Source organism: Neobacillus niacini (genome assembly GCF_048572935.1).
GTDB classification, from domain to species: Bacteria; Bacillota; Bacilli; order Bacillales; family Cytobacillaceae; genus Neobacillus; species Neobacillus niacini.
Genome location: NZ_CP183883.1, coordinates 1723015 through 1780685 on the forward strand (window position 1 = coordinate 1723015; position 57671 = coordinate 1780685).

General features: G+C 39.1%; 44 protein-coding genes and 2 pseudogenes (1 of these 46 running past the window's edge). 40 read left to right on the plus strand and 6 right to left on the minus strand.

The window, feature by feature from the left end:
• Positions 1-993 precede the first annotated feature (993 nt).
• Positions 994-1899, minus strand: a complete 906-nt coding sequence (locus ACN6MT_RS08150; protein WP_419955463.1) for a nuclease-related domain-containing protein — start codon at positions 1897-1899, stop codon at positions 994-996.
• Positions 1900-2113: 214 nt separating this feature from the next.
• Between ACN6MT_RS08150 and ACN6MT_RS08155 the strand changes: the two genes are divergently transcribed.
• The 4 genes from ACN6MT_RS08155 to ACN6MT_RS08170 all read left to right on the plus strand — a co-directional run bounded on the left by ACN6MT_RS08155 (position 2114) and on the right by ACN6MT_RS08170 (position 6284).
• The gene (locus ACN6MT_RS08155; protein WP_419955464.1) at positions 2114-2623 is read left to right on the plus strand and encodes a DoxX family membrane protein; all 510 of its coding nucleotides are present in this window, start codon (positions 2114-2116) and stop codon (positions 2621-2623) included.
• A gap of 122 nt (positions 2624-2745) precedes the next feature.
• A complete protein-coding gene (locus ACN6MT_RS08160) occupies positions 2746-3636 on the plus strand; it encodes an aminoglycoside phosphotransferase family protein (RefSeq protein ID WP_419955465.1) in 891 nt (296 codons plus the stop codon).
• A gap of 124 nt (positions 3637-3760) precedes the next feature.
• Positions 3761-5551, plus strand: a complete 1791-nt coding sequence (locus ACN6MT_RS08165; RefSeq protein ID WP_419955466.1) for an alpha/beta fold hydrolase — start codon at positions 3761-3763, stop codon at positions 5549-5551.
• A gap of 106 nt (positions 5552-5657) precedes the next feature.
• On the plus strand, positions 5658-6284 hold the full coding sequence (locus ACN6MT_RS08170) for a metal-dependent hydrolase (RefSeq protein ID WP_419955467.1): 627 nt from the start codon (positions 5658-5660) through the stop codon (positions 6282-6284).
• Between the two features lie 32 nt (positions 6285-6316).
• Here ACN6MT_RS08170 and alr read toward each other — a convergent pair whose 3' ends face one another.
• The 3 genes from alr to ACN6MT_RS08185 all read right to left on the minus strand — a co-directional run bounded on the left by alr (position 6317) and on the right by ACN6MT_RS08185 (position 10218).
• Entirely contained in the window at positions 6317-7498 is a 1182-nt protein-coding gene (gene alr / locus ACN6MT_RS08175; protein WP_419955468.1) for an alanine racemase, read from the minus strand.
• 64 nt (positions 7499-7562) lie between these two features.
• Positions 7563-8696 (minus strand): alanine dehydrogenase, encoded by a 1134-nt coding sequence (gene ald / locus ACN6MT_RS08180; protein ID WP_419955469.1) that lies wholly within the window; start codon positions 8694-8696, stop codon positions 7563-7565.
• Positions 8697-8994: 298 nt separating this feature from the next.
• Positions 8995-10218 carry a PucR family transcriptional regulator gene (locus ACN6MT_RS08185; protein WP_419955470.1) on the minus strand — a complete coding sequence of 408 codons (1224 nt, stop codon included), beginning with the start codon at positions 10216-10218 and terminating at the stop codon, positions 8995-8997.
• 296 nt (positions 10219-10514) lie between these two features.
• On the opposite strand from ACN6MT_RS08185, the gene ACN6MT_RS08190 reads away from it, so the two are divergent.
• The 36 genes and pseudogenes from ACN6MT_RS08190 to ebgA all read left to right on the plus strand — a co-directional run bounded on the left by ACN6MT_RS08190 (position 10515) and on the right by ebgA (position 54905).
• Positions 10515-11909 carry an amino acid permease gene (locus ACN6MT_RS08190; protein ID WP_419955471.1) on the plus strand — a complete coding sequence of 465 codons (1395 nt, stop codon included), beginning with the start codon at positions 10515-10517 and terminating at the stop codon, positions 11907-11909.
• A 241-nt stretch (positions 11910-12150) separates the two neighbouring features.
• The gene (locus ACN6MT_RS08195) at positions 12151-13431 is read left to right on the plus strand and encodes an extracellular solute-binding protein (protein ID WP_419955472.1); all 1281 of its coding nucleotides are present in this window, start codon (positions 12151-12153) and stop codon (positions 13429-13431) included.
• A gap of 59 nt (positions 13432-13490) precedes the next feature.
• Entirely contained in the window at positions 13491-14366 is an 876-nt protein-coding gene (locus tag ACN6MT_RS08200) for a carbohydrate ABC transporter permease (RefSeq protein WP_419955473.1), read from the plus strand.
• A 16-nt stretch (positions 14367-14382) separates the two neighbouring features.
• A complete protein-coding gene (locus tag ACN6MT_RS08205; RefSeq protein WP_034677181.1) occupies positions 14383-15264 on the plus strand; it encodes a carbohydrate ABC transporter permease in 882 nt (293 codons plus the stop codon).
• A 33-nt stretch (positions 15265-15297) separates the two neighbouring features.
• Positions 15298-17061: a sensor histidine kinase gene (locus ACN6MT_RS08210; RefSeq protein WP_419955474.1), complete on the plus strand. Its 1764-nt coding sequence runs from the start codon at positions 15298-15300 to the stop codon at positions 17059-17061.
• 1 nt (position 17062) lies between these two features.
• On the plus strand, positions 17063-18271 hold the full coding sequence (locus ACN6MT_RS08215; protein WP_419955475.1) for a response regulator transcription factor: 1209 nt from the start codon (positions 17063-17065) through the stop codon (positions 18269-18271).
• 36 nt (positions 18272-18307) lie between these two features.
• The gene (locus ACN6MT_RS08220; RefSeq protein WP_419955476.1) at positions 18308-19744 is read left to right on the plus strand and encodes a glycoside hydrolase family 1 protein; all 1437 of its coding nucleotides are present in this window, start codon (positions 18308-18310) and stop codon (positions 19742-19744) included.
• A 26-nt stretch (positions 19745-19770) separates the two neighbouring features.
• Positions 19771-20658 (plus strand): ROK family protein, encoded by an 888-nt coding sequence (locus ACN6MT_RS08225; protein ID WP_419955477.1) that lies wholly within the window; start codon positions 19771-19773, stop codon positions 20656-20658.
• Between the two features lie 142 nt (positions 20659-20800).
• Complete coding sequence (locus tag ACN6MT_RS08230; protein WP_419955478.1) at positions 20801-21061, plus strand: hypothetical protein; 261 nt, start codon at positions 20801-20803, stop codon at positions 21059-21061.
• Between the two features lie 375 nt (positions 21062-21436).
• Positions 21437-23002, plus strand: a complete 1566-nt coding sequence (locus tag ACN6MT_RS08235) for a response regulator (RefSeq protein WP_419955479.1) — start codon at positions 21437-21439, stop codon at positions 23000-23002.
• A gap of 26 nt (positions 23003-23028) precedes the next feature.
• Positions 23029-25752 carry a sensor histidine kinase gene (locus tag ACN6MT_RS08240; RefSeq protein ID WP_419955480.1) on the plus strand — a complete coding sequence of 908 codons (2724 nt, stop codon included), beginning with the start codon at positions 23029-23031 and terminating at the stop codon, positions 25750-25752.
• Between the two features lie 339 nt (positions 25753-26091).
• Positions 26092-27795, plus strand: coding sequence for an ABC transporter substrate-binding protein (locus ACN6MT_RS08245; protein ID WP_419955481.1), 1704 nt, complete (start codon positions 26092-26094; stop codon positions 27793-27795).
• A gap of 167 nt (positions 27796-27962) precedes the next feature.
• Positions 27963-28919: an ABC transporter permease gene (locus tag ACN6MT_RS08250; RefSeq protein ID WP_419955482.1), complete on the plus strand. Its 957-nt coding sequence runs from the start codon at positions 27963-27965 to the stop codon at positions 28917-28919.
• A 15-nt stretch (positions 28920-28934) separates the two neighbouring features.
• Positions 28935-29822, plus strand: coding sequence for a carbohydrate ABC transporter permease (locus ACN6MT_RS08255; protein WP_063253491.1), 888 nt, complete (start codon positions 28935-28937; stop codon positions 29820-29822).
• 13 nt (positions 29823-29835) lie between these two features.
• Positions 29836-31542, plus strand: a complete 1707-nt coding sequence (locus ACN6MT_RS08260) for an ABC transporter substrate-binding protein (protein WP_419955483.1) — start codon at positions 29836-29838, stop codon at positions 31540-31542.
• A gap of 107 nt (positions 31543-31649) precedes the next feature.
• A complete protein-coding gene (locus ACN6MT_RS08265; protein ID WP_419955484.1) occupies positions 31650-32990 on the plus strand; it encodes a sialidase family protein in 1341 nt (446 codons plus the stop codon).
• Between the two features lie 36 nt (positions 32991-33026).
• On the plus strand, positions 33027-34031 hold the full coding sequence (locus ACN6MT_RS08270) for an SGNH/GDSL hydrolase family protein (protein WP_419955485.1): 1005 nt from the start codon (positions 33027-33029) through the stop codon (positions 34029-34031).
• A 25-nt stretch (positions 34032-34056) separates the two neighbouring features.
• The gene (locus ACN6MT_RS08275; protein WP_419955486.1) at positions 34057-34707 is read left to right on the plus strand and encodes a YesL family protein; all 651 of its coding nucleotides are present in this window, start codon (positions 34057-34059) and stop codon (positions 34705-34707) included.
• A 28-nt stretch (positions 34708-34735) separates the two neighbouring features.
• Positions 34736-35911: a Gfo/Idh/MocA family protein gene (locus ACN6MT_RS08280; protein WP_419955487.1), complete on the plus strand. Its 1176-nt coding sequence runs from the start codon at positions 34736-34738 to the stop codon at positions 35909-35911.
• A 47-nt stretch (positions 35912-35958) separates the two neighbouring features.
• Positions 35959-36894, plus strand: coding sequence for a dihydrodipicolinate synthase family protein (locus ACN6MT_RS08285; protein WP_419955488.1), 936 nt, complete (start codon positions 35959-35961; stop codon positions 36892-36894).
• Between the two features lie 316 nt (positions 36895-37210).
• Positions 37211-38380, plus strand: a complete 1170-nt coding sequence (locus tag ACN6MT_RS08290) for an IS256 family transposase (RefSeq protein ID WP_419888493.1) — start codon at positions 37211-37213, stop codon at positions 38378-38380.
• 266 nt (positions 38381-38646) lie between these two features.
• Positions 38647-39330, plus strand: a complete 684-nt coding sequence (locus ACN6MT_RS08295; protein WP_419955489.1) for an N-acetylmannosamine-6-phosphate 2-epimerase — start codon at positions 38647-38649, stop codon at positions 39328-39330.
• A gap of 2 nt (positions 39331-39332) precedes the next feature.
• Positions 39333-40211: an ROK family protein gene (locus ACN6MT_RS08300; protein ID WP_419955490.1), complete on the plus strand. Its 879-nt coding sequence runs from the start codon at positions 39333-39335 to the stop codon at positions 40209-40211.
• 10 nt (positions 40212-40221) lie between these two features.
• Positions 40222-41886: a DUF4091 domain-containing protein gene (locus tag ACN6MT_RS08305; protein ID WP_419955491.1), complete on the plus strand. Its 1665-nt coding sequence runs from the start codon at positions 40222-40224 to the stop codon at positions 41884-41886.
• A 26-nt stretch (positions 41887-41912) separates the two neighbouring features.
• On the plus strand, positions 41913-42365 hold the full coding sequence (locus tag ACN6MT_RS08310) for a YhcH/YjgK/YiaL family protein (RefSeq protein ID WP_419955492.1): 453 nt from the start codon (positions 41913-41915) through the stop codon (positions 42363-42365).
• Between the two features lie 205 nt (positions 42366-42570).
• Positions 42571-44316 (plus strand): glycoside hydrolase family 35 protein, encoded by a 1746-nt coding sequence (locus tag ACN6MT_RS08315; RefSeq protein ID WP_419955493.1) that lies wholly within the window; start codon positions 42571-42573, stop codon positions 44314-44316.
• A gap of 7 nt (positions 44317-44323) precedes the next feature.
• A pseudogene (locus ACN6MT_RS08320) lies at positions 44324-44578 on the plus strand (alpha-glucosidase/alpha-galactosidase); the annotation flags it as partial.
• Positions 44579-44604: 26 nt separating this feature from the next.
• Positions 44605-45426, plus strand: coding sequence for a sulfatase (locus ACN6MT_RS08325; RefSeq protein ID WP_419955494.1), 822 nt, complete (start codon positions 44605-44607; stop codon positions 45424-45426).
• 39 nt (positions 45427-45465) lie between these two features.
• A complete protein-coding gene (locus ACN6MT_RS08330; RefSeq protein WP_419955495.1) occupies positions 45466-46461 on the plus strand; it encodes a Gfo/Idh/MocA family protein in 996 nt (331 codons plus the stop codon).
• A 58-nt stretch (positions 46462-46519) separates the two neighbouring features.
• Positions 46520-47374: a sugar phosphate isomerase/epimerase family protein gene (locus tag ACN6MT_RS08335; RefSeq protein ID WP_419955496.1), complete on the plus strand. Its 855-nt coding sequence runs from the start codon at positions 46520-46522 to the stop codon at positions 47372-47374.
• A gap of 291 nt (positions 47375-47665) precedes the next feature.
• Entirely contained in the window at positions 47666-48910 is a 1245-nt protein-coding gene (locus ACN6MT_RS08340; protein WP_419955497.1) for an alpha-L-fucosidase, read from the plus strand.
• Between the two features lie 20 nt (positions 48911-48930).
• Positions 48931-50010 carry a Gfo/Idh/MocA family protein gene (locus tag ACN6MT_RS08345; RefSeq protein WP_419955498.1) on the plus strand — a complete coding sequence of 360 codons (1080 nt, stop codon included), beginning with the start codon at positions 48931-48933 and terminating at the stop codon, positions 50008-50010.
• Positions 50007-50186: pseudogene (locus ACN6MT_RS08350) on the plus strand (sugar phosphate isomerase/epimerase); the annotation flags it as partial. The gene ACN6MT_RS08345 and the pseudogene ACN6MT_RS08350, both read left to right, overlap by 4 nt.
• Positions 50170-51048: a sugar phosphate isomerase/epimerase family protein gene (locus ACN6MT_RS08355; protein WP_419955499.1), complete on the plus strand. Its 879-nt coding sequence runs from the start codon at positions 50170-50172 to the stop codon at positions 51046-51048. The pseudogene ACN6MT_RS08350 and the gene ACN6MT_RS08355, both read left to right, overlap by 17 nt.
• Before the next feature lie 31 nt (positions 51049-51079).
• Positions 51080-51259 carry a hypothetical protein gene (locus ACN6MT_RS08360; protein ID WP_419955500.1) on the plus strand — a complete coding sequence of 60 codons (180 nt, stop codon included), beginning with the start codon at positions 51080-51082 and terminating at the stop codon, positions 51257-51259.
• A gap of 436 nt (positions 51260-51695) precedes the next feature.
• The gene (gene ebgA, locus ACN6MT_RS08365; RefSeq protein ID WP_419955501.1) at positions 51696-54905 is read left to right on the plus strand and encodes a beta-galactosidase subunit alpha; all 3210 of its coding nucleotides are present in this window, start codon (positions 51696-51698) and stop codon (positions 54903-54905) included.
• A gap of 128 nt (positions 54906-55033) precedes the next feature.
• Here the strand turns inward: ebgA and ACN6MT_RS08370 are convergent, their stop codons facing one another.
• Both ACN6MT_RS08370 and ACN6MT_RS08375 read right to left on the minus strand, forming a co-directional pair.
• Positions 55034-56677, minus strand: a complete 1644-nt coding sequence (locus tag ACN6MT_RS08370; RefSeq protein WP_419955502.1) for an ABC transporter substrate-binding protein — start codon at positions 56675-56677, stop codon at positions 55034-55036.
• Between the two features lie 148 nt (positions 56678-56825).
• Positions 56826-57671 carry the 3' portion of a carbohydrate ABC transporter permease gene (locus ACN6MT_RS08375; RefSeq protein WP_419955503.1) on the minus strand. 51 nt of this gene lie beyond the right edge of the window, so 846 of the gene's 897 nt are visible here — the last part of the coding sequence; its start codon lies off the right edge, out of view; it ends in the stop codon at positions 56826-56828.

Here is a 57671-nt window from a genome sequence, read left to right on the forward strand (position 1 = left end):
AGAAAGTTTGGAAGATTTGTCCCCAAGCAAGGGGATTGGGGACAAAACCCAGAGCGAGATTGATAGATTTGTCCCCAAGCAAGGGGATTGAGGACAGAACCGAGAGCGAGTTGCTGGGATTTGTCCCCAAGCAAGGGGATTGAGGACAAAACTAAGAGTGAGATTGATAGATTTGTCCCCAAGTAATGGCATTGAGGACAAAACCAAGAGTGAGTTGCTGGGATTTGTCCCTAAGCAAGGGGATTGAGGACAAAACAAGGAGCGAGTTTGGAAGATTTGTCCCCAAGCAGGGGGATTGAGGACAAAACAGAGAGAAAGTTTGGAAGATTTGTCCCCAAGCAAGGGGATTGGGGACAAAACCAAGCGTGAGTTGTTAAGATTTGTCCCCAAGCAAGGGGATTGGAGACAAAACCAGAGCGAGATTGATAGATTTGTCCCCAAGCAAGGGGATTGAGGACAGAACCGAGAGCGAGTTGCTGGGATTTGTCCCCAAGCAAGGGGATTGAGGACAAAACTAAGAGTGAGATTGATAGATTTGTCCCCAAGTAAGGGCATTGAGGACAAAACCAAGAGTGAGTTGCTGGGATTTGTCCCCAAGCAAGGGGATTGAGGACAAATCCCAGAGCGAGATTGATAGATTTGTCCCCAAGCAAGGGGATTGAGGACAAAACCAAGAGCAAGTTGTTGAGATTTGTCCCCAAGCAAAGGGATAGAGGACAAAACCAAGAGCAAGATTGATAGATTTGTCCCCAAGCAAGGGGATAGAGGACAAACCCAAGAACGAGTTGTTAACATTTGTCCCCAAGCAGTGGGATTGGGGACAAATCCAAGAGCAAGTTATTAACATTTGTCCCTAAGCATGTGGATAGAGGACAAACCCAAGAGCAAGTTTGCAAGATTTGTCCCCAAAGCAGGGTTTGAGAACTAATAAAAAAAGTCCTTAAGACGTTCTCTTAAGGACAAAACTCAATACTCAACCTATAAATCTATCTCTCATTCGTAAAAGGCCCATTGCCCCAGGCCTGTCATTTTAAAATTCTTCTGCAATACCCTGCTTATTCTTTTCCGAGAATCCACAATCCCACACCATTCATGAATAATTTTAGCGGTGACTTTCCGCTCAGGAAAAAGTATCCTAAATTCTTCTACATTACGAAGAACAGCGGTTGCTACTAATTCTTCGAATCCACATTTACCACAGATTAATTTCTTCCCCACTATTCTCACAGAAAAAGTGTTACATTTGCAACAAGTCATCCCTTTTTTCAGATTTTCATACGTGTAGGTGGGCAGATGGATATATGGTGGTACCGTTTGGTGCAATGAAATGAGTTTGTCTGCCAGATTCGTATGCGTCTGATTGAGCCGTGACGGTTTCTGGTCTAATTTTTTCATAAAGGGATCGAGCTGGGTTGGAAGTATAAAAGGCAAATCAGGAGGCGTTTGATATAACGTAAAATGGGGGTTAATAAAAATGACATATGCTTCAATTGTTAGTTTACATCCGAGTGATTGAAGAATCTGACTCAGCAGTAATTTACTACGTTTAAGTTGGTCAAGTGGATTTTGGATATCCTTTCCGGAGGGTGTTTTAAAATATTCAGAGTCATAAACGTACTCTCCTTCAAAATTTTTCACCTCAAAAAGGGAATAGGTTTCTTTAAAAATAAGTGATGAATCAAGTTGGAAACTGGATTTATTACTCTCAAGCTGTAAATCATTCAAAATATGACAGCTGCGTTGAAGTTTCTCCGTCAATAAATCAAACTGAACCTCCCCTTCAAACCCTTTTTCTAAATTTAAATAATATCTTTGCTCATCCTCAGTTAGTTTCATTCGTTTGTTTAAAATTCTAAGAGTCTTCAGTACTACGGATTCGCTACGTTTTTTATATGGCATATTCCACATCCTTTCTACTTCCAATCATATAGAAAAATCAGAACCAAGAGTATGAATACTTTGTTAAAAATAAGAGTTACATTCCGCTGTTCAAACTTCCGTCAAACCATTTTGAACGTATTGTGAAATGATTCACATATCTATGTTATCCAAGGTAAAAACGAGTATAGTGTAAGTATAGAGAACAAGTTAAATTTGAAAGGCGGAATGACTTATGTTTAACAATTTTTTAAGAGAAAATAAGATCTCAGCTGCTATTTTAACCGTTATTCGTTTATACCTTGGCTATTCTTGGTTCACAGCAGGTTTTCATAAAATCACAGGCGGATTTGACGCTTCTGGATTCTTAAAAGGAGCGATTGCAAAACCAGTAACAGGTCCGGATGGCAACATGGTATATGCTTGGTATGTAGATTTCTTAAAAGACTTTGCCCTGCCAAACATTGATGTATTTAACTTCATTGTGCCTTGGGGAGAAACATTAATTGGATTAGGATTACTACTAGGATGTTTAACAACAGCCGCAATGTTCTTTGGTCTAGTGATGAACTTCAGCTTTTTCTTAGCAGGAACAGTATCTCATAACCCAACTGACATCTTTTTAGGCTTCATCATCTTAACTGCAGGTTACAACGCAGGCCGTTACGGTTTAGACCGCTGGGTGTTTCCATTTATTCGTAAAACAACAAAGACTAATACTTCAAAACATAAAGCAGCAGCCTAACTAGTAGGCGCAAAAAGACGATTCGCTCCCCCCGAATCGTCTTTTTGAATTTAAAAAAAGGAGTTGAGAAGTGAAATGTTGAATTAATCATTCTGGTAATCGTAAAAATAAGGAGCAATCATATGAAAATTTCTAGTGAATTCCAGGAGAAAATCACCAATGCTTTTGGCCCTGCTGGAAAGGCGTGGATAGATTCTTTAGAGCAAAGAGTCGAGACATATTTACAAAAATGGGAGCTGACGAGTGAAGGTCCTGTAGATAATCTTTCTTATAATTTCGTTTTAAAAGTCAGAGATTCAAATGAAACCCCTTTGATTTTAAAACTAGGGGTACCAAACTTTGATACGAGAAATGAGATGGTGACCCTTAAAGCCTATAACGGAGAAGGGTGTGCTCAGCTTTTAATGTCAGATCCCGAAAATGGCGTCATGCTGCTGGAACGAATTGTCCCAGGCACAATGCTTTCAGCGGAACGTGATGAGATGGTGGTTATAGAAAACTTTATAAAGGTTTGGAAGGATATTCGCAGACCTGTACCTGGTGGAACCTCAACGCCATCACTCAAACACTGGTTTGATGGACTTACACGCTACCGTAATGCCGGAGGCGGTCCAATTTCCTTGGAGCATGTTCAGTTAGCAGAAGAGTTTTTTCAAGAGGTAATGGAAACATCGAAAGGACCTGAACTGCTGCACGGTGATTTACATCATGAGAATATACTCTATTCCGAGGAAAAGGGATGGATGGCGATTGACCCAAAAGGTGTTGCAGGAGACCCCTATTTTGATGTCGTTTCGTTTTTGATTAATCAATTGGAGTCAAAGGCTGATCCAAAAAGTACGTTAAAGCTACGTGTTGATAAAATCAGTGAACAAATGGGGCTTGATCGACAACGATTGTTGAAGGCTGCCATTGCATTAGGAACACTATATGCCTGCTGGGGTGCAGAGGATTTAGCTGATTGGGAAACAACGTATCAATGTGTAAAATGGTTTATTGAATTTCTAGGGTAGGGCGATTCAAATTGAATCGTCTTTTTTTGTCTAATAAAACTGAATGAACAGAAACCATTTTAAATAGAATGAAAGGAGGATATTTTAACACAGCCTAAAAGTCCAAGTGAATGGTGGGAATGGAATGAAGGAAATAACCATTGACCCTTATATCCACGTTCGAATGGTAAAAAGTTTTGAATACGACCCAAGGGGAAAGAAAATTAGCTTTATTTCTGATTTTACAGGGGTACCCCAGGTATGGGAGCTTGACCGGGAGGACAGGTGGCCGGCACAAGCCTCTTTTACCATGAAAGGAATCACCTTTATTAAATATATTGCTGGAACGTCAGACTTGGTTTATGGGATGGACTCGGATGGAGATGAAAAGGAGCAGCTGTACTTATTAAAGGAAAATGGTGAAAAAATCGCCTTGACCAACTCGCCAGAACATCTTCATTTATTTGGTGACAGCTCGCCAGATGGAAAATGGATTGCTTGGTCTAGTAACCGAAGGAATCAAGCATATTTAGATATCTATATTCAAAACTTGGAGACGTTGGAAATTCGCCGGGTATTTACCCAAGATGGAACCTATATGGTTGAGAAGTGGTTTCCTGATGGAAAGTCGCTTTTAGTAAAAAAAGCAAACTCTCCCCTTGATCATGATTTAGGGGTATTTTCACTTTCCACAGGAAAAATGGATTGGATTACTGCGTATAAGGATGAAGCCAGTTATAAGAATTTTCATTTTAATAGGGAAGGAGATCATCTCTACCTATTAACCAATCAGGACAGTGAGTTCTTTGGACTCGCGGTAATTGAAATCTCTACAAAACAATTGACTTGGCTGGAAAGACAGGAATGGGATATTGAAGACCTAGCCATGAATAAGGCTAAAAATAAAATCGCTTTTTCCGTGAATGAAGGGGGAGTATCTAAGGGCTACCTTGTGGATCTGGACCAAAGTAAATTGTATACATGGGATACCCCAATGGGAGCGATATATAATCTCAGATTTTCACCGAATCAGCAAAAGCTGGGCTTTGTGTTAAATGGCCCCACCCATCCACCGGATATATGGGAGGTGGATATTAATACCCTTCAGGCAAAGCGGCTTACCTACATCTCGCGCACGCCGCTTTTAGAGGAAAAGTTAGTAGAGCCTGAGTTGATTTCATTTCCGTCTTTCGACCAGCTTTCTATACCAGCTTTTTACTACAAGCCCAATCGTAAAGGTGGAAAAACCCCTGTGGTTGTCTATATTCACGGTGGACCTGAAAGCCAAAGCCGTGCGGTGTACAGCCCCTTTTTGCAATATTTCTTAAACCAGGGTTATGCGGTGGTGGCTCCAAATATCCGCGGGAGTACTGGTTATGGTAAAACCTATACCCATTTGGATGATGGGCGAAAACGAATGGACGCGGTAAAGGATGTTATTTTTTTAATGGAATGGCTGAAAAAAACAGGTGATATTCAGGAAAATCAGGCAGCGATTGTCGGGGGAAGCTATGGAGGATTTATCGTGCTGGCTGCGATCAGCCACTATCCGGAGCGCTGGGCGGCAGCCATTGATATTGTAGGAATGTCAAGTATCCGAACATTCCTGCAAACGACCAGCCCGTGGCGAAAAAAACTGCGTGAGGCAGAATACGGTACGATTGAAAAGGATGGCGAGTTTTTTGATCAAATTGACCCGTTGAATCATGCAGATAAGATTAAAGCTCCGCTCATGATTATACATGGCGTAAATGATCCTCGCGTATCAATTCAAGAGTCAGATCAGATTGTCACGAAACTCAAGAAACGAAATCATCCAGTCCGGTATATTCGTATTGAAGAGGAAGGACATACGATGATGAAATTAAAAAATAAAATAAATTCCTATACAGAAATGGCGGAGTTTCTTGAAAACTATTTAGGAAAGTCAAAATAGCAATATTTTCATAGGCTAATAGTCCGATTTTAGATGAAATCTCTAAACAGAACAAATGTTTTGTTGTATGATAAGATTTATTATACTAATAGAGGTGAAACTAACATTGAATGGTACCGCACATACAGCGATTGGAGCCGCAACAGGATTTGTCGCTGCCAGCACCTTTCATTCCAATCCAACTGAAACCATCATTCTGATTGGACTAGGAGCGGTTTCAGGTTTGATGCCTGACTTGGATATTGATGGAAAGCTTCGCGGTAAAATTACTTTATCCCATAAGGTGATTCGCTTGGCGGCATTATTAATAGGAATCTTGATGGTGTTTTATAGCTTTTATGAGGGAAGGGCGGCAGAGCAGTGGTTTGGCATTGCGAGCGGATTGGCCATCATGGGGATTTCTTCGCTCATTAAACAAAAGCATATGCTTACAATTACAGGAATTGGTGTCCTTGCTGGGGGAATCTCGCTTTCGGAAGTATGGCTGATTTTGCTTGGGGTTTATATCGTCATTGCATCTATCTCCTCGCATCGCAGTTATACACATTCTATCTTAGGCGTCATTTTCTTTGGGATCATCTCTTCAAAACTTGAAGGTTCACTAGGAATCGACGGTGTTTTTTATGCCTGCCTTGGGGGATATATTAGTCATTTAATTGCTGATTTAAAAATATTACCGTTTAATAGGCGTGGTATTAAGTTGTTTTTACCATTATCAAAGATAGAATTATAGCAGGTCACATCGAGGTTGATGTGACCTTTTTTTTATATAAATTCCACAGTTTGCAAGACTTGCCGGCGAACCTCGTTTCCAGCAGCAGGATAAATCCGCGGAACACGCTTCCCGATTAAACAGACAACCTCATAGTTAATCGTCCCCATGAGCAGGGCAATCTCATCAACGGATTGAAACGCTTTGTCATTTCCTCCAAAAATAACAACTTCATCACCCTGCTGGCAGGAAGGTACGGTGGTAACATCAATCATCGTTTGGTCCATACAGACACGGCCTGCTACTAAAACCTTTTGTCCATTTAGAAGAAATTGCCCGCAGTTGGAAAGATGTCTGGAGAGACCGTCGGCATATCCGATTGGAAGAGTGGCAATCATACGTTCACTTGAAGGAGTATAGGTGCAGCCATAGCTAATTGGCTGCGATTTAGCTACCTTTTTGAGCCCAGCAATTTTTGTTTTAAGCGTCATCGCTTGCTGAAGTGAAATCGTATGTTCCTTTAACGACATGTCGGGATACAGACCATATAACCCAATTCCGACACGGACCATATCTAGGTGCATTTCTGGAAAATTCATCGTCCCAGCTGTATTACAACAATGCTTTAGCGGGATAGAAATTCTGTTGTCATCTAAATAGGTAATTACGGAACGAAATCGCTCGAATTGCTGAAGTGTATAGGAAGAATCCTCACTATCCGCGTTAGCGAAGTGAGTGAAAATACCTTTAAGAATGACAAAACGTGACGCAACCACTTTTGTTGCTAAATCCAGTGCTTCTTCACGGGTTTGAACACCGATTCTGGTCATACCGGTATCGATTTTTAAGTGGATGGCTGCTGTTTTTTGAAGTTCTTCGGTCTGAAAGATAATTTCGTCCAGTACATCCTCACTAAAAACCGTTAAATCCACTCCAGCTATAATTGCCTGCCGAATGGAGCGGGGAGGGGTATATCCTAATATTAAAATAGGCTCTGTTATCCCTGCCTCACGCAGTTCGATTGCTTCATCCAAAATCGCCACTGCCAGAAAATCAGCGCCCGCTTCTACAGCGGCATTGGCTATCTGGACAGCACCGTGGCCATAACCATCCGCTTTCACCACGGCCATCAAGTTCACGGACGATCCAATATAATTTTTAAATTGGTTTGTATTATGTTTAATGGCTTCTAACGAAACTTCAGCCCACGTATCTCGATAGCTTTTTTGAATCACAAGTCTTCCCCCCAGAAATTCCTATGAAAATACCCTCAAGATAAACTTGAGGGTACCAAGATGGTTAGTTCAATACAACTTCCTTTTCCAATGCAATTTCCACTGGCACATATACATAGTTAAGGTCTCTTGCTACCGCTTCATAGGTGATTTCACCGTTCGCCACGTTCACTCCAAGCTTTAATGCCGGATTTTCAGAAATGGCCTTCACCACACCTTTATTGGCAATTTGCAATGCATATGGAACCGTCGCATTTGTAAGAGCCATTGTAGATGTTCTTGGAACCGCTCCAGGCATGTTCGCAACAGAGTAGTGAACAACACCATGTTTCTCAAATGTTGGGTTATCATGAGTGGTTACATGGTCAATCGTTTCAACGCTTCCGCCTTGGTCAATCGCAACGTCCACGATTACAGAACCAGGTTTCATGGTTTTAACCATATCTTCTGTAACTAGTTTAGGCGCTTTTGCCCCTGGAATTAGTACCGCACCGATCACTAAGTCTGCTTCTTTCACTGCTTCAGCAATGTTAAAAGGATTTGAGATTAAAGTTTTAATTTGGTTTCCGAACACGTCATCCAAGTAACGAAGACGGTCTGCACTTAAGTCGATAATCGTAACATCTGCACCTAAACCAATCGCCATTTTTGCAGCGTTTGTTCCGACAATACCGCCGCCAATGATCGTAACCTTACCACGGCTGACCCCTGGAACACCTGCAAGCAGAATCCCTTTACCGCCATTGAATTTCTGTAAGAATTGCGCCCCGATTTGTGCGGACATACGGCCAGCTACTTCACTCATTGGTGTTAGAAGTGGAAGCGTGCGGTTAACAGAAACTGTCTCGTAGGCAATAGCAATGACACCGCTATCTTTAAGTGCCTGAGCTAATGCAGGCTCTGCTGCTAAATGCAGGTACGTAAATAATACTAACCCTGGGCGGAAGTATTTGTACTCACTTTCAAGCGGTTCTTTTACTTTCATAATCATTTCAGACTGATTCCAAACATCAGCTGCTAGCTCAATGATTTCTGCGCCTGCTTGAGTATAGTCTACATCTACGAAACCGCTTCCAATTCCAGCCCCTTTTTCAACTAAGACTTTATGTCCAGCTTGTACGAATGAAACAACACCTGCTGGAGTTAATGCCACACGGTTTTCATTGTTTTTGATTTCCTTCACTACACCAATAATCATTCTCGTTATCCCCCTTGGAAGTCTTTAGTGATTTTTTCTGACTTTAGAATAATCCCTTCGAAACAATTTTTCTTTGTTTAGAAAGCAGAAATACGAGAACTCAATTTGTGAAATTACACAAAACGTTCACAAATTCCTTGATATAAAAGGAAAAACCACATGGGATAAAAAGTAAAAAAAACAAATTTTGTTTTGTTTAAATATTCAAACAGAAAGCGAACCCCTTTTAGGTGTCTGGTGCCTGTCACCGTCCGTGGACAGTGTCCACCTGAGGTGGACAAATTTTGGGTGTCTCCATTTATTTAAACTTTTCAAGCTTAAGGTCTAAGTAAAGGGTTATTTTTTGGTTTGGGTCTTTGAGATTGATTTCACCGATTTCTGATATACGTTTGAGACGGTAATTTAGTGTGTTGGTGTGTACATTTAATTGATTTGCGGCTTCATGGACATTGCTGTCATGGTTTAGAAAGACTTCTAATGTTTCGACGAGATCGGTGTTATTTTTTTTATCATATTCCTGAAGCTTTTTCAGAGAATAGTTTTCATTTTGATCTGTACCGGATTTTTCAATCAATACATCGATATATTTATAGATTCCGAGACTTTGATAGCCATGGATTTCTTTTGCTTCACGAGGGAATTTTCTTTTTACTGATAATACGGTTCGCGCTTCTTTGTACGACTTTTCTACTTTTCCTAAATCACTATAAACACTGCTATAGCCGTGAACAATGGAGTCAATACCAAATCGTTCCTTCATTTTGGCAACAAATAGCTCACAAAATGCATTTAGTTTATTCACTGGCTGCTGAATACCATCAAGGGAAATAAACAACACTAATTGTTGATGGTCAATGGTGTGCAGCAGGATTTTTGGCATTTGAATTGTTTTTAACAGGTAAGCGATATGCTTTTCATCATCTCTGCCTAATTCCTTTGAAAATTGAAAGACGGCAACTGCAAAGGATGAAGGAGGCGAAATTTGCAGCGCATGAAACTTATTAATGATTTCTTCATTGCTAGAAAGATGGCTTGTTAATAGCTGCCAAAAAAACTCTTGAAATTGCTCTTCTTTTTTATTTTTGCGGTTTTGCAGTTGAATCAGTTTGTTTTTTGTTGCGTCTGCGGCTTGCTTCAAGCAGTCCATTTCTTCTTCGCCTAGTGTTTTTTCAATCTCTAACGCCCAAATGAAACCGAGCACTTCATCGTTTTTCCAAATGGATACAGCAACCCTGTTTCCCAGCCCAATCTCATCTACCGTCTTAACTCGGATAGGATCACGACTGTTTAAGAGTGAAGGAATGACCCCTTCCTTCCATAAGGAATTGATGACCTTTTCCGGAACACGGCGGCCGATGATTGTGGCAATCCGTGCCGGGTCGGTTCGATCATCATGGGTACTATAGGCAAGAAGACGATGGTTCGCGTCTTCTATGGTTATCGGACAATGTAACACTTCACTTACCATATCTGCAAATTCTTCTAGACTATCAAAGCTGGCGCGAAACGGATCATTTTTCATAAATTACCACCTTTATCAATGAGATTGTGCACTCTGTAACGTATTTGTTATTTAAAACAATATTTTTTTAATAGATTTGTATTTATTCTACAATATAAAATGTTCACAGATATGTTATATTAATTTCACAAAGTTTTAACTTTTCTTCATCTAACACACATTGTAAACGCTGTCATTACGAAAAAGAATAGGAGGATATTATTTAAATATAAACAGTAGGTTTTATTTAGAATAATATTGTAACTTTTTTAGTGAAAAAGGGAAATAGGAGATTTCAACTAAATAGGGGGTAGACTATGCAAAAAAATCCAAATCAATTACAACGAGGTTTAGAAGAAAGACACATTACGCTCATGTCACTAGGAGCAGCCATTGGGGTAGGTCTGTTTCTAGGTTCAGCCACTGCGATTAAGCTTGCTGGACCAGGTATTATTCTCGGTTATGCATTTGCCGGTATGATTATGTTCTTTATTATGAGAGCACTTGGGGAAATGGCAATTCAAAAACCTGTTGCTGGATCCTTCAGTCAATATGCTCGTGACTATTTAGGTGCTTTGCCTGGTTTCTTAACAGGATGGAATTATTGGTTTTTATGGGTTGTAACGTGTATGGCTGAAATTACGGCTGCAGGAATCTACATGGAGTATTGGTTCCCTGATGTACCACGCTGGATTTGGGCATTGGCAGCACTCGTTATTATGGCTTCCGTCAATTTTCTAAATGTAAAAGCCTATGGTGAACTTGAATTTTGGTTTGCATTAATTAAGATTATTACCATCTTATTCATGATTGTAAGTGGTCTGGGAATGATTGTTTTAGGGATTGGTAATGGCGGTATTGCTACTGGCATCAGCAATCTTTGGGAGAATGGAGGAATTCTTCCGAATGGGATTACTGGGGTATTAATGTCCCTGCAAATGGTTATGTTTGCTTTCTTAGGTATTGAGATGATTGGTATTACTGCCGGGGAAGTAAAGAATCCGGAAAAAACATTATCTAGAGCGATTGATACTGTCTTCTGGCGAATTCTTATTTTCTATGTAGGTGCCTTGTTTGTCATTATGTCGATTTATCCTTGGACCGAAATCGGTGCACAGGGCAGTCCGTTCGTTTTGACCTTTGATAAGCTTGGAATCCCTGCTGCAGCTGGAATCATTAACTTTGTTGTCTTAACGGCTGCGTTATCTTCGTGTAACGGTGGTATTTTCAGTACAGCACGTATGTTATTCAACTTAGCTGAAAATGATGAAGCACCAAAGAGTCTTGGTAAATTAAATAAGAATGGTGTTCCGAGTGCTGCGGTTTTAGTAACAGGGGGTGCCTTATTAGTCGGTGTTGTTCTTAACTATTTAGTCCCGGCAAAAGTATTTACATGGGTAACAGCGATTTCAACGTTTGGTGCAATTTGGACGTGGTCGATGATTTTATTATCACAAATTAAGTATCGTAAGAGTCTAACGCCAAATCAATTGAACGGCTTAAAGTATAAAATGCCTTTATTCCCATTCACATCCTACTTTTCTTTAGCATTCTTATTATTAGTTGTAGGATTAATGGCATTCTTCCCAGATACAAGAATTGCTTTAATCGTTGGACCGCTTTGGCTCGGAATTTTAACGGCCTTCTATTATGGAAAGGGATATCATAAACGAGACAAACAAAATCAGGACCAATTTCAAAAAGTGATATAAATGGTGCCTGTCAACTAAATTTAATTCTCTATAAAAAAAGCGTAAGTGGGCATTGATCCATTTACGTTTTTTTATTGTTTTGACGGAATTAACTCATACTGTTGTTAGATAGAAAAAATGAAACCGTTTTAAAAAGACCGTAAATTATCGGATATTTTTTAAATTTTTTCGGATAGTGAAAAAAATGAAAACCTTTACAATAAAACATGTAAGCGATTGATATTAATAAGGGGGAAACACCATGAAGAAGCTAGGCGTTTTAGTCTTAGGCTTAATGTTACTATTTTTATCCGCATGCGGCGGTGGAGAAGAGAAAGCTTCTGGAGACAGTAAAGTCACAGAACTTACCGTGTGGAATGACTGGACTGAAAATCGTCCGGAATACAAGGTTTATAAAGATATCATTGCTAAATTCAATGAAGAAAACAAAGGCAGCATCCACGTTAAAATTGAAAGTATTCCACATGACCAATATGAAACAAAGCTTAGAACACAAGCAGCAGGAAAGCAATTACCGGATATGTTCCGCGTTTGGCCTGGTGCACGTATTCAGCCTCTAGTGGAAGGAAAAGTGTTACTTCCTTTAAATGATATCCTTGATACGTGGGAAGGAAAAATCCCAGAAGGTATCTTGAAAGATTATGCAGTTGACGGGAAACAGTATGCGATTCCAGCAAATATTAGTGAAACTAGCTTGATTTACTATCATAAAGATGTATTGGCAAAAGCAGGATTTGAAGAATTTCCAAAAACGTATGATGAGTTAAAAGATTTAATCAAGGCATTAAATGATCAAAAAGTAATGCCAATTGCATTAGGTAATAAAGCGATTTGGCCGCTGCAATCTGTATACATTTCAACCATTGCAGACCGTTTCACAGGCAGTGAATTCTTACCAAGCACGTTAAGTGGTAAAGATTCTTTTACAGATGAGAACTTTGTAAAAGCATTAGCAGTAGTGGAAGAATTAGCGAAGCTTAAAGCATTTAATGAAGATTTCAATACCATTGACGAAGCTCAATCTAGAACATTATTCAATAGTGGGGAAGCAGCTATGCACTTCGCCGGTTCTTGGGCTATTGGACCAATCCTTGAAGGTGTAGAAAATATCGATAATATCGGAGTTGCTCCGTTCCCAAGCTTTGGCGGAGAAGGTGATACAGCAAAAATTTCTGGTGCAGCGGGCGGCGGTATCGCTCTTAATGCTGAATTATCTGGTAAGAAGAAAGAAGCAGCATTTAAATTCTTACAGTTCTTCTACGGCGATGAGTTATACCAAGGACTAGCTAAATCTAATATCGTTGTTCCAGTACAAGTAGAAATGGACGATAGCATTCCTGAAATTTACAAAACAGCTAACGGATTTGCACAAGGCGGTTTAGCACCAGTTTATGATGCAACCTTAACACCTGAGTTAACAGACATGATTAACAATGGATTACAATCGATCACAATCGGTGAAAAGACACCTAAAGAATTAGCTGAAGAAATGCAGAAGGAAAACGAACAAGGAAAGAAATAATCTTTTAAAATACAGGTTGCCTTCACTAAGGCAACCTGCATTTCATAGGGGAGATAAATATGCAACTAACTGGAAAAAGTAAAGCGGCTCTTATTATCGGTTTACTGCCGGCATTTTTGATTTATACCGTCTTTGCTATCTATCCGATTATCCAATCGTTTTATTATTCCTTTATGGAATGGGACGGTTTTTCGGAAATGGAATTTATCGGTCTGCAAAACTTTGAGAATCTTTTTCAAGATCCGTTATTTTGGAATTCAGTTGGCAATAACATTTTTGTTGTTGGTGCCTCCGTATTTGGACAGATTCCGATTGCTTTATTTATAGCTCTGTTATTAAATCGAAAAATTAAGGGCTTAAAGATTTTTAGAACCATTGGCTTTCTGCCTGTTGTCTTATCAACGGTTGTTATCTCGCTAACATGGAGCCTGATTTACAATACAAAGGATGGCATGATTAACGAAATTTTAAGAGCTGTTGGTTTGGACTTTTTGGCACAAAACTGGCTTGGTGATACAAAATGGTCAATGGTGGCTGTTTGTATTACGGTCATTTGGCAATTCGTTGGACTTTATTTAATTATTTTCCTAGCAGCTTTGCAAAACATACCGGAAGAAGTAATGGAAGCGGCAAAGATGGATGGTGCTTCTGAATGGGTGACTACATGGAAAATAACCATTCCAATGATTTGGGATACCGTTATTGTTGCGATCATTTTGTGTATTTCCGGTAGTTTAAGAACCTTTGATTTAATTTATGTTATGACACATGGCGGACCATCACATTCTACCGACGTGATGGCGTTGTATATGTTCAATGAGACATTTTCAAATCTGCAATATGGTTACGGCAGTGCGGTATCCGTATTTATTTTCTTCTTCAGTCTTATCTTGATTGGAATTGTAAAAAAAGTTCTTGGCCAAAAATTTATTTGATGGGGAGGGGCACAGAATGGAAACAACGATTAAAAAAACAACACAATCTGCATTGCCGCTGCCACAAAGCACAAGGAAATTGAGTGTAAAAAATACCCTCATTTATGCAGTCTTGATTATTTTTTCGGTAATTAATGTTTATCCTATTATTTGGATGATTATTAACTCTTTTAAGTCAGAAAAAGAATTTGCGGTGAATCAATTTGGTTTACCTAGGACTTTGGTAATTGATAACTATATTGAAGCGTGGGGCACTGCTAATTTAGGCGTCCTCTTCAAAAATAGTATTTTTATATGTTTATTGGCAACTATTCTTACTGTGTTAATCGGCGCGTTAGCATCTTATTTTCTAGCAAGAATTGAATTTAAGTTTAAGAACGCCTTGTACACATTCTTTATTTTCGGGATGTTAATTCCGATTCACGCAACGCTTGTTCCAATGTTTATTTTATTGAAAAATTTAGGTTTATTAAATAATCCGATTACCTTATTATTTCCGTACATTGCCTTTCATTTACCGATTACGATCTTTATCCTAACAAGCTTTATGAAGGCTTTCCCGAAAGATATTGAAGAATCAGCGATTATCGATGGCTGCGGAATCTTCCGGATTTTTTGGTCGATTATTTTACCAATGTCCCGTCCCGCACTTGCCACCGTTATCATTTTGAATTTTATTTATAACTGGAACGAGTTCTCGTTTGCACTTGTACTACTAAATGATCCAGCCCTGCAGACATTGCCTTTAGGTCTTGCAAGTTTTGCTGGACAGTTTACCGTGAATTATGGTGCACAGATGGCAGGATTAACGATGTCCATGATTCCAATTATCATTTTCTACTTATTCTTAGAAAAAGAAATTGTAAATGGTATGACAGCCGGAGCCGTAAAAGGATAAACTAACGGTAATAAATTAAAAGGCTGATGTGCAATGATCCGAAATTGGGGATTAAAAAATAAGTTTGTCACCGTATTCTTACTCTTGATTACCTTACCAACCTTTATTATTGGCTGCATTATCTACTATCAAACGACAACCGTTTTTAAGCAGCAGGCTGAAAAAAATGCGGTTGACAAACTAGAAAAAAATGAAGATAACTTAACTTCCCTCATTCGTGGGATTGAGAATATGTCTTCTTACATGATCTATGAAAAAAACTTCCGAACGTTTTTTACCGCTACGGAGGAAGACCTTACTAAAGCAGAGTATAAAGAGGCAGTTGCAGGGATTAATGGTTATTTTACCTTTCAGCTTATGAGTCATAGTTATATCGATTCGATTCTATTGGTAGCAAATGATGGACATGTTTTAGAAATTGGCAGCCATTTAATCGGAAATGAAGTCAGTATGAATCAAGGAGCCAGGGAGCTTGAAGGCCGTCCCTATTGGAGCAATACGTATCAAGTGATTGAAAATGGATCTGCAAAAAAAAATGTTGTTAGTTTAACAAGGGTTATTAATGATATTAACCATATCAACACACCTATAGGAATGGTGAGAATACGATTAGACGAATCTAAGCTATATAAGACAATTGAAAGTAATTCCATTAACCAAACTGGTGATTATTTTGTATTGAACAAAAAAGGAGAAGTCGTCCTGCATCAGAATCCTTCATTAGCGGGGAAACCCTTTCCTGATTCAAAAATAACCGGCTGGATTTTAAACGGTAAAAATAAAACGTTGAAAACCAAGGCTGATCAAAGTGACTATTTACTAGTGAAAAAAGCAATTACAGGAACGGATTGGGTTTCGATTGCGATGGTAAATGAGGGAGAAGTGGTTAAAAGTTTATATAATGTCCGCGGCTTGTTTGTTTTTATGATTCTCCTTTTATTAGCACTTGGAGCATTAGCTTTTGTCGGATTTTATCAATCCTTTATCCGAAGGATTGTGGAATTGACGAAGCAAACAAAGCAGCTGGGAGAAGGCGACTTCAGTGCAAAGGTTCAAATCTCTTCACAAGATGAGATTGGGAAATTAGGACTCCGATTTAACCAAATGGTCACAACCATACAAAATTATATTAATCGAGAATACAAGTTAAAGATTAAGCAGCGTGAATCGGAATTGAAGGCTCTTCAAAGCCAGATTGATCCACACTTTTTATACAATACACTGGACATGATTCGTTGGACGGCCCGATTGGAAAAAGCGATGGAAACAGGTCAGTTAATTGAGCGGTTATCTAAAATATTCCGGATGAATTTAAACATGGGGAAAATGTGGGTAAAGGTAGAGGAAGAAATTCATTATATCCAAAACTACCTGGAGTTACAAAAGAGCCGAATTGGAAATCGTTTAAATTACAGTATTTTTTATGACGATCAAATAAAAGATATCTATATCATTAAGCAAATTTTACAGCCATTAGTAGAAAATAGTATCCTTCATGGTTTTAAAAATTTGCCTAGACAGGGCGTTATCCAGATTCGCATGTTTAAGGTTGATGAGGAAATTTGGATAGATGTAATCGACAATGGCTGGGGATTTAAGAGTGAGAAACAGGATGAAGATGATAAACGGAAAGGCGGCTATGCCATTCCTAATCTCATCGACCGCTTAGAGATGGCCTTTGGCGAAGAGGCAAAATTCGAGTTGTTGGATTCTCTTGCAGGAACATGGATTCGCTTGAAGCTTCCTATATCAGAGAATGATAATCGCAATCTAATTCCAAATGAGACAGGTGAGTAGTATGCCCTTTAAAATGCTAATTGTTGATGATGAACCCATTATTTGTCGTGGTTTGCAACAGACAATTCCGTGGGATGAATATATGGTGGAAGTTGTTGACCTTGCGTATGACGGGGCGGAGGCTATTCAAAAGATTCAGGAACATGGTGATATCGATTTAGTCCTAACCGATGTCAGAATGCCGAATGTTGATGGCTTGAGACTGGCGGCATTCCTTGCAGAGAATTATCCAGATATTCGAATGATTATCATAAGTGGGTACGACGATTTTAAATACGCACAGCAGGCGATTCAATTAGGTGTAAAGGATTACTTATTGAAGCCGGTAGAGGTAGATGAGCTTTTACAGGTCATTACAAAAATCACCAGTACTTTACAAGAAGAAAGAAAAGCTGCACAGCAAATATATCAGATGAATTTACAAAATGCTATTTTTCATCAAGTTCTAGATTTACCAGATACTGCTCCAAACCATTCGGGTTTATTTGCTAATGTGCGTATTTATCCCTTTGTTACCATGTTAAAAGAGTATAAAAATAAAACAAAAGATCTTTCTGAAGAAGAACTGCAAAACGTGGCTGTGGACTGGGAAAACCAAGTGGAAAAATGGTTAAACAGTCAGGGGTTTTCATGTGTATCGGTGTTTCCAAGTAAAAATGTCTTACTCACTTGTGTAACCAATCATTTGTCTGATTTTACTCCTCGGAATTTGAATTTCCAAGAGTTAAATGGTGTTGTTAATGATACTGACATCACAATAGGTCAGCTGAATGAGGTGTATCTAAGATTATATGAAGATACCCGGTATATTCCTTTTAGTGAAGACGGGGTTGTTGTTAGTCCTGTAAGTGAATCATTGGCGAATAAGTCAAAGGCTAACGACTGGTTAATGGATAGGGCAGAACAATATATCAAAACCTATTATGCGTCACCAATCAAGGCACATGAAGTAGCGGACGTCATTAATATTTCCCCTAATTATTTCAGTTCTTTATTTAAACAAAAAACGGGCAAAAGTTTTAATGAATATATTAATACCTTGCGTGTGGATGCAGCCAAACAGCTGCTTGAAGAAACCCCTTTTAATGTAAATGAAATAGCTGAAAAGGTCGGATATCGAGAATATAAGTACTTTGTGGATGTGTTTAAAAAATTTACAGGCTATACGCCAACAAAGTATAGAAACGTAAGGGCAAACAATATCAATTAATCATAAGAGTGACTTATGAAATTGGAGGTAAGTAGTATGCAAAAGAAAATAAATGTACCGAATGACTTTTTCCTAGGAGCAGCAGTGTCTGCTTGGCAAACGGAAGGCTGGTCAGGAAAAAAAGAGACTCAGGATTCCTTTTTAGACATGTGGTATAAAGAAAATAAACATGTTTGGCATAATGGGTATGGTCCTGCTGTAGCAACTGATTTTAAGAATCGATATAAAGAAGATATTGGTTATATGAAACAAATAGGTTTACAAAACTTTAGAACATCTATTAACTGGTCACGTTTTTTACTAGATTATGAAAATGCCGTAGTAGATGAAGAATATGCTAGTTATATAGATGATATGATCAATGAGTTAATCAAGAATAACGTGGAGCCGATGATTTGTCTTGAACACTACGAGCTTCCTGCTGAATTATTTAAGAAATACGGCGGCTGGGGATCAAAACATGTTGTGGATCTATTCGTTAAATATGCAGAAAAGGTGTTTGAGCGTTATGGTGATCGCGTTAAGCACTGGTTTACTTTCAATGAGCCAATTGTTATTCAAACACGTGTCTATTTAGACGCGGTTCGTTATCCATTTGAACAAAATACGCAGAAATGGATGCAATGGAATTTTAATAAAAGCTTAGCAACGGCTAAAGTAATTCGTTTATTTAAACAAATGGACTTAAAAGAAAAATATGGCGCCAAGATTGGTAACATCATTAATCCAGAGGTAGCATATGCGCGTTCTTCTGCTGAACATGACCAAAAAGCAGCACGCATTTTTGATTTATTTTACAACAGAATTTTCTTGGATCCTTCAATTAAAGGCGAATTCCCTGAAGAATTGTTTGAATTAATGAACAAGCATGATATTGCTTTCGAGGCAACAGAAGAAGAGTTGCAAATCATTAAAGAGAACACCGTTGATTATGTGGGATTAAATATCTATTTCCCATACCGTGTAAAAGCACGTTCAACCGCATGGAATGAAGAGACGCCTTTCCATCCTGCCTACTATTATGAAAGCTTTGATTTACCAGGCAGAAAAATGAATCCTCACCGCGGCTGGGAAATCTATCCTCAGGTGATGTATGATATCGCTATGCGAATGAAAGAGGAATATGGAAACATTGAATGGTTTATTGCTGAAAATGGTATGGGTGTGGAAAATGAACACCGTTTTAAAAATGAAGAAGGCATGATTCAAGATGATTACCGCATTGAATTTATTAGTGAACATTTAAAATGGTTATTAAAGGGTGTTGAAGAAGGCTCCAACTGTACAGGCTATATGCTTTGGGCCTTTAGCGACAACGTATCACCTATGAATGCTTTTAAGAATCGCTACGGCTTGGTTGAAATTAACCTCGAAGAGAATCGAAACCGAGCACTTAAAAAATCTGCTTATTGGCTAAAAGACGTCATCGAAACCAAACAATTTGAAGGACAGGATGACAATATCTATAAATAAAAAGCTACCTAGGGGCGATTCTTAAGATGAGTAAATATTTAGCTTTTGATATCGGCGGAACATTTATTAAATACGGATTAGTGACCGAAAAGGCTGAAATCCTTGAGAACAACAAAGTGAAAACACCTAAAACATTAGATGACCTGCTTTCGGTTATCGAAAAACTGTCTGGGCAGTATTCGGATGTTAAAGGGATTGCGATTAGTGCACCTGGTGCTGTTTCGGATGAAGGCGTGATTTATGGTTCTAGTGCCATTCCTTATTTACACGGTCCAAATATTAAAAATTTGGTGAGTGAGATAACTTCACTGCCGGTTTACTTAGAAAATGACGCCAATTGTGCGGGCTATGCTGAGATTTGGAACGGCGCAGCAAAGGGGAAAAAGGATGTACTTGTTATGGTGATTGGAACCGGAATTGGCGGATCGGTGTTTAAGAACGGCCAATTGCATAAAGGGGCCCATCTTCATGGCGGTGAATTCGGTTATATGCTGCTAACTGGTGATATTCAAGATAGCAATGATGTTTGGAGCCGAGTGGCTTCAACAGCTGCGCTGGTGAGAAATGTCGCAAAAAGAAAGCAAATTGATGTGGAGTCTATTTCAGGTGAAGAAATTTTTCAGCTTGCTGAATCAGGAGATGAGGATTGTATCGAAGCTATCCATCATTTCTATCATTTATTGGCCGTAGGAATTTATAATTTACAGTACATTTATGATCCCGAAGTAAACGTCATTGGCGGTGGAATCAGTGCTAGAGACGAACTTATTGATGGAATCAATGAGAAGCTGGATAACATTTTAGCAAGAGTAGACTTAGCGAAGATTAAACCGGAAATCGTGGCATGTATGCATCGCCAAAATGCTAACTTACTTGGAGCAGTATACGGGGCCATGCACACTGAATTGAATTAGATTTTAGATAAAACCGCTTGGGTTCTAGTCATCCAAGCGGTTTTTCCTTATCCTATCTAAAGATTATAAGTTATGGAAAGGTATTTTCTGGTATAATATAATATTAAGAATAGACTATTAAACATAGCAGGGAGAGGGAATTTTGGAAGGTTTTTTTGGACTTGCTTTAAATATCATACTGACTATTTATTTAGTCATTGATTCTAAAAAGCATGGTAAGAACCCCGTTCTATGGGGAATTCTAGGTTTTGTTTTTGGTGCCATTGCTTTAGGAATTTACTTAATTAAAACAGATCGAAAGGTAGTCGGCTGGATTGTTACTATTCTCAGTATTTTAGGTTATTTGGCTTTCCTCCTATTAGTTGGCTTGGCTATCTTATTTACGGTTGCAGGATTTTCATAAGAATAAGGAAGGGATTCTCTTCCTCAGATTGTCGAGAAAGGTTTCTTTCTCGACAATTTTTATTTTTCTGCCTGCCCAAGGGCCTGCTGATTGGAACGAAAGGTGCTTCGCTTTCCGCGGGCGTGCCGAGGAGGCTCCCCAACCCCGTACTCCCGCAGGAGTCTTCGCACCTTCAACTCCAATCAACAGGGGAGAAATTACATGGAGATTGCCACACTTACATAATTTGGAGCGATTTACCTCCATCAATAGCCTTAAAAATATGATAGAATTTTTACATAATTTCATAGATTCGTTTAACAAAAATACGCCGATTATTAATTTATCTGGTAAACTAATTATATTACCTTCACTTTAATAGAAAAAGGGGGGCTTATGATGTACAAAATAATCATAGTTGATGATGAGAAAAACATCCGTGACCGCTTGGCTCACTTTTTTCCTTGGTCTGAGGCAGGGTTCGAAGTAGTTGGGATAGCGGAAAATGGCGTAGAAGCATTGGAACTCATTAAACTGGAACGTCCACATGCCGTTTTGACAGACGTTCTAATGCCCGAGATGACAGGATTAGAGCTTGCGAAAGAAATTCAAAAATCATACTCCGACATAAAAGTGGTCATTCTTAGTGCGTATGACGATTTTAAATATGCCCAAGAGGCGATTCGTTTTGGTGTGAAGGGGTATTTGTTAAAACCATTGATGAAAAATGACTTTTTCAATGTTTTTACGAAACTAGCTGAAGAATTAAGAGAAGATGAAGAAGCAAAAGCAGTGGATCGAGTTGAGGAATTAATGCTCTTGGATTTAATTAAAGGGGAAAATCTATCGCAGTATGCGGACCAGTGGAATCAGCATACCCAAAGCTTTAGAGTCGCTATTTTTTCCTTTGATCGATTGTTTAAAGAGGTGTCCACTTTTTCTATCAGACAGAAAATCACCGAGCTTGCTGCAGATTTTTGTAATCGCTATCAAGTCTCTTTTTTGTTTTATGGTAATAGTTTAATTGTATTAAGCACTGATTCCAAGCTTGTTTCGAAAAAGGACCTCATGCCGAAAATTCACTTGTTCATCGATTCACTAAGAGCAAACCTTGGTGATTTATTTAATAACCAGGAGAATTTTGTCGTCGGTGTTGGCAATCCATGTACCACGTATCATGAAATTTGCCAATCCTATAATGAAGCGGTTTACGCGTATAGCTATAAATATTTCAATGAATATGAAACGGTTATCTTTTATGAAGATTTGGCTGTTGACGGTGATAACGGGAAACAAACCCAAATTCAGAATCTTATGTTAGACCATGTGAACAATATTGAACATAAACTAATGGAATCTATGAAAACGGGTGAGATTACGGTTGTAACACAGTTAGTTAATCAGTTCTTCCATCCATACAGAAAAGCCTGCGGTTTACCGATTGCAGAAATTCGCAGTTCCTGTTCGGAACTCATCATTATTCTATTGTTTCGTTTGAAAGAAAAGGGACTTTCCCTTTCGTCCATTGATCAACAGCATGTCCTAGGAAGAATTTACGAGATTGATTCTTTAAAAGAATTGAAGCGTTGGCTGACGCAAATGCTGGAAACGATTTCTTTTGATTTAATCAATAAGGATAAAAAGGATGTAAATACATATGTCCTTATGGCTAAGGAATATGTAAAAGAAAATTATCAGGAACGGATTACACTCGAGGATATTTCGAATCGGTTATTCTTGCATCAAGCTTATTTCAGTGCCATTTTTAAAAAGGAGACAGGGCAAAATTTTATCGATTATGTCAATCATGTTCGCGTGGACAAAGCGGTTCAACTGCTCAGAAATACGGATTATAAAATAAAGGTCATCTCCGACATGGTTGGTTTCCAAAGCCATTCGTATTTTAACAAAGTATTTAAAAACGAAACAGGTGTCACCCCTGTTGTATTTAGAAGACAGTAAGATGGCAGTTCCTCAGGAGGTACATCATGAGAAACATTAAAAAGCAGCATTTTCACACCTTTTTGTTAAAATTCAGTTTGGTTACCGTATTGGTATTTCTTTTGCTGTTAAGTAGTTTGTATTTTATAAAAATAAAAAACTTTATAGAAGAAAAGAAAGAAACGTCGGTACAGTTACGAATGGATCAAATTTCTTCTGAGCTGCAAACGGAGTTTAATAGTATCTATGATACGACGAACAGTTTAAAGACAAATGAGATTGTGATTCGTTATATTGATGAATTGAGCGGTTCAGAAATTAGTCCATCTGAGAAGTATTATCAGGCTGCTGGTCTTGAGGATTACTTGAATACCATCAGGCAGAACAACGAGCTGATTGATAATATCCTGATTATTACACCGCAAACCCAATACAGTTCTGACCAAAAATATGTAGATTTTAAGTTTAATGGAATGAAGATAAAAGCAGAAGTAGAAAGTAATTTCCACTTTATTAATTTGGGTGAGGCAAGCAGTAAAATTGAGCTGCCTTCCTCAGATAAGGGAGCTGTAACCGATAAGTTAAATAATCAATTATTCTTTGGGACAAATATCATTTCTGCCGATGGGGTGCACAAAGGGGTCATTTTACTATTTATCAATCCGAAAAGTTTAGATGACTCCCTCTTTTATGCCGACCAAATTCGCTTATTTGACCAAAATGGCCAAGTGTTTTTTAAAGGTGAAAAAGCAGCTGGGGATGTACCAGTAAAACTTGAACAACTGAAGGATGGCAAAAAAGGACATATCATATCTTTTGGCGATACAGGATTCTATTATTCAACTATTCCCTATTATAATTTTCAGCTTATTTATGAAGAACCATTAGGTTTTTATAAAAAACAAATGGGTCTTATGTGGAAGATTATTGCTTTAACATTTGTTTGTTCAGCTTTAGCTGCGATTATTTTCTCGAGAATGATCGGAAGAAAAGTTATACAGCCGCTATATCAATTAATAGCGTCGATTAAGGAGTACGAAGAAAGTCGAAACTACAGCAGTCTTTTACAGCAAAATAAATCAACAAGTATGAAATTAAGTTTACGGGAAAGATTCTTTTTCTATTTTGTGATAACGGTTTTACTGCCCTTACTAATATTTATGGGAATTCTTTATGGACAAACTTCCAAACTTGTTTCGGGGGATTTGCAGGAAAACTATCATTCTGTACATGAAAAAATGGCTCGGTTGATGAACAACGAGATTAACCAACGAGAGCTGACGATGGCACGTATTGCCCATAATAACAACATACAGCTTCATCTGTTAGAAGATAATCCTGAAAAGATTGGCTATGAATTAGTCGATCGCAGACAATTCTTTGAATTAAGAAGGCAAAATATAAGAATGTATGATAAGTCAGGAAAGATTTTGTATACGAACATGCAAAATCAACCGAAACAACTGGATTCGGATTTTATGAACAATTTAGCCAGCTCAGGCCGTAAAATCAGTTACTCACTCGAAAGAGACCGTTTTAATCATGGTACGATTGTGATTGGCATGCCGATTTATTCACCAGTGGAATACACAGAAATTATTGGCTATATTACGGTTGATATTGAAAATAATCTGTTTGAAACTTATTATTCGGATTGGCAGCAGACGGGGATTGAAATGTTGCTGGCGGATAAAAACAATAGGATTCTCTCACATCCCAACCCAATCAAAATTGGTCAAGCTTTTAATAGTAAAGAGGAAATGCTGGAGGAGAAAGGGCATAAATTTCATGCTTACAGCACAGAAATTACCAGCATGAACTGGGAATTTATTTCTAAGTACAATTTTATTGATATCCAAAAGCAGGTCAATCAATTATTTATCAGTGATCTTTATCTATTATTTTTCATCCTTCTCTTACTTCTTATTTTTGCTTATTGGATTTCGAAAAAGCTGCATAGGCCGATTGGACAGTTGGAGGAGTTGGTTCAGACCTTTGATCTAAAGGGTTCCCATTATGAAGTGGCGGAACGTTTATCAGGAATTGATGAAGTGGACTCATTGACGAAAAATTTTAATAAAATGATTGTGAGAATGGAAGAATTGATCCATGAGACGCTTTTGACCAATCAAGAACGAATTCAATTAAAATATGAAAAGCGTGAGCTGCAGCTCAATGCCCTTCAGTCACAAATTAATCCACACTTTTTATATAATACGCTTGATAATCTGATTTTTCTTGTCGAAGCGAATGAAACGGATAAGGCGACCGAGATGATAGCCTCCTTAAGCCGATTTTTCCGATTTATCACCAACCGGGAACAATTTACGATTACGCTTCGAGATGAGATTGTTTACACCAAAACCTATATAAAAATTATGTCTTATCGGTTTGAAAATTTTGAATGCATTTGGGATGTGGATGAAAATGTGTTGAATTATAAAACCGTCAAGCTGATCGTTCAGCCAGTCATTGAAAATGCTATTCACCATGGAGCAAGGAAAACAAAGGATATGGTGACCATTCACATTTCTTGCAGGCTGATAGAGGAAGAAATTCATATTGTTGTAGAGGATAATGCAACAGGGATTAGGAAAGATGAACTAACCGCTATAAAAAGGCATTTAGCATCTGCTCCGCTTGGTAAAGCCGGTATTTACAATGTCAATGGGAGAATACGACTTCATTTTGGGGAGAAATACGGACTCGATATCGAAAGTGAACAAGGGAAAGGAACAAAAGTAACCATAGTCATTCCCGCTGCTATATAAATTAAATTTTTAGAGGATTACTCCTAAAGGCAATTTTTACTTCAGGGGTAACCTCTATTTTTATGCTTTTAAGAGAAAAATAGTTTATTTTACCTTTAGAAATTCCGAATCTTAAAATAGTGGTATTTTACCTAAAAAAATTAACAAATCTTAAAATAGTGGTATTTAACCTTAAGAAAGTTTAACTTCCCTTAAAGAAATTATACTATTCTAAAAACAGAAAACGTTTTTAATGTACAAAAAAAGAGGAGGATATTTTCACCTAGTTGGTTTAATCATCAGTGCGAACGCAAATATGTAAAGAATAAGCGAACACGAATTGGTTAAGGGGGAGAAATATTGAAAAAGAGTTTGAGAGTACTTTCATTAGCAGCTGTTTCAAGTGTATTAATTTTTACAGGGGCATGTTCAAATAAGGAAGCAAGTAAAGAAGCAGAAAAAGTTGAAGTAGGAAGCTTGCCTAAAGCTGGTGATTTTTCTAAAGAGGTTGAACTTAATCTTTCAGGGTCTTTTACAAGAGGCAAAGCGGAAGATGGAAACTATGTTCAAAAGAGATTAGAAGAGCAATTTAATGTCAAAATTATTAATACAAAAACAGATACTTGGAATACTGACCAAGTAAACTTAATGGTTGCATCCGGGGATCTTCCTGATACATTTGGTTTTACAGCAGGCGGCAAGTCAGCACAAGAGTTATTTGATTCTGGATTAACTAGAACGATTCCGAAAGAGATGCTAGAAAAATATGCACCTCGATATATGAAAATGTTATCTGAAAATCCACCAGGTCCAATCATGAACTTAAAGCAAGGAACTGATAATGAGTACTTACAACTAGTTGGTCAATACGACCATGTTGATGGGGTGGCTTGGGGGCCAACATTCAGATTGGATTGGCTGGAAAAATTGGGTATTAAGCCTCCTGGAGAAATAAAGCAAGTTGGTCCTAGCGGAGGTCGTGAAAAAATTTATTTCACAGATGCTGCCTATACACTTGAAGAAGTGGAAGAAATTTTGAAAGCCTTTACTTTTGATGATCCGGATGGAAATGGTAAAGACGATACGTATGGTTTATCGCCTTATAACAATCAAATTCACTGGTCAGCTTCGTTAATGGGGGCATTTGGACTAGCTCCTGGTTATAATTTTATCGAAGATGGAAAATTGGTTCAAACTGAGGTTTCACAAAAATATAAAGAATTCCTAAAATTAATGGCAAAGTGGTACAAAATGGGATTAATAGATCCAGAATTTACAACTCTTGACAATAATAAGAGTTGGGAAAAATATAAGCAAGGAAAGATCGGCTACTATATAGCCCAGCCTTCTTATATTGCCATGGATGATTGGGCAAAAGGCCGTGCACCGCAGAACATCGTTGAAAGTCCAGATTCTACTGCAAAATTACTTGCTACTGCACCAGAGATTGGCAAGGGCGGCCAACAAGGTGTAGGAGCCTATCTTCCTGTTGTAAATTTAGCTGATGCATTCTATGTTTCAAAGCATGTAACGGATGAAGAATTAGCGAGAATCCTTCAAATCTTTGATTATATTAATTTTGACAATGAGGCAAGATGGACATTGTATGGAGAAGTAGGCGTGCATTCTGATTGGGAAGGTACACCAGAAAAATCCGCACTTAAAGTACGTCCAGAATTTGCAAAGGAAGAAGGGAATTCAGGATTTTGGGCCTATAACTTCCGTACCTATGATAAAGAGCGGGTACAGTGGTTCCAATCTGAATATACTAATAAAATAAAAAGTGAATTCTATGCTCGTGAAGATGTAAAAGAAAAGATGCTGATCCGTCCATATAAATGGGATATCTTAAATGAAACAAAGTTAAAGGAACTTTCAAAACGATATAGCGGTCAGCTTACAACCATTGTCGACGAATTTAGAATGAAAGCGATTGTCGGCGAAGTTGACATCGATAAAGAATGGGATAAATACGTTGATAATTGGATGAAAAACGGCGGGAAAGAAACCCTGGATGAGTTAGAAAAGGCTCCTAAGGTTTCCGACTTATTAAGTAATAAATAAAGTGACCCAAATGAAAGGCGCATGAATTTTTCATGCGTTTTTTCTTTTTTACTATTCTTAAAATAGTGTTATTTTTACCTAAAGATAATAAAACTATTACATTAAAAATTGTATTATTCTAAATACAGGAAACGTTTTCAATGCAAGTAATGAGGGGAGGACATCATATGCAAACAGTAGTACAAAAGGCGGAAACAAATACAAAACCTAAGCGAAAAGCAAATACGAAGTGGATTGAAATGAAAAAGATGAAAACGCTTTATATTATGCTGGCAATCCCAATGGTAATGCTATTTATCTTCCATTACATTCCAATGTATGGGATATTAATAGCTTTCAAGAATTTTTCACCAGGTTTAGGTATATGGGATAGCCCGTGGAATAACTTTGAACACTTTAAAAGGCTGTTTGATGATTTCTTATTTTTAAGGGCATTACAAAATACAGTTGTCATCAGTTTATTAAAATTAATTATTGTTTTTCCAGCACCAATCATCTTTGCAATCTTGTTAAATGAAGTTAAAAATGAAAAGTTCAAAAAGGTGAGTCAATCGATCTCCTACTTACCACATTTCATGTCCTGGGTTATTTTATCGGCAATGGTCATTGAAGTGTTTTCACCGCAAAGAGGAATTATCAATTTCTTTATTACTCTTGTTGGCGGGGATCCAATCAACTTTATGTCGGACAAAGCATCCTTCATTCCCATTCTAATCCTGACCGATATGTGGAAAGAGGTTGGCTGGGGAGCTATCATCTATTTAGCGTCTATTGCTTCCATTGATCCACAGTTATATGAGGCAGCTGAAATGGATGGAGCAGGAAGATTTCATAAAATGATTCATGTTACTCTTCCATCCATTATGCCAATGGTCATCATTTTGTTTATTCTTCGACTTGGAAGCGTGTTGAATGCAGGTTTTGACCAAATCCTTAACTTGTACAACCCATTAGTATATGAAGTGGCTGATATTATCGATACGTATGTATATCGAAGCGGTTTGGAGCAATTCCAATTTGACTATGCAACAGCAGTAGGATTATTTAAAAACGTTGTTGGTATTATCCTGATTCTTTCTGCAAACGCTATTATTCGCAGAAAAAGTGAACACGGAATTTGGTAGGAAGGAGGACTTACTATGGGGGCTACACGAAAAAAGATATCACTATTCGATATTCTCAATGTGACGGGATTCGTTTTGTTTTCAATACTCGTGCTATATCCTTTTTGGCAGACAATTGTTCTATCATTCTCAGACGCAAACGCATCTTCAAGTCTAGGAGTTCATTTATGGCCTGATCGATGGATTACAGATGCGTATGAATTTGTGTTTTCATATGGGAACATTATGAAAGCGTATATAAATACGATAGTTCGTACCGTTGCTGGTACCATCTTGATTGTTACATTTACGATTCTGGCTGCATATCCGCTTTCAAAAAAAGAATTGCCTTACCGTAATTTCTTTACAATCTTTTTCTTGATTGCAATGTTTTTTTCAGGGGGAATCATTCCCGATTATTTATTAGTAAAGAATTTAGGTTTATTAGACAGTAGCCTGTCGCTGATTTTACCATCAGCGGTGAATGTATTCTTTATTATTATCATGCGAAACTATTTTATGACCATTGATAAAGGGATTGAGGAATCAGCGATTATTGATGGAGCAAATTACTTCCAAATTCTAACGAAAATTATTATTCCCATTTCAAAGCCGGTTATTGCCACAGTAGCACTTTGGGCAGCGGTGTATCATTGGAATGAGTGGTTCCACGCGCTAGTTTATATCCAGGATGACGCGAAAACTGTGTTACAAATCGTAGTTCGGGACATGCTGACGGCGATGGATCTATCAAATAATTCAAGTACCGCAGTGGGCGGCGGTGGTATGAGCGGTTCAGAGCTGTTGTTGAGTAATGTTCGGGCAGCAACTGTAATCATCTCTATCGGTCCAATCGTACTGGTTTATCCGTTCGTACAGAAATACTTTATTAAAGGAATTATGATTGGTTCATTAAAAGGATAAAGGAGAAGTACTCATGAAAAAATTGGCGAAGAAACTTTCATTTGCAGCAATTTCCGGCGCATTGCTTCTAACAGCGGCATGCGCTAATCAAGAAGCAAGTAAAGAAGAGAAAAAAGTAGATGTAGCAAGCTTACCTGAAGCAGGGGATTTCTCAAAGCAGCTTGATCTGAATCTATCAGGATCGATCACAAGAGGTAAAGCCGAAGATGGAAACTATGTTCAAAAGAGATTAGAAGAGCAATTTAATATCAAAATTACAAACACAAAAGTAGATACTTGGAATGCTGACCAAGTTAACCTAATGGTTGCCTCTGGAGATCTTCCTGATACGTTTGCGTTCACTACAGGCGGGAAGACAGCTCAAGAGTTATATGATTCTGGTTTAACGAGAACGATTTCGAAAGAGATGCTTGAAAAGTATGCACCTCGTTATATGAAGATGTTATCTGAAAACGCTTCAGGTACAAAGAGGAACTTATTGAAGGGTACAGAAAATGAATATGTAGCATTAATTGGTCAATATGCCCATGTTGATGGGTTGGTTTGGGCCCCAACACTCCGTCTTGACTGGCTGGAGAAATTAGGAATTGAGCCGCCAGGTGAAATCAAGCAAGTTGGACCAAGCGGCGGACGTGAAAAAATCTATTATACAGATGGTGCTTACACGCTTGAAGAATTGGAAGAAGTTTTAAAAGCGTTTACGTTCGACGATCCTGACGGTAATGGAAAAGATGACACGTACGGAATTTCACCATGGAATAACAATATCAACTGGGCTCATACGCTAATGGGGTCATTTGGAATTGCTCTTCAACCAAATTACAACTTACTAGAAGATGGAAAATTGGTTACAACTGAGATTTCAAAAAACTATAAAGAGTTCCTAAAGCTGATGGCAAAGTGGTATAAAATGGGCCTAATTGACCCTGAATTTACTACACTTGACGATAAGAAGAGCTGGGAAAAATATAAGCAAGGAAAAATCGGCTACTATGTAGCGCAGCCTTCTTACATGGCTATGGATGACTGGGCTAAAGGCCGGGCACCACAGAACATTGTCGAAAATCCAAACTCTACTGCAAAAGTACTTGGAACATTACCTGAAATTGGCAAGAATGGACAACAAGGTGAAGGTGCCTATATTCCTGTAGGAAATTTAGCTGACGCCTTCTATGTTTCAAAGGATGTAACGGATGAAGAATTAGCAAGAATTTTGCAAGTCTTTGATTATATTAACTTTGATAATGAGGCTAGATGGACATTGTATGGAGAAGTTGGAGTGCACTCTGATTGGGAAGGCGAACCAGAAAAGTCAGCTCTGAAGGTACGTCCTGAATTTGCAGCTGAAGAAGGTAATTCAGGCTTCTGGGCATATAACTTCCGTACCTATGATAAGGAAAGAGTATCATGGTTCCAATCAGAATATACAAGTAAGTTAAAAAATGAATTGTATGCTCGAGAAGATGTGAAAGAAAAAATGTTGATCCGTCCATATAAGTACGATTTATTAAACGAAACAAACATTAAGGAAGTTGAAAAGCGTTACAAAGGACAACTTGATACAGTTGTTTCAGAGTTTAGAATGAAAGCAATTGTCGGCGAAGTCGATATCGACAAAGAGTGGGATAACTACGTTGAAAATTGGAAGAATAATGGCGGAAATGAAGTGCTTGCTGAGCTAGAAAAAGCACCAAAAGTATCCGATTTAATGAAACAATAACTAAAATCGTAAGCGCCCTTTGCGCTGAAGCTGGTTAACTAAAAACTAAATGTGGGTGCTTTAGTACCCACATTTATCTTTAAACACTATCGTTAGGAGCGAATGAGATGACAACGATTCAAGCGGAAGCAATCTTTTATCCAAATCTTGCAGGTTCAAGAGCATACCGGATTCCATCCATGATTACAACAACGAAGGGAACAGTTATCGCTGGCATTGATGCGAGAATTGTCGATCAAACAGACAATCCTAACCAAATTGATGCTTCAATCCGACGCAGTGAAGACCATGGGGTAACATGGGGTCCTGTACAAAAATTAGTTGCATTTGCAGGTGAAGGTTTAGACGGAGCTGCTGCCATTGATACATCGCTTTTACAAGATGAAGAAACAGGAACCATTTTTATGATTTATTGCCACTCACCAGGTGGAGTTGGTCTATGGAATAGTGAACCAGGAATTGGTTTCGATGCAGATGGACGCAGAAAATTATTTGATAACGAAGGAAATGTTTACTATTTATCACAATCAGGAAACGTTTATGATACTGAAAACAAGGTAACGAGTTATACCGTTGACGAAAATGGTTATGTTTTCAATGATGGGCAAGCCGAGGGGAATATTTATTTTAAAAAGGGAATTGACCCTAATGAAAGTTTACTAGAAGCAAGAACATGCTTTTTACAAATCATTCAAAGTGATGACGACGGACTGACTTGGTCGAAACCAAGAGAATTGAACACCAGTGTTAAGGAAGAATGGATGAAGTTTATTGGCTCTGGTCCTGGTTGCGGAATTCAGCTAAAGCATGGGGAAAAGAAGGGCCGGTTAGTGTTCCCAATCTATTTTTCAAATGAAGCAGGAGCTCTGTCATGTGCTTGTATGTATAGTGATGACCATGGTGTGACGTGGCAGCTCGGTGAATCTCCAAACGACGGACGAGAGCTTGACGGTGAGGTTCTATCAGCCAAAACCATCTCTGAAGGTAAACAATATTTAACAGAGTCACAAGTCATTGAATTGCCAACAGGTGAATTGAAGTATTATTTGCGAAACCATTATGGACTCCAAAGAACAGCCGTTACAACTAGTACGGACGGAGGCGAAACATGGGGCGATGTTACGTTTGACATGGCTTTAGTTGATCCAATCTGTCAATCAAGTGTCGTCCTTTATCCTGATTTGGGAGATGGAAAAGTACGCGTATTATTCTCCAACCCAGATGATGAAAAAACAAGGGTAAAAGGTACAGTACGCTTAAGTGAAGACGGCGGAAAAACTTGGTCCTACAGTAAAGTAATTGAAGAAGGCTATTATGGTTATTCCTGCTTAACCGTTCTTAAAACTGGAGAAATCGGCGTCTTGTATGAACGCGTGTATGATTACTCCGATTGGAATAACATGGACATAGCGTTTGTTAAGTTTTCGTTAGATTGGTTGAAGTCTTAACTAGTTTTATAGCTGGATATAATTGGAGGAATAAACTTGAAGCAGATTCCATTATCTGAAAAGTTGTTTCATGGAGCCGTTTCATTGGAAAAAACGAAAGAGTATGTGAAGCCTTGGAGAATCCCTTTCGACAAGAAGGAGTTTTATCCACCTAACGGTATAAGTGGGCAAGCGGTGCTTCCGGCAGGAGTTCGGATTAAAATCCACAGCAATACCCAATCGATTAAGATTGGGATTGTAGAAGCAGTGGAATTGATGGAAATGGATTGTCTCATCAATGGTTCTCTCGTAAAAACGGCTTATATTCCAGCAGGGGAAACAATGGTTTCCTATGATTCCCTCGGTGGGCAATCAAAGTTGATTGAAATCTACTTATCTCAAAAAGTACCTGTTCCTATTTCAGGAATTTGGATTGATGAAGGGGCAGAGTGGGAACTAGTAGATGATTCCCGTTTGCACTGGATTACGTATGGGAGTTCTATCACTCATTGCTATTATTCAGATAGTCCATCGCAAACGTGGCCGGCTCTCGCTGCTAAGAAGATGGATTTCAATCTTACTTGCCTTGGATACAGCGGAAATTGCCACTTAGAGCCCATGATAGCAAGGATGATTCGTGATCTGCCTGCTGATTTTATTTCCATATGTGCAGGAATCAATATCGTGGGGGGAAATACATTATCGGACAGAACTTTTTCCCCCGCCTTGATTGGGTTTATTGAAACAATTCGTGATGTGCACAAGGATGTGCCGCTGGTGATCATTTCTCCTATTTTTCACAGGGAGAGAGAAAAGGTTGAAAATCAAGTTGGATTGTCACTGGAAAAAGTGAGGGCTGAAATTGTTCAGGTCGTGGATCTTCTAAAGCGGCATGGCGATCAAAACATCTATTATATAGACGGTCTTGACTTGTTTGGCGAAGAATATGAAAAATATATGCCTGATGGACTGCATCCAAACGGAGCAGGCGACAAAATCTTGGCAGTGCGTTTCCAGCAGTTAATCGAATCGCACGTGCCAATGAAAGTAATACCTAGTTAATTTTAATCTAAAAAGAGGTGGGAATATGTTTCACGCTGGCTACATGGAGAAGTTAAACACAATCATGGAATGGATCATGAGATTTTTTGTCCTTCAATTAATTTGGATATTATTCTGTCTTGTGGGTCTGGTGATTGGAGGCATATTCCCGGCCACTTTTACGATGTTTGCGATTTGCCGAAAATGGCTTAATAAACAAACGGATTTTCCCATTTTTCGAACGTTCTGGGATATGTACCGTAAAGGCTTTCGCAAAACCAATCTTCTAGGTTGGGTTACCACGTTAACGGGCTTGAGTCTCTATTATTATTTCCATCTGTTTAAAGGTGCAGAGGGAATGATTGATCTCGTTTTATTCATTGTCGTGTGGATTGCAGGAATCCTTTATTTGATGACGGTCCTGCTAATGATTCCAGTCTATGTCCATTTTGACATTAAACTGATTAACGTTGTTAAATATGCACTGATTATTGCTATTTCAAATCCATTCCATTGTCTAAGTATGGCGGCGCTTATTATTGGCTTCAGCATGGTAATGATTCTAATTCCAGGACTAATTCCGTTTTTTAGTTTCAGTGTGCTGGCGTTTGGACTCATGTGGATGGCAAAATCGGCTTTTACGAGAATGGAACAAAAAGTTTCAAAATTAGAGAAGATAAATAATAGCTTAGTATAAAAACTTGATTTAAAAAAAGGTGGATATCATGACAGAGTTAAGAATTGGTGTAATTGGTACAGGATTAAGGAGTACGATTGCGAAATATTGGCATAACCCCGATGGAAATTCAGTTGTAGTTGGCGCGGCTGATGTGTCTTCGAAGGCGCTGGAACGATTCAAAAACGAGATTGATAAAGATGTATATGTAACGACCGATTATAAGGAACTGCTAAAAAGAGAAGACATCGATGCCGTTGCGATTTTATCCCCAGATTATTTACACGAAGAACATGCAGTCGCTGCATTGAAGGCAGGAAAACATGTATATTGTGAGAAGCCTTTGGCGATCACCCCTGAGGGCTGTGACAGAGTTCTTGATGAAGCCCAAAAATCAGGAAAACATTTAATGATCGGTTTTAATATGCGCTACATGAGCATGTACCAAACGATGAAAGAAATTATTGATACGGGTGTCATTGGCGATATTAAAGCCGTATGGGTCAGACATTTTGTCGGACTTGGAGGCTATTATTATTACCATGATTGGCATGGTACCGCAGCAAATACAACATCATTATTGTTACAAAAGGCCTCTCATGATATCGATGTAATTCATTGGCTGACAGGCAGTTATGCAACCAAAGTATCGGCTTTTGGAAGTCTAGATTATTATGGCGGGGACAAACCGAATGACCTGCATTGCCCGGACTGCGAACTCAAAGATACTTGTCCAGACGCTAGTTTACAAACCTTAACACAATGTGCCTTTAGAGAAGAAATCGATGTAGAAGATAATAATATGCTGATTATGGAGTTAGAGGGCGGAATTAAAGCTTCTTATATGCAATGTCATTTTACACCTGACTATTCGCGAAATTATACCTTTATTGGAACAAAAGGCCGTCTCGAAAATGATGATGTGAATGACAAAGTCTATGTGAAAACAAGAAAATCAGGTTCGTGGCATGAGATGAGTGATATCACCTATGAAATGAAGAAAATGCCTGGGACTCATAGCGGTGCTGACCCACGCATCTGTCAGGACTTTGTGAATTTAGTTTTATATAATAAACAGCCGTTAACAACACCTTTTGCCGGCCGGATGAGTGTTGCTGTTGGCTGTGCAGCAACAGAATCGATACGCTCCGGCGGAAAAGTTGTTCAGATTGAGCAAGGGAGACATAAACCAAATCAATCAGGTTTAGAATTTGTAGAATTATAGAAGAACAACTGCCAGTTTTACTATAAAAGTCTAAAGGGGAAACCAACATGAAAGCTTGGGATTTAGATCAATTTAAAGGTGTATTTGTTGCCATGTATTCAGCCTATGATGAGGCTGGTGAGGTTTGTGAGGAAAGAGTAAAAAAGCTGGCTCGTTCCTATGTAAATAGCGGAATAACAGGTTTATATGTCGGGGGCAGCTCTGGCGAGGGAATCCTGCAAACAGCGGAAGAAAGAAAGAAAGTAGTAGAAGCTGTTACAGAAGAGGTTGGCCGAGAGCTAACGATTATTGTACATGTTGGGGCGAACTCTACAAAAGAAAGCAAAGAGCTTGCGATTCATGCAGAGAAATGCGGTGCCCATGCGATCTCAGCCGTTCCAGCAATCTATTACCGTTTGTCTGAGCAATCCGTTGAAAAGCATTGGCAGGAAATGATCGATAGCACTTCATTGCCATTTATTATTTACAATATTCCACAGACAACAGGATTCAATTTAACTCAGCCACTATTCCAGAGAATGGCTGCTCAAGAAAAAGTAATCGGAATTAAAATGTCTGGAGAAAGTGTTTTTGACTTGCAACAATTCAAAGCGAATGCAGGAAAAGAGTTTCTCGTTTATAACGGACCAGATGAGCAATTCTTAGGCGGACGCATTATGGGCGCTGATGGCGGTATTGGCGGAACATACGGTGTTATGCCGGAACTATTCTGTTCACTCGATAAATTGTATCGCGCTGAGAATCTCGAAAAGGCTCAAAAATTACAATTTGAAATTAATAGCGTGATTAAAAAGCTATTAAGCTATCCATCTTTATATGGTGCTTGTAAGTATATTTTATCACTAAGAAATATTGAAACAGGGGCTCCAAGGCTTCCATTATTACCTGTTACTCAGCAAGACCATGCCTCTCTTGCTGAATTAAATGATACGATCCAAGCTTTAATCAACACCTATACAAATGAAGTAGAAAAAGTATATTAATAGGTTATTACTTGTCCTTCATAGCTTTATGAAGGACAAACTGCATTAAAGAATGGCTGTTTTTGCGATTGCTGTAACCAGCGAAGAAAAAATAAGCGGAGACTTTTCGGTTAAATGCAGAATGAAGCCTGTTTCGGGGTAAATAAGGGGAAGTTTTCCGGTTATGCAAAGAAATATGATCCAATTTCACGTATTTCTGGTGAATAGGCGGAATCCCTCGATTAAGTCCGTATAATTGTGTAAAAACAAAATGAGTCAAATTAGTTCCTCATGGCTACAATGTTATCAGCGACGAAAACAATGAGGAGGAATTAATTTGACCCAGTTTCAGTTTAACCTAAATATTGAGGATTTAAAAGATTGTATTATGAAATCTGATATCGATGCAGTTGTTAAAGCGTCTGTTGTCCTGGTTCTAAATTCAGTTATGGAAGATGAAAGAGATAAGCATTTAAACGCTAGAGCTTACGAGCGTTCTACTGACCGACGCGACTACCGGAATGGTTATTATGAAAGAGATCTCATTATGAGTATTGGAAGAATCACCCTAAGGGTACCTCGTACACGTAACGGGGATTTTTCTCCATCCGTATTTGAAAGGTATGCCCGATGTGACCAAGCACTTGTCCTTTCTATGTTAGAAATGGTAGTGAATGGTGTATCTACCCGAAAAGTAAAGAATATTGTACAACAGTTATGTGGGGAAAGTTTTTCAAAATCACTTGTTTCCTCTCTAACAGAGAAACTTGACCCGATTGTAAATAAATGGGCTAATAGGCCAATTAATACGATGTATTATCCCTACATCTTTGCAGATGCCATGTACATTAAAGTGAGGGAACATAACCGAGTGGTATCTAAGGCTGTTTATATCGCAACTGCCATTAATGAAAAAAATGAGCGAGAAATCCTGGGGTTGAAAGTAGACCACTCTGAAAGCTATGAGGCTTGGCAAAGATTTTTTCAACACTTACAATCACGTGGTCTTCAATCACCAAGATTAATCATATCAGATGCACATAAGGGCTTAAAAAAGGCAATTGGCACAGAGTTTGTGGGAACAACCTGGCAGCGCTGCACTGTACATTTTAAAAGAAATATCTTTAATCAATTACCAAAAAAAGATATGGACGAGGTAAAAGCGGCATTAAAAGGGATATTTAATGTAGTAAAAATTGAAGATGCTAGGAAACTTAAGGACGAGTTTATGGAGAAATATGAGGAAAATCCAAAACTAGAAAACGCAATAAATACATTAGAAGAAGGCTTCGAAGATGCCATTCAATATTTGAATGAACCTACTAAATATCATCATCATATACGTAGCACTAATTCCTTGGAACGATTGAATCAAGAAGTTAGGAGAAGGGAAAAAGTCATACGGATCTTTCCAAATACACAATCAGCGTTCCGATTAATAGGAGCTGTACTAATGGATATTGCCGATGAACAAGCAAAGAAACCATCTATGATAGGGAAAAAGTAGGAGTAGGAGCGAAGCGCGCGAAATTTTGATGGTTTTGGAAGGGGGTACCCCCTTCCCAAACCATCAAAATTCATAATAGCTATTAAACATTGTAATCATGAGTAAATTAATTTACACAAAATCTAGGACTTGACTAATCCCTCCGCTTATTCAGGCAATTTTTACTAGTAATGACTAATTAAGCGGAATTTTTCCGCCTATTTAGATTCTTAAATAACTCAACAATAACCTTTTTCACAGTATAAAAATAATAAGGAGATCATGACATGAACACTCATCCTTTTTTCACGACAATACACAAAGATTTAATTGTATCCTGCCAGGCGCTTGAACATGAACCGCTGCACGGGTCTGAAATCATGGCGAAAATGGCTCAGGCAGCTAAGGAAGGCGGAGCAAAGGTAATTCGAAGCAATTCTGCAGTTGATGTCGCTGCGATTAAACGCCAAACAGGACTACCGGTCATTGGACTAGTCAAGAGAGATTATCCAGATAGTGAGATTTTTATCACAGCAACCCTTAAAGAGGTAAAAGAACTACTGGAAGTTGAGGCTGACGTCATTGCACTTGATGCCACTTATCGTAAGCGGCCCAATGGGGAAAATCTAAAAGATTTAGTCGACTATATTCATGAAAATAGTAATGCGTTAGTAATGGCGGATATCGCAACGATTAGGGATGCCGAATATGCGCTAGAATGCGGTGCCGATATGGTCTCTACGACTCTATCAGGCTACACGGATGACAGTCCAAAACAAGATGATCCAGATTTTGAACTAGTCGAACAGCTTTCTGGGCGATTACCGATCCCTGTCATTGCCGAAGGCCGCATTCAAACACCAGAACAAGCACGCAAAATGCTGGAATTAGGTGCTTGGTCGATTGTAGTAGGAGGAGCCATTTCAAGGCCGCAATTAATCACAAAAGCTTTTGCGGAAGGAATTCGCTAAGAATGAAGCACTATCTGGCCTTTGATATAGGGGGAACACAAATTAAATATGGGATTGTGTCTGAAAAAGGAGATATTCTTTCTCACTTTATAATGGATACAGACGCCCATCTCGGCGGCCGGGCGATCATTGATATTGTAATTGCAGCAGGTAAAAGCATTGTAGCGGACCATGCTGTCAGCGGAATCGCCATTAGCACAGCCGGACAAGTTAATTTCCATACGGGAACCATTGTAGCTGCAGGTGATACAATCCCTCATTATACGGGTGTCGAAATTAAAAAACTTGTCAGTGAGGCCCTCGGTCTGCCAGTTGAAGTTAGAAACGATGTCGACTGTGCAGCCCTTGGTGAAATGTGGCTTGGTGATCACGGCTCAAGCAATTTCATTGCTTTAACCGTAGGTACAGGCATTGGCGGAGCGATTGTGATTGATGGAAAAATGTATTCGGGGCATTCCTTCAGTGCAGGGGAATGGGGCTATATGCTCGTTGACGGAGAACCCTTTGAAAAAAATGCTTCAGTTTCTGGATTAATTCAGTTTGCCAATCACTATAAAGAAAAACGTCAATGGACTGGAAAAGAAATTTTTGACTTATACGACCAGGGTGACGAGCAAATTCAAGAGGCTGTCAGACAGTTTTACCGGTATTTAGCGATGGGCATTGCCAATCTTATTTATATTTTTAATCCGGAAAAGGTCGTCATCGGCGGCGGTGTCACGGCCAGGGGAGAGAGGTTTTTACAAGAGGTGCAGGCAGAAATCAGTAACTATTTGCTTCCTTCTTTTCAAAAAAATACAGAGGTCGTTCTTGCCAAGTTATCGAATCATGCCGGAATGATTGGAGCGGTATACCACTTTATGGATAGAGTGAAAGGGTGAAGGTATTTTGATGGAGCAAGAATTTGTAACAAAATGTTTAAGTTCTTTAACAAAGGTTTTTTCTGACCAACAACTGAATGACAGTGCTGTCAACAAAGGTTCAGCACTTTTAAATGAAACGTACTCTTTTCAGGTTGCCTATAAATCTAGAACACTAGTAAAGGATATAAAAGTTCGGATAGATTCCGCTATGAATGAGCTGATCACGATTCGTACAGTTGGACTGGTTCCTTCTGAACTGCCATGTTACCACGATCATGATGATCTCATCCTGCGGTCAACACCTGGATTATACCCGGACCCGCTTTATCCGGTTACACATGAGTTAATAGGTTTTCCAGAACAGTGGCGATCTATATGGGTTACTGTGGATGTTCAGAGAGATGTGATTGCAGGAGAATACCCGATTGAAATCATTTTTGAAAGAGAAAACGGGGATATCATAGGCAGGGAAACGTACCGATTAGAAGTGATCCAAGCGGAACTTCCTCAACAAAAATTACTACATACCGAATGGTTCCACACCGATTGCCTGGCTACTCTTTATAATGTAGAGGTTTTTAGTGAAGAGCATTGGAGAAGAATTGAGCAATTTGTTCAAACAGCGGCAAAGCATGGCATGAATATGATACTCACCCCAATCTTTACACCTCCTTTAGATACGGAGGTCGGGGGAGAGCGGCCGACTGTGCAGCTTGTTGATGTAGAAAAGACAGGTGAAGCCTACTCTTTCCAATTTGAAAAGCTAAAAAGATGGGTTGATTTATGTGAAAAACAAGGGATAAAGTATTTTGAGTTTTCCCATCTCTTTACCCAGTGGGGAGCAAAGCATGCTCCGAAAATCGTTGGTTATGAAAATGGCGAATTGAAACAATTATTTGGCTGGGAAACGGATGCAATGAGTCCTGAATATCGAAGTTTTCTGCAACAATTTCTTCCTAGTTTGATAGATTTTATTAACCAAAATGAAATAGAGAATCAATGTTTTTTCCATGTGTCGGATGAGCCGCATTTACCACAGGTTGAATCATATGAAAAAGCCAGCACCATCCTGAAAGAATACGTAAAGGATTTTCCAGTGATTGACGCACTTTCTGACTATACTTTTTATGAAAAAGGACTCGTCCAAACTCCGATTGTTTCCAATGATCATATCCAGCCCTTTTTGGAGAATGGAGTAGAAAATCTTTGGACTTATTATTGCTGTGCACAATATCAAAAGGTTGCAAACCGATTTTTCTCGATGCCATCGTTCCGTAATCGAGTTTTAGGTATCCAGTTATATAAATATAAAATCGCTGGCTTTCTTCATTGGGGATATAATTTTTGGTATGCACAATATTCAAAAAAGGCAATTGATCCATTCAAAAATACTGATGCCAATTATGCATTCCCTTCCGGAGACGCTTTTCTCGTTTATCCGGGTGAAGATGGTCCGATTGAATCGATAAGGCTCGAGGTAATGAATGAAGCACTGCAAGATTTAAGAGCGCTTCAATTACTGGAAAATTTAGTTGGCAGAGAACAGGTTTTATCCTTTTTGGAGGAAGGACTTGATCATGAAATTACCTTTGATCACTATCCTCTTGACCAAGAGTGGTACCTGTTAAAAAGGGAACAGCTGAATCACAAGATTAAAAAAGAGATGTTACAACTAACGCAAGCTCTAGGCTAACCATTTAATTAAAAGGAGCAATCATCATGATCGTTAATCATATTAGTAATATAAATTTTTACAAAGGTCTCAATGAGAAATTTGATAAAGCCTTTGAATATATCCAAAACACAAATTTTGAACAGTTTGAGCCGGGTTTCTATGAAATGGAAGGAGAAGAACTTTTCTTCAATGTAGTTGAATATGAAACAAAAAGTACAGAGGAGCGTGTATGGGAATCACACAAAAAATATATCGATATCCAACTAATGGTAAAGGGAAAAGAATTCATCGGCTATGAGCTTTTTGATAGATTGAAAATAAAAGAGGACTACAATGAGCAGGATGATATTTATTTTTTGGAAGGCAGTCTGCAATCAAAGGTAAAACTTGAAAAAGGTGATTTTATCATTTGCTATCCACAAGATGCTCATATGGCTGGAATAATGGTTAATGGAGATGAAAAAGTGAGAAAAGTCGTCTTCAAAGTAAAAATATAAGATAGTTAAGATTCTGAAGGGTAGACTAGTATCGAACCATCCACCGTTGTTAAAAAGTTCAAAATTAATTGACATATGGCTACTATTTTGTTAGATTCGTGTTATCGGTAACACGAATCTTTGTGCGCTTGGAATTTGAAATTATCGTATATTTAATTGAATGATAGAAACTCAAAATAAATTCAATGAAGGAAGGAAGGTCTCTATGTCAGGATTAACGTATAATCAACAATCGTTTTTATTAGATGGCAAAGAAATTCGCTTATTAAGCGGGGCGATGCATTATTTCCGTACCGTGCCGGAATACTGGGAGGATCGTTTAGTAAAGTTAAAGGAATGTGGCTTTAATACCGTTGAAACCTATGTGGCATGGAATTTACATGAACCTGAGGAAGGACAGTTTGTTTTTGAAGGCCTTGCTGACATTGAGCGCTTCATCCAAACGGCAGAAAAGGTTGGTCTTCATGTTATTGTCCGCCCTGGCCCGTACATTTGTGCTGAATGGGAGTTTGGCGGTTTCCCTTATTGGTTATTGACGGTGCCGAATATTCAACTACGCTGTTATAATCAACCGTATTTAGAAAAAGTGGATGCGTTTTTTGATGTGTTATTTGAACGATTGCAGCCATTACTTCGTTCTAATGGCGGCCCAATTATTGCCATCCAGGTTGAGAACGAGTACGGCAGTTATGGGAATGACCAAAAGTATTTGCAATATATGCGGGACACTATCCAAAAACGGATTGGTCAGGAGCTGCTATTCACTTCAGATGGTCCGGCACCAAGTATGCTGAATGGCGGGATGATTGAAGATGTATTTGAAACCGTCAATTTTGGTTCACGAGCAGAAGGCGCATTTGAACAATTAAAGCAATTTCAGCCTAACGCACCGCTGATGTGTATGGAGTTTTGGCATGGATGGTTCGATCATTGGGGTGAGGAGCATCATACGCGTTCCTCTGAAAGTGTCATCGAAACATTGGAGAGTATTTTAGAACAAAATGGATCTGTCAATTTTTATATGGCCCATGGCGGGACCAACTTTGGTTTCTATAATGGAGCCAATCATAATGAGGAAGTTTATCAGCCGACGATTACCAGCTATGACTATGATGGCTTGTTGACAGAATCCGGGGATGTAACAGAAAAATTCTTTGCTGTGCGAAAGACTTTTGAAAAATACGTTGATCTGCCTGAAATGAAATTACCTCCTGTGACACCAAAAAAACAATATGGCGAGGTCTATTTTCCGGAGCGGGTTGCTTTGCTAGATTCATTGAATCAACTTTCAAGTCCACTAGAAAGCAGAACCCCATTAACGATGGAGGAAGCTGGTCAGGGCTATGGGTTCATTGTCTATGAAACGGTGATTAAAGGAGCTTACGGGAAGCAGACAATCACGGTACAGGACATCCATGACCGCGGGCAAATTTATTTAAACGGTGAATATGCAGGTTTAGTTGAGCGGATTGGTGGGCGCTCAAGTATTGAGGTTGATATCACCGCTGCAGAAACAAAACTGCAGATTGTAGTTGAAAATATGGGACGAGTTAATTACGGTCCGTTCCTCAATGATTCTAAAGGGATTACCCAAGGTGTAAGAGCAGGCAATCAATTTTTATTTAATTGGATTGTGTATCCGTTACCGCTAAACGATTTGGGTTCGCTAGTGTTCACAAGTGATGAGGCAAAAGAAAATCATCCTTATCTTCACCGGGGATTCTTACATATTGATGAAGCGGCCGATACGTTTATCGATATGTCGGGGTGGACGAAAGGGGTAGTCTTTGTGAATGGGCATAACCTTGGACGTTATTGGGAAATCGGACCACAGCAGACCCTTTATGTCCCAGCTCCGTTTTTGCAAAAGGGTGAAAATGAAATTGTCGTACTGGAATTACATGACCATAAAGAAAGTATAAGGTTCGTGGACCAGCCGGTGTTAGGATAACTAGCGGGGAAAAGATTTATATCCTGAAATTAAACAATTGGCTAAACAGAAGCAGCTGTCTAAGCATTCCGATATGGTACGGTTTGAGTTAATGGATAAATTCGGGTTTTATGTGACCGAATCTTATGAGCATAACGCGGAATATCATCCATATTTCATTAAAAGCCAATATCCGGAGTTAATTGGAAAATTCAATATTCAACTTGATGAATATCCGAGGCGCTGTGAAAATCAAATCCGCGGCTGGGAGGGCCTGAGGAATTTGGCAATCCCTTTGCCAATGAACCGATGCCTGAATGTTTAACGGAAGATGTCTTTAAGCTTCACCAACAGAAGGAGAATCAACATAGTATTAACCATATGAATGAGTTGGCAAAGACACATTATTTTAGATGGCCTCGACATGGCAAGCAGATTGCAGCCTACGATGATCTACGAATCATTATTGATAATTATGATTGTGCCATCCGCTATATGGATGATCATGTCGGACAGGTACTGAGAAAGTTAGAAGAATTAGGTGTGATCGAAGATACCGCGATTCTGATTAGCGCCGATCATGGGGAAAATATGGGGGAGTTAGGTATTTACTCAGAGCATGGAACCACTGACCAAGGAACTTGGCGAATTCCCATGATTATCCGTTGGCCAAACGGCTTGAAGGGAAGAGTCGATGAGGGATTGCACTATCATCTTGATCTTGCCCCTACACTTGCAAGCTTACTAGGAGCACCAAAGATTGAATCGTGGGATGGGCAAAGCTATTCCGACAGTATTATAAATGGTAGGTCTACAGGTAGAGAATACCTGGTTCTATCACAATGTGCCCATGTTTGTCATCGAAGTGTCCGATTTGGTGATTGGTTATATATCCGCTCGTATCATGATGGATATAATGGTTTCCCAAAAGAGATGTTGTTTAATTTAATCGAAGATCCGTATGAACAAGTAAATCTTTCCCAGGAAAGGCCCGATATATGTAAGGAAGCAGTTTATATCCTAAACGAATGGCATGATGAAATGATGTCTTCGATGGAATATGATGTTGATCCATTATGGACCGTGATGAAAGAAGGCGGGCCTTTGCACGCAAGGGAATATAAAAAATAACAGGATTAGAGATTGTTGGAAAAATGAGGAGGAAGACACTTGGGTAAAGTTCGTGTTGGATTTGTAGGAGCAGGTGGAATTGCGAATGTCCACCTGCAGCATGTCAGTAAAAATGAAAGGGCTTTATTGACGGCGATTTGTGACATTCATGAAGAGACGGCACTACTAAAAGTGAAGCAATATGGCGGGACACCATACACCAATGTGGATGAGATGCTTGAGAATGAAGCGTTAGATGCATTATTTATTTCTGTACCGCCATTTGCTCATGAAGAAATTGAAGAAAAAGCTGCGAAAAAAGGGATTCACTTAATGGTAGAAAAACCATTGGGTTTAGACTATCAAACAGTTGCTAAAAAGGCAGAGGTGATCAAACAATCCGGAATTATCAACGGGGCAGGATATTGCCTGCGTTACTGGGAAACGGTGGCGAAGGCGAAGGAATACTTAAAGGATAAGAAACCCGCCATGGTTCGCGGCCATTATTTATCATCATTTGTTCCGACACCTTGGTACATTGAATGGGAGAAATCCGGAGGTCAGCTTGTTGAACAATCGACGCATATCGTAGATTTAGCGAGATATTTAGGTGGCGAGATCGAACAAGTCTATGCCAATATGAGCCTGCAGGTTCATAACGATGTCCCAAATATTAATATCCCAGATGTGACCTCCATGAATTTCGTGTGTGACTCAGGAGCGGTCGGCCATATCGACAGTACCTTTGCTCAATTTGACCACCGAACAGGAATAGAAGTATTGGGAGAAGATTTTCGGGTTGTTATAGATGGCGGTAATTTGACAATTATCGAAAAAGGGGCTGCACCTTTAAACTTCAAGCCAGAGCTGGATGTTTATGGAGTCCAAGACGACTTATTTATCGAGGCTATTATCAACGGAGACCAAAATTTAATTTTATCCTCCTACGAGGATGGCTTAAAGACACTTGCCGTAACGTTAGCTGCCAATCAGTCTTATGAAACAGGACTGCCGGTGAAAGTGGCTGATTTAAGTAAGTTGGTTATGAAGAATTAAAAGATTAATTTGAGTCTAGTAAATATGAAGCGGAATAAACATGTGGAGGTAATTTCTAATGAAACTTGGTATCAGTTCGTACAGCTTACAAGGCGCAATCAATTCGAAAGAAATGAGTATTTTAGATGTCGTTCAATGGGTCGCTGACCATGGCGGCGAGCACGTGGAAATTGTTCCGATGGGGTTTAGTTTGACTGATGATTTGTCATTGGCAGATTCAGTCCGTCAAAAAGCGGAAGAAGTGGGAATTGAAATTTCTAACTATGCTATCGGAGCAAACTTCCTGACTGACGATTTTGAAAAAGAAATTGAGCGAGTCAAACAGGAAGTCGATATCGCTCATCGTCTTGGTGTAAAGCTCATGAGACATGATGTCGCATGGAAGGCGCCAAACGAAATCTCGATTCGTGATTTTGAAAAGGATCTGCCAAAAATGGTTGAAGCCTGTCAAATAATTGCAGATTATGCTGCACAATTTGGTATTGTGACAAGCGTAGAAAATCACGGTTACTATGTTCAAGCAAGTGATCGTGTGCAGCGTCTGATTCACGCGGTCGATAAGGAAAACTTTAAGACCACGTTAGATACTGGGAATTTCCTTTGCGTTGACGAAGACCCAGTAGCGGCAGTAAAGAAAAATATCTCATACGCATCCATGGTTCATGTGAAAGATTTTTATCAAAGATCGTCTTCATTTGGCCTTGGAGAAGGCTGGTTCCCATCAAGCTCTGGAAAATATTTAAGAGGTGCAATCACCGGGCATGGGGATATCAATCTGCCAGAAGTCTTAAAGGTTATCAAACAATCAGGTTATGACGGCTATATTTCTATCGAATTCGAAGGAATGGAAGAATGCAAAAAAGCCGCAAAAATCAGCTTAGACAATGTAAAAGCCATTTGGGAAGCGGTTTAAATCAGATCTTAGATTCATAGTGCCCGAAATCGGGAGAAAGTGGGGGTTTCGGTCATTATAAAGGGCTCATAGTGCCCGAAATCGAGTAGAAGTGAGGGTTTCGGTCATTATGAAGGACTTATAGTGCCCGAAATGAGGAAAAAGTGAAAGTATCGGTCACTATGAATGGTTCAAAGTGCACCTAATCGAAAAAAATCTAGGTTTCAGGCATTATAAAAGATTCATAATATCCATTTCAAAAAAACGGTGGTGTTAACAATAAATGCAAGAGAAGAACGAGTAAAGTGGTTCATGGAGGACCGTTTTGGTTTGTTTATTCACTGGGGGCTGTATTCAATTCCAGCGAGAGGAGAATGGCTCCGTGCCAATGAACGGTTAACCATTGAGGAATATCAGCCATTTTTTGAGGAATTCAATCCCATCTACTATAACCCGCACGAATGGGCTAAAGCAGCCAAAGCAGCCGGACAGAAATATGCTGTGTTAACCGTCAAGCACCATGATGGTTTTTGTTTATTCGATAGTCAATTAACTGATTATAAGGCAACCAATACACCAGCAGGCCGTGATCTCATTAAGGAATATGTCGAGGCATTCCGGGCAGAAGGAATAAAGGTTGGGCTGTATTATTCCATTATTGACTGGCACCATCCGCATTTCCCTAAGTACGGGGACCGCTATCATCCAATGCGTGACAATGAGGAATATAAAGAGGAAGAAGTAGATTTTTCAAGATATCTTGCCTACTTCCATGGACAGGTTAAGGAATTATTAACGAACTATGGAAAAATTGATATTTTGTGGTTCGACTTTTCCTATGATGATATGACAGGAGAAAAATGGGAAGCAACGAAACTTATGGAGATGATCCGCGAGTTGCAGCCGGATATTCTGATTGATAACCGCCTTGGCGGCAATATTAAGCTAGCTGAGCCTGAAAGCTATGCAGGGGATTTTTACTCTCCGGAACAAATTATTCCTGTAGGCGGGATTGTCAATATCAATCAACAGCCGATTCCATGGGAAGCCTGTATCACCTTGAATGATCATTGGGGTTATCATTCTAAGGATTTGAATTACAAATCTCCGAAACAGGTGATTCGCACACTGGTCGAGTGTGTCAGTAAAGGCGGCAATCTATTGCTAAATGTCGGCCCAAATGCTAAGGGGGAAATTCCTGAACAATCCCACGAGATTTTACAGATAGTCGGAAAGTGGATGAGGCAGAATGGGGAAAGCATCTATGGATGTACAGCTGCTGATTTGCCAAAGCCGGAGTTGGGAAGGTATACCCAAAAAGGGAACTATTTATATGCCCATGTATTTGACCGGGGAATCGGACCGATTTATTTTCAAGGATTAAAAGGCAGAATTAAAAAAGCCAGGCTCCTTGCTGATGGAAGTGAACTGAAGGTGGAGGTTCCTTGGATGGCGGAGCAGTATTCAGATATTGAAAATGGCGCGTTCATTCATTTATCAGGAGCACAGCTTCCAGATGAAATGGATACCGTTATTGAACTAGAATTACGAGATTGAATTAGGAGAGGATGGGAACGATGGATAAATTAAAAATTGGTGTAATCGGAGCAGGTTCGATTTCAGATATGCATTTTCAGTCTTATGCAAAACATGAACAGGTTGAAATCCATGCTATTTGTGATTTGAATGAAGAAAGAGCAGAAGAAAAGAAGAAAAAATACAATGCGGAAGTCATTTATACAAACTATGAAGACTTATTGATGAACCCGCAAATTGATGCTGTCAGTATTTGTACATGGAATAATTCTCATGCAGAGATTGCCATTGCTGCTTTGAATGCTGGCAAGCATGTATTAGTTGAAAAACCATTATGTAAAACGGTTGAGGAAGCGCTAAAGGTAGAAGAAGCGGTAAAGAAAAGCGGGAAAATCCTTCAAGTAGGCTTTGTCCGTAGATTTGGAACGAATACAAAAGTTCTTAAATCGTTTATTGACTCTGGTGATCTTGGCGAAATTTATTATGCAAAAGCTTCGATACTAAGACGTTTAGGAAACCCTGGCGGCTGGTTTGCTGATAAGGAAAGATCAGGCGGAGGTCCGCTTATCGATATCGGTGTCCATATCATTGATTTATGCTGGTATCTAATGGGGAAACCAAAAGTGAAATCCATTAGCGGAAACACTTATTCGAAACTTGGAAATCGAGCGAATATTAAAAACCTATCTTTCTATAAAGCAGCGGATTATGATCCTAGCATTAATAAAGTAGAAGATCTTGCCAATGCCCTGATTCGTTTTGAAAATGGCGCTTCTTTAATGATCGATGTCAGTTTTACCCTTCACCATAAGAAGGATGAAACATCTGTTAAAATTTTTGGCGATAAAGGCGGAGCAGAAATTGAACCTGAACTTGTTATTGTAACAGAAAAAAATAATACGATCTTAAATGCCCAGCCGCAAATTGATTCGCTGTCCTTTGATTTCAACAATGCTTTCCAAAATGAGATTAACCATTTCATTAAGTGCTGCCAAGGTGAAGAACAAACCAACAGCCCAGTGGAAGATGGCGTGGAATTAATGAAAATATTATGCGGTATCTATGAATCAAGTGAAACAGGTAAAGAGATTTCTTTTGACCGATCCAACGTAACGGTTTAGGACATGGAGATTTAAATATTCGCGAACTGATCAAGCTTGTAAAGGGATCCGGATATGACGGCTATCTTACGGTTGAATTTGAAGGAATGGAAGATTGTCAGGTTGGTACGAAGATTGGAATGGAAAATGTAAAAAGACTTTGGGATGAGGTGAAAGTTTATGAAACTATCAAATAAAATCGGAATTATTGTGGACAGCCTCCGATTGCCGCTCCGTGAAGGTTTAAAGACAGCTAAGGAGATGGGTGCAGATGGCGTTCAAATCTATGTGGTGGATGGAGAAATGGCTCCAGAAAATTTAACTTCTGCTGCTCGAAAGGAATTAAAGGATTACATTTCTTCATTAGGGTTAGAAATATCTGCCCTTTGCGGTGATCTCGGAGGCCATGGATTTCAGGATCCAGAATTGAATCCGCAAAAAATTGAAAAATCAAAGAGAATCCTAGATTTGGCCGTTGAATTAGGAACGGATATTGTGACAACTCATATTGGGATTATTCCTGAAGACCCAGCCACCACTGTGTATGAATCGATGCAAAAGGCGTGTGAGGAATTAGGGGTATATGCAAAAAGCTTAAATGCTTATTTTGCGATAGAAACAGGCCCGGAAACCTCCTTAAGACTGAAGACATTCTTAGATACTCTTAGCACCAATGGTGTTTCCGTCAATTTTGATCCGGCGAATATGGTAATGGTAACTGGAGATGATCCTGTTGAAGGAGTTAAGCTTTTGAAGGATTACATTGTTCATACACATGTGAAGGATGGAGTCCGAAATAAACCAGTAGATCCTCGTGATGTTTATGGCGCACTTGGCTATGGCGGCGGAGTGGATCATGAACAAATTGCGAAGATGGTAACTGAAGGGGAATTTTTCAGAGAGTTACCGTTAGGTGAGGGAAAAGTGGATTTTGTAAATTATTTCGCTGCACTACAATCGATTGATTACAATGGGTACTTAACTATTGAAAGAGAAGTTGGGTCAAACCCTGTTCATGATATCGGTGAGGCCATTAAGTTTATTCGGACATTTAAGTAAGTGGTAGATCAACTTTAATAAAATGATTTAGATGTCATTTACAACAATAGGGCTGGACGAAAAAAGGTCCGGCCCTATTCTATTTGAAAGAAGCGGGATTGAAAAGATTTGTATTTTCAAGTTTATTGGGGATTGGGGTGGATCTAATGAGCATTGGCTGCTTGACGACAGAACATCGCAATATAAGCGTGATGTGAAAGACGGTATCTGAGGTTTCCCTTCAAGCTTAAAATACGCACCGGAAAGTACAAACAGTGCTGTGCAGACCTTCGTGTCAGCTAGAACCTAAATTATGTGGAATATAAGTAGAAATTTATATCGTTTAATGATTTTCCTCATCTTCCAAAAGTATTTTGTAGATGGAATTGCAGGTTCAATTAAATAATAGATCACGTTGAGTTTTATGAATTTTTTAAGGTTTTGAATTGACATAAAGGATCGAAGTGTTGAAATTTTGTTATCGATAACAAATAAGAAATAAGAATTTTTTTATGAATAATAGAACTATTTTAACAAATGTCGAAATTTCATTAAATCTATTTAAATATGATGCTATTCTTTGGAGGAGTAGCTGAAAGGGTTTTCAGAAGGTTGTAAGTGAAAGAAAATATCATTATTCAAAAAAGAACTTTTTGGAGGTATTTTGAATGATTAAGAGAAATGATTGGGAAAACATTGCTGTATTGCATAAAAACAGATTGCCTGAACGGGCGTACTTTCTATCGTTTTCCGACGAACGTTCAGCATTAACATATGATAGAGGAAATTCCCAGGGATTTAAACTGTTAAATGGAAGCTGGAAGTTTCATTATGCTGAAACCCCAGTACTCGCTCCTGAGAATTTTCACCAAGATCATTTTGATGTAAGTGACTGGGATGAACTCATCGTTCCTTCCCATTGGCAGATGAATGGATATGGAAAGCCGCATTATACCAATGTTGTGTACCCGTTTCCTGTGGACCCGCCGTATGTACCGACGGAAAACCCAACGGGCTCCTATCGCAGGAGTTTTTATATCCCTGCACAATGGCTGCAGCAAAAAATCATCTTACATTTTGAGGGTGTAGACAGTGCGTTTCATGTGTGGGTCAATGGTCAGGAGGTCGGCTATAGCCAGGGCAGCCGAATTCCAGCTGAATTTGATATCACCCCTTATATCCATGAAGGCGAAAATACATTAGCCGTTCGAGTCTATCAATGGTCGGATGGTACCTACCTAGAAGACCAGGATATGTGGTGGTTAAGCGGGATCTTCAGAGATATGTATTTAGTAGCAAAACCAAAGGTTCATATTCAAGACTTTTTTGTCACCACCAACCTTGATGAGCAGTATCAAAATGCGACTCTTTCCATTAACACGGTCGTTGAAAATGGCACCAGCCAAGTATTTGAAAATTATCAGCTTGAATACCGCCTTCTTAATCAAGACGGGGCTTTGGTGACAAGTAATTCACAGAAGCTGCTACTGCACAACAATCAATTACTCAGTGTTAATATCAACATTCCCGTAGAGAATCCTGAAAAGTGGTCCGCGGATCATCCATATTTGTACCATTTATTAATTACCTTAAAGGATGATGCCGGAAATCGGATAGAAGTGGTTCCGAATAAAACAGGATTCCGTTCGATCGAATTGAAGGATGGTGTTGTCCTCATAAATGGTAAAGCCATTAAATTCAAGGGTGTCAATCGTCATGACTCACACCCAGATCGAGGACGGGCCGTGCCACTCGAGGCAATGAAGAAGGATGTCATCCTGATGAAACAGCATAATATCAATGCGGTCAGGACAGCCCATTATCCAAATGATCCGAGATTCTATGACCTTTGTGATGTGTATGGTCTTTATGTCATCGATGAAGCGGACTTGGAAACCCATGGCTTTGAACATACTGGTAATGCTTTACTAGGTAATAATCCTGATTGGGTAAAGGCGAATAGTGATCGAGGCAAGTTAAGTGATGATCCCGAATGGGAAGAGGCTTATATTGATCGAGCAAAACGGATGGTTGCCCGCGATAAGAACCACCCTTCGGTTATCATGTGGTCATTAGGAAATGAATCAGGCTTTGGATGTAACCATGAAGCAATGGGCAAATGGATCAAAGAGAATGACCCGACACGCCTTGTCCACTATGAAGGTGAAGTTAGAAGCATAATGATGCAAGACGACGATAACCCAAAAAGAGATCCAGCCGTTTCTGATGTGCATACAACGATGTACACATCGATTGAAATAATGGAACAATTAGGGCAAAGAACTGATCTGAACAAGCCTCATATTCTCTGTGAATACATCCATGCGATGGGGAATGGTCCTGGCGGCATTAAAGAGTATTGGGATCTATTTTACCAATATAAACGTTTACAAGGTGGTTTTGTCTGGGAATGGTGTGACCATGGAATCCGCCAATTTACGGAAGAGGGCGAGGAATACTTCGCTTACGGCGGCGATTTCGGTGACAAACCAAATGATTATAATTTTGTTGTTGACGGGCTTGTGATGCCTGATCGAACACCTTCCCCAGGTTTAATTGAATTTAAAAAAGTGATTGAACCTGTTCATGTAGAGGCTGTTGATCTGAAAACTGGAACGGTGCGTATTAGGAACCGTTATGATTTTATTTCTTTAGATCACTTGAACTTTTCATGGTCGGTCGAAGCTGATGGCAAGATTATTGATCAAGGTGTGCTGCCAGCCCCAGATGTAGCACCAGGTGAAACGACAACGCTGGCAATTCCGTATAAGCTTCCAGAGCTGATCCAGCCGGAAAGGGATTATTGGTTAAACCTTCAATTTACGCTGGCCGCTGATATGCTATGGGGAAAAACAGGGCATGAGATTGCTTGGGCGCAGTTTGAATTACCTGTTACAAGCAGTGTTGAAAGGAAAGTGGTTGACTCTCTTCATCAACACCTTGATTGTCAGGAATGGAATAACAAGCTGCTGGTTCAAGGAGAAGACTTCCAAGTTGAGTTTGATCTCGTTTTTGGAAAACTGAATTCTTGGTCTTATCGAGGAGTTAATCTATTGGAAGAAGGACCAAAGCTTCAATTATGGCGTGCTTTAATTGACAATGATCACCGTTCAGCCGCTGACTGGAAGCGGTACGGTTTACATTGGCTGCAGCACCGAGTTAATGGGGTCGAGTGGCAGCAAACAGCGGGCGATAAGGTTGTTATCACTTCCAGCGTTCGGATTGCCCCGCCTATTTTAGCCTGGGGAATTAGCGTCACCTATACGTATAGTATTCATAGTAATGGTGAGCTATCAATCGATGTAAAAGGCAGCCCTGAAGGAAATGGACCGGAAACTCTCCCGCGTCTTGGCTTGCAAATGAAGCTGCCGGTTGCTTTAGATGCTGTATCCTGGTATGGACGAGGACCGGGCGAGGCCTATAGTGACAGCAGAGAGGCTAATCGTGTAGGTGTTTTTGCTAAAAAAGTGGAAGGGCTATACACTCCATATATTTTTCCACAGGAAAATGGCAATCGCCATGAGGTTCGCTGGGTATCGCTAACGAATGCTGGCGGCATAGGCTTTGTTGCAGCAGGCGAGCCTACACTTGATTTCAGTGCCCACTACTATACAACGGAAAACATGGATCAAGCACAACATACCTATGATTTAATCAAGCAGGATTTTATTACCTTGAACCTTGATCATCAGCAGCATGGTCTTGGATCTGCCAGCTGCGGACCAGATGTAACGGAACACTATCGCTTAAAAAATAAGGAGTTCCAATTTGCTGTTCACTTAAAGCCAGTTTCTACGGACGAGGGTTCGCAAGTGGAAATCAGCAAGTCGTTAAGGGCAAAGTATAGCAAGAAGGAAAGCGGTATTCCTGTAGTATAGAGGATCCAAAAAACAATTCAAATTAATAGAAAAAGAGGCTGTCCCAAAAGCTAATTTTGGGAAAAGCCTCTTTTGTTTTTAGCCGAAGGTATAATGTTTCTAACCAGCATTTTCAGTGATACTACACTTTATTTTTTATATTTAGCATCATACGCTGTTTGGTTGATCTCTATAAATCTTTTTAAATTCATACTCTCTAAGGTTTTAAGATACGTATCCCATTCCTTATCAATATCAGCGTCTCCTGTCACAAAGCGAGCAGTCATTTCTTTTACGTAATCTGTAACAGTCTTTTCGAGTTCAGCTAATTCAGATGCTTGTTCCTCCGTAAAGAAAAGTGTAGGGATAAGGGTATCTTCATCTGCTTTATAAGGTTCATATTGTTTATTTGTTGCTTCATAAAGAACTTTTTCCTGATTTGTCTCATCCACAACTTCCGCTAGACGGAATTCAGCTGTACGCAATGATGGACCCGTTTGTGACCAATGCTTGTTATTACCTTCTTCCTTACCAGGAATCCTGAAGTATTTCCCTGCGTTACCATCTATCCCAAGCTCTCCAGCTTCCGCTTTTCTCCAGTTTTCTCCTTCAATCCCAAGTACGGAACGCATTGTGATCTCTTCGTTAAACATGGCATCAGCCCAACGTAATGCTACATCTGGATGTTTAGCGTTTTTCGTAATGACAAATTCAGCGGGTCTTGAGACAGGATTTGGATAATTCTGTGAAACTCGATTTCCGTTTGGACCTTCTAATGGAGCTAAAGCTACAAAGTCTTTTCCTTGTTCTGGTGATGAAGTAAAACCTCCTGTTGATGCACCAAAACCTGCACCTAACAACTGTGCATCAGGGTTTGATCCCAATTTCTTAAATTGAGTCCCATCAAGAGTAAAGGATTCAGAGGCAAGTAAGCCCTCTTTATTTAGCTTACGCATGTACTCAAGCCCTTTTTTCCATTCAGGCTTATTGAAGGCGACATCAATCTTACCGTTATCAACAAAAAGATGGTTCGTATTTCCTGAATAAATAAAAGGATTCATTAGATAGAATTGAGGCAGACTTCCCCATGATTTCGGTGAACCAGCTAAAGGAATTTCATCTGCTTTTCCGTTACCGTTTGGATCTTTTTCTTTAAATGCTTTTAATACTTGATAAAACTCTTCTGTTGTAGTTGGCATCTGAAGTCCAAGCTTGTCCAACCATGTTTTGTTGATCCACAATTTTTCCGGAACCGAACAATGATAGCAGGCATTTACTTGAGGTAATGAGTATATATTGCCGTCAGGAGCTGTAATCGTATCTTTGACAATAGGTAACTCATCAAACATTTTCTTAGTCTCAATCCCATACTTATCAATTAAATCATTAAGCGAAAGAAATACACCTTGTTTTCCATAAATCATCAACTGAGCTGTTGATATTGGAGCATCCATAATTACATCCGGATAATCGCCGCTTGCAAGGACTAAATTTAACTTTTCTGAGGCGCTTTGTTCAGGCAATACTTCCCACTCGACATGTACATTTGTTTTCTCTTCTAACCATTTGGTAAACTCATTGGTTTTGATGTCTTCTACGAAGCTATTTCCCGTTACTAACACTTTAAGTGTTACCTTTTCCTTAACAATTGGAAATGTCCCAGCTTCAGTAACAATTGGTTCATTTTCTTTTTTATCCTTCGTCCCTGTGCTTACCTCTTGATTAGAACATGCAGTTAGTAATATTGAAATCATTAAAAGAAATGCTAAACCTGTATTTAAAACTCTTTTCATTATGAAACACTCCCCCTAAATTTATTTGATTTAAATGAGTTGAACACTAATGGTAACTTTGCCTGAGTCATCACCACCCTTAAGGGCAAATTATAAATCTGCTTGAATGGATATGAATTTAGTTCCTAAGGCTTCCTTAATTCCGAAGCTATTCTTTTAATGAACCAATCATCACACCTTTAACAAAGTGTTTTTGTACAAAAGGATAAATAATAAGAACTGGAACGGAAGCAACAACAATTAGAGAGTATTTCAATAGTTCACTTAAACCGGCCTTAGCAGCCATTCGCTCCATATCACCCATCATTTGTGGGTCAACTTGATTTTGAACAAGAATGCTATTCAAAATTAATTGCAAAGGGAACAAATCTTGATCTCGTAAATAAATCAAAGCGTTAAAGAATGAGTTCCAGTGTCCGACCGCATAGAACAAAGTCATAACGGCTATAATTGGACCTGACAGAGGCAAAACAACACTTCTTAAAAATCGAAAATCACTGCATCCATCTATCTTTGCTGCTTCTTGTAATGCCTTCGGAATTGTCGATTTAAAGTAAGTTCTAGTGATAATAACATTAAAAACGGACATTGCACCTGGAATAATCATTGCCCAACGAGTATCTAACATTCCAAGTTCCTTAATAAGTAAATAGTTTGGAATAATCCCGCCGCTGAAAATCATGGTAAATAGGAAAAGTAACATAAAAAATTTCCTGCCGAAAAATTCATCTCTAGATAAAGGGTATGCCGCTAAAATGGTCATGCCAATATTTATGAGTGTTCCGACCACTGTATAAAAAATGGAATTAGCATAGCCTGTCCAAATTAATTTATAATCAAAAACTGCTTTGTATCCTTCTAAACTAAAATCAACCGGCCATAACCAAACTTTCCCCGAAAGTACTGCTTCAGTAGAACTAAATGAGGCGCTAACAATGTAAATAAGTGGATAAAGAAACACAACTAGCAATAAGGAAAGTACAGAATAGTTTAC

What these genes read in the sequence shown, in the direction of transcription:
- ACN6MT_RS08150 (WP_419955463.1), bottom strand. Translation starts at nt 1,899, where the DNA reads ATGCCATATAAAAAACGTAGCGAATCCGTAGTACTGAAGACTCTTAGA.
- ACN6MT_RS08155 (WP_419955464.1), top strand. Translation starts at nt 2,114, where the DNA reads ATGTTTAACAATTTTTTAAGAGAAAATAAGATCTCAGCTGCTATTTTA.
- ACN6MT_RS08160 (WP_419955465.1), top strand. Translation starts at nt 2,746, where the DNA reads ATGAAAATTTCTAGTGAATTCCAGGAGAAAATCACCAATGCTTTTGGC.
- ACN6MT_RS08165 (WP_419955466.1), top strand. Translation starts at nt 3,761, where the DNA reads ATGAAGGAAATAACCATTGACCCTTATATCCACGTTCGAATGGTAAAA.
- ald (WP_419955469.1), bottom strand. Translation starts at nt 8,696, where the DNA reads ATGATTATTGGTGTAGTGAAGGAAATCAAAAACAATGAAAACCGTGTG.
- ACN6MT_RS08185 (WP_419955470.1), bottom strand. Translation starts at nt 10,218, where the DNA reads ATGAAAAATGATCCGTTTCGCGCCAGCTTTGATAGTCTAGAAGAATTT.
- ACN6MT_RS08190 (WP_419955471.1), top strand. Translation starts at nt 10,515, where the DNA reads ATGCAAAAAAATCCAAATCAATTACAACGAGGTTTAGAAGAAAGACAC.
- ACN6MT_RS08195 (WP_419955472.1), top strand. Translation starts at nt 12,151, where the DNA reads ATGAAGAAGCTAGGCGTTTTAGTCTTAGGCTTAATGTTACTATTTTTA.
- ACN6MT_RS08200 (WP_419955473.1), top strand. Translation starts at nt 13,491, where the DNA reads ATGCAACTAACTGGAAAAAGTAAAGCGGCTCTTATTATCGGTTTACTG.
- ACN6MT_RS08205 (WP_034677181.1), top strand. Translation starts at nt 14,383, where the DNA reads ATGGAAACAACGATTAAAAAAACAACACAATCTGCATTGCCGCTGCCA.
- ACN6MT_RS08210 (WP_419955474.1), top strand. Translation starts at nt 15,298, where the DNA reads ATGATCCGAAATTGGGGATTAAAAAATAAGTTTGTCACCGTATTCTTA.
- ACN6MT_RS08215 (WP_419955475.1), top strand. Translation starts at nt 17,063, where the DNA reads ATGCCCTTTAAAATGCTAATTGTTGATGATGAACCCATTATTTGTCGT.
- ACN6MT_RS08220 (WP_419955476.1), top strand. Translation starts at nt 18,308, where the DNA reads ATGCAAAAGAAAATAAATGTACCGAATGACTTTTTCCTAGGAGCAGCA.
- ACN6MT_RS08225 (WP_419955477.1), top strand. Translation starts at nt 19,771, where the DNA reads ATGAGTAAATATTTAGCTTTTGATATCGGCGGAACATTTATTAAATAC.
- ACN6MT_RS08235 (WP_419955479.1), top strand. Translation starts at nt 21,437, where the DNA reads ATGATGTACAAAATAATCATAGTTGATGATGAGAAAAACATCCGTGAC.
- ACN6MT_RS08240 (WP_419955480.1), top strand. Translation starts at nt 23,029, where the DNA reads ATGAGAAACATTAAAAAGCAGCATTTTCACACCTTTTTGTTAAAATTC.
- ACN6MT_RS08250 (WP_419955482.1), top strand. Translation starts at nt 27,963, where the DNA reads ATGCAAACAGTAGTACAAAAGGCGGAAACAAATACAAAACCTAAGCGA.
- ACN6MT_RS08255 (WP_063253491.1), top strand. Translation starts at nt 28,935, where the DNA reads ATGGGGGCTACACGAAAAAAGATATCACTATTCGATATTCTCAATGTG.
- ACN6MT_RS08260 (WP_419955483.1), top strand. Translation starts at nt 29,836, where the DNA reads ATGAAAAAATTGGCGAAGAAACTTTCATTTGCAGCAATTTCCGGCGCA.
- ACN6MT_RS08265 (WP_419955484.1), top strand. Translation starts at nt 31,650, where the DNA reads ATGACAACGATTCAAGCGGAAGCAATCTTTTATCCAAATCTTGCAGGT.
- ACN6MT_RS08275 (WP_419955486.1), top strand. Translation starts at nt 34,057, where the DNA reads ATGTTTCACGCTGGCTACATGGAGAAGTTAAACACAATCATGGAATGG.
- ACN6MT_RS08280 (WP_419955487.1), top strand. Translation starts at nt 34,736, where the DNA reads ATGACAGAGTTAAGAATTGGTGTAATTGGTACAGGATTAAGGAGTACG.
- ACN6MT_RS08285 (WP_419955488.1), top strand. Translation starts at nt 35,959, where the DNA reads ATGAAAGCTTGGGATTTAGATCAATTTAAAGGTGTATTTGTTGCCATG.
- ACN6MT_RS08295 (WP_419955489.1), top strand. Translation starts at nt 38,647, where the DNA reads ATGAACACTCATCCTTTTTTCACGACAATACACAAAGATTTAATTGTA.
- ACN6MT_RS08300 (WP_419955490.1), top strand. Translation starts at nt 39,333, where the DNA reads ATGAAGCACTATCTGGCCTTTGATATAGGGGGAACACAAATTAAATAT.
- ACN6MT_RS08305 (WP_419955491.1), top strand. Translation starts at nt 40,222, where the DNA reads ATGGAGCAAGAATTTGTAACAAAATGTTTAAGTTCTTTAACAAAGGTT.
- ACN6MT_RS08310 (WP_419955492.1), top strand. Translation starts at nt 41,913, where the DNA reads ATGATCGTTAATCATATTAGTAATATAAATTTTTACAAAGGTCTCAAT.
- ACN6MT_RS08315 (WP_419955493.1), top strand. Translation starts at nt 42,571, where the DNA reads ATGTCAGGATTAACGTATAATCAACAATCGTTTTTATTAGATGGCAAA.
- ACN6MT_RS08325 (WP_419955494.1), top strand. Translation starts at nt 44,605, where the DNA reads ATGCCTGAATGTTTAACGGAAGATGTCTTTAAGCTTCACCAACAGAAG.
- ACN6MT_RS08335 (WP_419955496.1), top strand. Translation starts at nt 46,520, where the DNA reads ATGAAACTTGGTATCAGTTCGTACAGCTTACAAGGCGCAATCAATTCG.
- ACN6MT_RS08340 (WP_419955497.1), top strand. Translation starts at nt 47,666, where the DNA reads ATGGAGGACCGTTTTGGTTTGTTTATTCACTGGGGGCTGTATTCAATT.
- ACN6MT_RS08345 (WP_419955498.1), top strand. Translation starts at nt 48,931, where the DNA reads ATGGATAAATTAAAAATTGGTGTAATCGGAGCAGGTTCGATTTCAGAT.
- ACN6MT_RS08355 (WP_419955499.1), top strand. Translation starts at nt 50,170, where the DNA reads ATGAAACTATCAAATAAAATCGGAATTATTGTGGACAGCCTCCGATTG.
- ACN6MT_RS08360 (WP_419955500.1), top strand. Translation starts at nt 51,080, where the DNA reads ATGTCATTTACAACAATAGGGCTGGACGAAAAAAGGTCCGGCCCTATT.
- ebgA (WP_419955501.1), top strand. Translation starts at nt 51,696, where the DNA reads ATGATTAAGAGAAATGATTGGGAAAACATTGCTGTATTGCATAAAAAC.
- ACN6MT_RS08370 (WP_419955502.1), bottom strand. Translation starts at nt 56,677, where the DNA reads ATGAAAAGAGTTTTAAATACAGGTTTAGCATTTCTTTTAATGATTTCA.